The sequence below is a fragment of the Nesterenkonia sandarakina genome (assembly GCF_013410215.1).
In the GTDB taxonomy this organism is placed as follows: domain Bacteria; phylum Actinomycetota; class Actinomycetes; order Actinomycetales; family Micrococcaceae; genus Nesterenkonia; species Nesterenkonia sandarakina.
In genome coordinates, this window is record NZ_JACCFQ010000001.1 from 1,758,477 (window position 1) to 1,814,945 (window position 56,469).

Genomic DNA, 56,469 nt, shown 5'->3' on the forward strand with positions numbered 1-56,469 from the left:
TGCTCGGCCGCGCCACCGCGGAGGAGCGGTCCGGCAAGCAGGTGAGCGAGCTCTCCGGTGGTCCCACCCAGATGCAGCCGCCCGCCGGAATGGCCGACCACGGTCCAGACTTCGGGCATGATCCGACCGATGAGAAGAAGAGGGACTCCTGATGCCCGAACCAGTGCTGAGTTATAAGGACATCCGCGTCAGCTTCGCCACCGAGTTCGGCGATGTCGACGCCGTCAAGGGAGTCTCCTTCGAGGTCATGCCGGGTGAGGTCGTCGCCGTGGTCGGAGAATCCGGCTCCGGCAAGTCCGTCACCTCCTCCACGGCTATGGGGCTGCTGCCGGAGAACGCCACCGTCGAGGGTGAGGTGCTGCTTGAAGGTCGCAGCGTGTTGCAGATGTCCACCGCTGAGCTGCGCCGGCTGCGCGGCTCCGACATCAGCATGGTCTTCCAGGAGCCGATGACCGCGCTGAACCCGGTGCTGCGCGTGTCGGATCAGCTGGTGGAGGCGCTGCAGGTCCACGACGTGGCCTTCGGCGCAGACGCTCTGGAGAAGTCCGTCGAGCTGCTGGAGCGCGTAGGCATCCCCGATGCCCGGACCAAGATCCGGCAGTATCCGCACCAGTTCTCCGGAGGGCAGCGCCAGCGCATCGTGATCGCGATGGCGATCGCCTGCGGGCCGAAGGTGATCATCGCCGATGAGCCCACCACAGCACTGGATGTCACGGTGCAGGCCGAGATCCTGGATCTGCTGCGTGAGCTGAAGCAGGAGCTGAACACCGGCATCCTGCTGATCACGCACAACATGGGCGTGGTCGCGGACATGGCGGACCGCGTGGTGGTGATGCTCAATGGCGAGGTGGTGGAGACCGGACCGGTGACCAAGATCCTCGGCCACCCGGAGCACCCCTACACCCGTCGCCTGCTCGCGGCGATGCCGCTGCTGCGGGAGGCAGGGGACCCCTCGCTGGAGCAGGACCGCGAACGGGAGCGTGTCAGAGTCACCGAGCGTGCCGCGCGTGAGAACAGCCCCGGCGCAACCGCCGGCGTGAGCGCCGGCGCAGCTTCAGGTGCGGCTTCGGTTGCGCCTCCGGCGCTCGAGGCCAAGGACGTCGCGCTGGAGTACAAGTTCCGGCGCAAGGCGACTCGAGTGGTGCACGATCTGAACTTCACCGTGCAGCCCGGGGAGATCATGGGTCTGGTGGGGGAGTCTGGTTCGGGCAAGTCCACCGTGGCCAAGGCGGTGCTGGGCCTGCTCGACATCGCCGAAGGTGAGTTGCGCGTGCGCGGTGAGAACATGCCCACGCTTCCTGCCAAGCAGAAGAAGGCGCTCAAGCGGGAGATCGGCGTGGTGTTCCAGGACCCGGCCGCCTCGCTGGACCCACGATTCCCGATCGGTGACATCATCACCGAGCCGATGGTGGTGCATAAGGAGGGGGACAAGAACTCCCGCACCGCCCGGGCCCGGGAGCTGCTGGATGCCGTCAGACTGCCCTCCAGCGTGCTCAACCGTTACCCGCATGAGCTCTCCGGGGGCCAGCGGCAGCGCATCTCGATCGCCCGCGCGCTGACCCTGAATCCCACGCTGCTGATCGCCGACGAGCCCACCTCGGCCCTGGACGTCTCGGTCCAGGCCGCGGTGCTGGAGCTGTTCTCCGAGCTGCAGCAGCAATACGGCTTCGCCTGCCTCTTCGTCAGCCATGACCTCGCAGTCGTGGACTCCCTGGCGCACAAGGTGCTGGTGATGCAGAAGGGACGCACCGTGGAGCAGGGGACCACCGACGAGGTGCTGCGTCATGCCCGGGAGTCCTACACCCAGCAGCTGCTGGCCGCGGCTCCGGTGCCGAACCCCGAGGTGCAGGCCCGACGCCGGACCGAGCGCCAACGGCTGCTCGCCGCCCTGAGCTGAGCGCGCGAGCTGGGCGGTCGAGAAGTGCGCCCTGGAGCGCGCCTGGGCGGCAGTGAGTAGCAGATGGAACACGGTCAGATGAACAGGACCTGAAACACAGCTGAAAAGTTGCCCTGCTAAACTCGCTCCCACAGGTGACCCACGCAACACACTCGCTGGGGTCGCCGTATGCCCAGAAAGCTCGCATCTTCTCGAGGAGTCATCGAATATGCACGTCAACAAGACATCCCGTCGCTCTCGCGCGACGGGAGCTGTCGCCGTGACCGCGGCCGCCACTCTGGCGCTCGCGGCCTGCGGCGGTGGCGACAACGGCGGCGCCGGCAACGGCGAAGCCGCTGAGGGCGTTGAAGGCGGCGGCACCGTCTCCGCCTACAACTGCGAACCCCAGTTCCTCGTCCCGGCGAACTCCACCGAGGTCTGCGGATCCTGGGTCCTGGGCTCGCTGTTCACCGGCCTGACCCAGACCGACTTCGACACCTACGAGCCCACTGCGGGCGTGGCGGAGTCCTGGGACACCGAGGACAACGTGACCTGGACCTTCACCCTGGGTGAGGACTGGACCTTCCACGACGGCGAAGCGATCACCGCACAGACCTTCGTGGACACCTACAACTGGGCCGTTGATCCCGACAACGCGCAGCAGAGCGCCAACTTCTTCGACAACTTCCTGGGCTACCAGGAGGTCGTCGACGGCGACGCCGAGGAGATGGAAGGCGTCCGCGCGGTGGATGACTACACCCTCGAGATCGAGCTCACCGAGCCCTTCTCGCCGCTGCCCGACATGCTGACCTACACCGCCTTCTACCCGCTGCCCTCGGTCGCCTACGACGACATCGAGGCTTTCGAGCAGGCTCCGGTGGGCAACGGTCGCTACATGATGGACGGGGAGTGGGAGCACGACCAGCAGATCGCGGTTAACCGCTTCGAGGACTGGGCCGGTGAGAACCCAGGTCTTCCCGAGCGCATCGAATGGAAGATCTACTCCGAGGTCGACACCGCCTACCTGGACGTCCAGGCCGGCAACCTCGACATCCTGGATAACGCCCCGGCGAACCGCCGCACCACGGTGGAGGCCGACTTCGGTGACAACGCGCAGGACTTCGACACCTCATCCTTCACCTACCTGGGCTTCCCGCTGTACCAGGAGGAGTTCCAGGACGTCGATGTGCGCCACGCGCTCTCCATGGCCATCGACCGCGAGCTGATCATCGACAACATCTTCGACGGCGCGCAGACCCCGGCGGAGAACATCATTCCCCCGGACCTGATCGAGGGCAATGAGAACACCTGCGAGTTCTGCCAGTACGATCCTGAGGCAGCCGCAGAGCTCTACGAGGAAGCAGGCGGCCCGGATGAGCTGACCGTGTACTTCAACTCCGGTGCCGGTCACGAGGACTGGGTCGAGGCCGTGGCCAACCAGTGGCGCGACAACCTGGGCATCGAGGACATCACCTTCGAGTCCCTGGAGTTCGCCCAGTACCTGGGTCTGCACGATGAGCAGGAGATCACCGGACCGTACCGGCTGGGCTGGACGCTGTCCTACCCGAGCGCGCAGTACGCCATGGAGCCGATCTACTCCACCGGCGCTTCCTCGAACTACGCCGACTACTCCTCCGAGGAGTTCGACGATCTGCTCAGCCAGGCCAATGCCGAGACTGATCCCGATGCCGCGGCGGAGCTCTACACCGACGCCGAGGCGATCCTCCTCGAGGACATGCCGGTCATTCCGCTGTGGTTCACCAACTACCAGGTGGTGCACAGCGACCGGATCGACGGCGAGTCCATCTTCATGGACCAGGCCACCTTCACCCGCCTGGAGCAGGTGGTGGTGACCGAGGAGTAGTCCTCACAGCCCACGGCAGAGGCGCGGCCTGCGCGAAGTCTTCGCAGGTCGCGCCTCTGCCGTGTCGGCAGCACAGGATTCTCAGAAATCCTGTCTGAGTCCCTATCATTGATCGCGGCGTCGCCCCCGGCTCAGGAGAAGACCTCTCCGCCGAGACAGACGCTCGGCGCACCCGCGCCATCACCCGCACCCACAAGGACAGCAATGACCCGCTATATCATTCGGCGTCTGCTCCAGTTCATCCCGGTCATCCTGATCTCCACGTTGATCGTCTATGCACTGGTCTTCGCCATTCCCGGTGACCCGATCCGGGCACTGGCCGGAGACCGCCCGATGAGCGACGCCGTCCGGGAGACCCTGCGCGAGCAGTACAACCTGGATGACCCGTTCCTCGTCCAGTACTTCAAATACATCTGGGGCATCATCACCGCCCTGGACTTCGGCTCCACCTTCAACGGCCGCCCGGTCACTGACATCATCGAACAGCGCCTCCCGGTCACTGCGACCCTGGCCCTGGTCACCTTCGTGATCCAGACCATCATGGGCATCATCGCCGGCATCCTCGCCGCTCTCTACCGCGACCGGTTCTTCGACCGCTTCGTGCAGGTCTCCACCGTGGCCATGGTGGCGCTGCCCACCCTGGTGATCGGCTTCCTGCTGCAGCTGATCTTCGGCTTGAACCTGGGCTGGTTCCCGATCGCCGGCGTCAACAACGGCATCTCCAGCTACATCCTGCCGGCGCTGACCATGGCCGCGGTCTCCACCGGCATCCTGGCCCGGCTGGTGCGCAGCGAACTGCTGGACTCGCTGAAGTCCGACTACGTCCGCACCGCCACCGCGAAGGGCATGAAGCGTACCCGGGTGATCACCCGGCACGGGCTGCGCAACTCGCTGATCCCCGCGGTCACCTTCATCGGTGCGGATCTCGCCAGCATGATGGCCGGCTCCATCATCGTGGAGACGATCTTCAACCTCCCCGGGCTGGGCCAGCAGGTGTTCGCCTCCATCCAGGGGCAGGAGGGCACCGTCGTCGTCGGCATCGTGACCCTCTTCGTGCTCTTCTTCGTGGTGATCAACCTGATCGTTGATCTCCTCTATGGCCTTCTCGACCCAAGGATCCGTTATGAGTGAGATACACCGCCCCGAAGCGCGCGTGGAGCCGATCGACTCCACCCTGGAACCCGCAGGCGAGCCGGCCAAGACCAAGAAGGTCGAAGAGGCGAGCCTGCTCGCCGACGCCTGGCGCTCGCTGCGCAGAAACCCCTGGTTCATCATCTCCGGGGTCCTGCTGGTGCTCTTCCTGTCGATGGCGATCTTCCCGCAGCTGTTCACCAGCACCGACCCGCGGGAGTGCCTGCTGGGACGCAGCCGCCAGGCACCCTCGGCGGAACACTGGTTCGGCACCGACATCCAGGGCTGTGACTACTACAGCCGGGTGATCCACGGCGCCCGGAACTCCATCGCGGTGGGCTTCATCGTGGCCATCGGCACCTTCATCATCGCCGTGGTGCTCGGCCTGGTGGCCGGCTACTTCGGCTCCTGGGTCGACGCCGTGATCTCCCGCTTCACCGACATGGTCTTCGCCGTGCCCTACATCCTGGGCGCACTGGTGTTCCTCAACGTGCTGGAGTCCCGCGGCGTCCGCGAGGTCGCCTTCGTGCTGATCATCTTCATGTGGCCCACCATGACGCGCCTGATGCGCGGTTCGGTGATCTCAGTGGTCAACTCCGAGTTCGTGCTCGCCGCCCGCGCCCTGGGCGCCGGCCCGATCACCATCATGCGTCGGCACATCCTGCCGAACTCGCTGGGACCGGTGATCGGCTACGCCACGGTCTTCACCGGGATCATCATCGGCGCCGAGGCGACGCTGACCTTCCTCGGCGTCGGCCTGCAGCTGCCCGCGATCTCCTGGGGGCTCCAGCTCTCCGACGCGCAGCCGTTCCTGCAGACCGTCCCGCACCTGCTGCTGTTCCCGGTGATCTTCGTCGGGCTCACGGTGTTTGCATTCATGACCATGGGCGACGCCATCCGCGACGCCCTTGATCCCAAATCCAAGAAGTGAAGGGCTGGATCTCATGACTGAATCCCAGACCTCGACCCGGTTCACCCCGGGAACCCGACCCGGCGATGCACCCCTGCTGGAGGTCAAGGACCTCCAGGTGGAGTTCCGCACCAAGGCCGGCGTGGCCAAAGCCATCAACGGGCTGAACTTCACCCTGCACGCGGGGGAGACCCTCGCGATCCTGGGTGAGTCCGGCTCGGGCAAGTCCGTGACCGCCCAGACCATCATGGGCATCCTGGACATGCCCCCGGGCCGGATCGCCGGCGGGGAGATCCGTTACCGCGGCGATGACCTGCTCACCATGGAGGAAGACTCTCGACGGAAGCTGCGCGGGGTCAAGATCGCCATGATCTTCCAGGATGCGCTCTCCTCGCTGAACCCGGTGCTCCCGGTGGGCTGGCAGATCGCGGAGATGTTCCGCGTGCACCGCGGGCTCAAGCGCAAGGAAGCCCGGGCCAAGGCCGTGGAGATGATGCAGCGCGTGGGGATCCCCGGCGCCGAGGAGCGTGCCGGGGACTTCCCGCACCAGTTCTCCGGCGGTATGCGCCAGCGCATCATGATCGCCATGGCCATCGCCCTGGACCCCGATGTGCTGATCGCCGATGAGCCCACCACCGCGCTGGACGTCACCGTCCAGGCCCAGGTGATGCGGCTGCTGAAGGATCTGCAGACCGAGTTCAACATGGGCCTGATCCTGATCACCCACGACCTCGGCGTGGTCGCCGACGTGGCAGACAAGATCGCGGTGATGTACTCCGGCCGCGTGATGGAGGCCGCCGACGTCTACGAGACCTACGGCAGGCCGGGACACCCCTACACTCAAGGGCTGCTGGCCTCGATCCCCAGGATCGACGACGAGGGTGGCCGGCTGCGCGCGATCTCCGGGCTGCCGCCGTCGCTGACCGATATGCCGCCGGGCTGCCCGTTCAACCCACGCTGCGAGTTCGCCACCGACCGCTGCACCACCGAACGTCCTGAGCTGCGCCTGGTCGCCGAGGGCCACCTCTCGGCCTGTCACTACGCCGAGGACGTCTACGCCGGCACCGCCACACGCACCCGCCGCCCGTCACCGACCGGCGCCGGGATGATCGCGATCTCACAGGAGGCACCCGAATGAGTCTCTCAGCACCCGCTGCGGCGGATCCGTTCGCGGAGAAGAAGTCCGTGCTCGAAGTCGACGGCCTGGTCAAGCACTTCCCGATCACCCAGGGCATCGTCTTCCAGCGCAAGGTCGGCGCGGTGAAGGCGGTGGACGGAGTCAGCTTCAACCTGCGCGAGGGGGAGACCCTGGGCATCGTGGGGGAGTCCGGCTGTGGCAAGTCCACCCTGGCGAAGCTGCTGATGCGCCTGGAGGAGCCCGACGCCGGCACCGTGAAGTTCCGCGGCGAGGACTTCCTCTCGGTCAAGGGCGATGAGCTGCGCCGGCTGCGTCGGAAGATCCAGATCATCTTCCAGGACCCCTACACCTCGCTGAACCCGAGGATGTCAGTGGGTGACATCATCGCCGAGCCGTTCAAGCTGCATCCGGAGGAGAAGCCCAAGCAGGGCATCCGGAACCGGGTCAAGGAGCTGCTGGACCTGGTGGGGCTGAACCCGGAGCACATCAACCGCTACCCGCACCAGTTCTCCGGGGGTCAGCGCCAGCGCATCGGGATCGCGCGCGGCCTGGCCCTGAACCCGGATGTGATCATCTGCGACGAACCGGTCTCCGCGCTGGACGTCTCGGTCCAGGCCCAGGTGATGAACCTGCTCGATGACCTGCAGAAGGAGTTCGGGCTCAGCTACATCTTCATCGCCCATGACCTCTCCGTGGTCCGGCACATCTCCGACCGGGTCGGCGTGATGTACCTGGGCAAGCTGGCGGAGCTGGGCACCCAGGACGAGATCTACACCGCTCCGGCGCACCCCTACACCCAGGCGCTGCTCTCCGCCGTGCCGCTGCCGGATCCCACCATGCGCGGGGCCCGGGAGCAGATCGTGCTGCAGGGGGATCCGCCGAACCCGGCCAACCCGCCTTCGGGATGCCGCTTCCGCACCCGCTGCTGGAAGGCCACCGAGATCTGCGCCACCCAGGAGCCGGAGCTGATCTCCCGAGGTCAGATCACCCAGCTCGCAGCCTGCCACCACGCCGAGCAGAACGAGAAGGTCATCCCCGCTCACGGCTAGCCCGGCACACACCGGCGCTCTACATCCCGCGCTGTACACCCGGCGCGCGCCTCTGGGCGGGGAGCACCCCGTCCGGAGGCGCTGCGCATGCCCGGGTGAGCAGGATCATTGCCGGTCTCGCGGCCCAAGGCCGTACACTTGAAAGGTGTGGTCGCGACACGGCGGTTCCGCCGCGCGCTCTGACCCACCCGAATCCACACTGTTGAACCCCGACGCGACCCGGACGAGTCACGCGATGACCTCGCCCGGGAACGACCGTCACACTCTCCTCTATGGAAGGCGTTGCCCCTCTTATGACCACTGCTGCCGCTCGTACACTTGCAGGCACTGACGAGCGCCAGGATCTGCGCAACGTCGCCATCGTCGCCCACGTCGACCACGGCAAGACCACTCTGGTCGATGCCATGCTCACCCAGACCAAGTCGGTCGGCGGCCACGGCGATCTCGAGGACCGGGTCATGGACTCCGGTGAGCTCGAGAAGGAGAAGGGCATCACGATCCTGGCCAAGAACACCACCGTGTTCTACTCCGGTCCGGCCGCCACCGCGCACGCCGGCATGGAGGAGGTCACCATCAATGTGATCGACACCCCCGGCCACGCCGACTTCGGTGGTGAGGTCGAGCGCGGCCTCTCCATGGTCGACGGCGTCGTGCTGCTCGTGGACGCCTCCGAGGGCCCGCTGCCGCAGACCCGCTTCGTGCTGCGCAAGGCACTGAACGCGCAGCTGCCGGTGATCCTGGTGGTGAACAAGACCGACCGCCCCGATGCCCGCATCGACGGCGTGGTCTCCGACACCATGGACCTGCTGCTCGGCCTGGCCTCCGACGTCGCCGAGGAGAACCCCGATCTGGACCTGGACTCCGTGCTGGACGTCCCGGTGGTCTTCGCCTCCGGCAAGGCCGGACGCGCCTCGAAGACTCAGCCCGAGGACGGCGGCCTGCCCGAGGGTGAGGATCTGGAGGCGCTCTTCGACACCATCCTGGAGCACGTCCCGGCCCCGAAGTACGACGCCGAAGAGGTCCTCCAGGCCCACGTCACCAACCTTGACGCCTCGCCCTTCCTAGGCCGCCTGGCGCTGCTGCGCATCTTCAACGGCACGCTGAAGAAGAACCAGCAGGTCGCCTGGGCCCGCAAGGACGGCACCATGAAGACGGTGAAGATCACCGAGCTGCTCGCCACCAAGGGACTGGAGCGGGTCTCCGCAGACTCCGCCGGGCCCGGCGAGATCGTCGCCGTCGCCGGGATCTCCGACATCATGATCGGTGAGACCCTTACCGACCTGGAGACCCCCAAGCCGCTGCCGACCATCACCGTGGATGATCCCGCGATCTCCATGACCATCGGCATCAACACCTCCCCGATGGCCGGCCGGGTCAAGGGCGCGAAGGTCACTGCCCGCCAGGTCAAGGACCGTCTGGACAAGGAACTCATCGGCAACGTCTCGCTCAAGGTGTTCCCCACCGAGCGTCCTGACACCTGGGAGGTCCAGGGCCGAGGCGAGCTCGCCCTGGCGATCCTGGTCGAGCAGATGCGCCGCGAAGGCTTCGAGCTGACCGTGGGCAAGCCCCAGGTGGTGACCCGGGAGATCGACGGGAAGCTGCACGAGCCGATGGAGAACATGACCATCGACGCTCCGGACGAGTTCATGGGTGCGATCACCCAGCTCATGGCCGCTCGCAAGGGCACCATGACCACGATGACCAACAACGGCACCGGCTGGATCCGCATGGAGTTCCTGGTCCCGGCCCGCGGGCTCATCGGCTTCCGCACCAAGTTCCTCACCGACACCCGCGGGGCCGGAATCGCGTCTTCCTACGCGGCCGGCTACGAGCCCTGGAAGGGCCTGATCGAGTACCGCACCTCCGGATCGCTGATCTCCGACCGCACCGGCACCGCGACCCCGTTCGCGATGATCAACCTGCAGGAGCGCGGCACCTTCTTCGTGGACCCGCAGGAAGAGGTCTACGAGGGCATGGTCGTCGGCGAGAACGCCCGCCACGACGACATGGAGGTCAACATCACGAAGGAGAAGAAGCTCACCAACATGCGTGCAGCCTCGGCAGACTCCTTCGAAGGCCTGACCCCTCCGACCAAGCTCACCCTCGAGGAGTCCCTGGAGTTCGCCAACGAGGACGAGTGCGTCGAGGTCACCCCGGACTCGATCCGGATCCGCAAGGTCATCCTGAACTCCTCCGAGCGCATGCGTGACTCACGCAAGAAGAAGAGCGCCTCGCAGTAATGACGGCACCGCACCAGACCGCGGCACCCGCGCGGAGAAGCTCACGGCGACCAGCGCTGCTGGGCGTGTGCTTCTCCGCCGGGCTGGTGCTCGGGATCCTGGGCACCCTGCTGCACGGGAACATCCTGGTGCTGGGCTCCACCGAGACCGGCACCGTGCTGCCCTGGGGCGCCGCCCTGGCCCTGCTGATGTGCCTGATGGCGCAGCTCTGGGCCGGGCTGAAGAGCGGCTCGCTGGCCGAGCCGGTGCTGATGGGAGCGACCACCTTCACCGTGGCCACGATCGCCTACCTCTGGCCAGGACCTGACCAGCTGGTGGTGCCCTACAGCCCGGAGGCCATGGCGCTGCTGCCCGGTCCCACGCTGGCCTCGCTGATCTGGTGGCTGGGCTCGGCGACGGTCACCCTGATCGCCATGGTCCTCGTCAAGTGGATCGTGGTGCGGGACCGCGCCGCATCTCGCTAGACTCTAGTTACGCACCCGTAGAGAGACTGAGGAGTCCATGACGTACATCATCGCCCTTCCTTGCGTGGATCTGAAGGACAAGGCCTGCATCGATGAATGCCCCGTGGACTGCATCTACGAGGGTGAGCGCATGCTCTACATCCACCCGGACGAGTGCGTGGACTGCGGCGCCTGTGAGCCGGTCTGCCCGGTGGAGGCCATCTACTACGAGGACGACACCCCGGAGCAGTGGTCCGAGTACTATCGCGCCAACGTCGAGTTCTTCGACGAGGTCGGTTCCCCCGGCGGAGCCGCCAAGGTCGGACTGATCCCCAAGGACCACGAGATCGTGGCAGCCCTGCCGCCGCAGCAGCAGTGACCCCGCAGCACTGATCACCGACCCCCGCGGAGGCACCGATGCTCACTCTTCCCGAGTACCCCTGGGACGCGATGGCGCCCTATCTGGAGAAGGCCCAGCGGCACCCCGAGGGAGTCGTCAACCTCTCCATCGGCACCCCGGTGGACCCTACTCCTGAGGTCATCCAGGCGGCGCTCACCGCGGCCGCCGATGCCCCGGGCTATCCCACCACCCACGGCACCCGCACGCTGCGCGAATCCATCTCGGCCTGGTTCGCTCGGCGCCGCGGGGTCACCGGGCTGGATCCGGAGCACATCCTGCCCACTGTGGGCTCCAAGGAGCTCGTCGCCTGGCTGCCCACCCTGCTGGGACTCGGCGCTCGCGCCGGGGCCGGGGCCGCCGACGTCGTGCTCCGCCCGCTGGTGGCGTACCCGACCTATGACATCGGCGCGCAGATCGCCGGGGCCACCCCGCTGGCCACCGATGATCCGCTCGGCCTCGACGAAGAGACGCTGCAGCGGGTGAAGCTGATCTGGATCAACTCACCCTCGAACCCCACCGGCGCGGTGGCCGGGGTGGAATGGATGCGTCAGGTGGTCGCGTTGGCGCGCCGGATCGGCGCCGTGGTCGCCTCCGACGAATGCTACGCCGAGCTGCCCTGGGAGGTCGCCGGGGATGACGTCCCCTCGGTCCTGGACCCGCGGGTCTGCGGCGTGCACCCGGAGACCGGGGAGCCCGATCATCGGGGTCTGCTGGCGGTGTACTCGGCCTCGAAGCAGTCCAACATCGCCGGATACCGTGCCGCCTTCGCCGCCGGCTGCCCGGAGCTGATCCACGGGCTGATCAACACCCGCAAGCACGCCGGGATGATCGTGCCTGCCCCGATCCAGGCCGCGCTGACCGCGGCACTGGACGACGACGCCCACGTCGCCGCCCAGCGGGAGGTCTACCGCCGGCGTCGTGCACTGCTGGTGCCGGCCCTTGAAGCCGCCGGGCTGCAGATCGAGAAGTCCCACGCCGGGCTCTACCTGTGGTGCCGCGCCGCCGGCCCGCAGGGGACGGCGCCGGCTGCCCGCAGCGCAGAGGACACCTGGGCGCTGGTGGAGCAGATGGCGCAGCGCGGGATCCTCGTCGGGCCCGGGGTCTTCTACGGGGAGCAGGGCAACGGTTACATCCGGGTGGCGCTGACCGCCACCGATGAGCGGATCGCCGCCGCCGCGCAGCGGCTCACCGCCTGAGCTGGGGGACTGACTCGAACCGGGTGAACCAGGACACAACTGGCAACCGACGGTGACCAGACGGTAGGTTTGTCATGATGTCCCCCGAGTGTGTCTGATAAGGAGACCCATGACTGAGCAGACCTCTGCCCGCCTGAATTATCAGGGGGGAGATCTGGAACTACCCGTGCAGTCCGCGGTGGAGGGCAATGTCGGTCTCGATATCGCGCCCCTGCTGAAGACCACCGGAGCCGTCACCTATGACCCCGGCTTCATGAACACCGCCAACGCGAAGTCTGCGATCACCTACATCGACGGCGATGCTGGCATCCTGCGCTACCGCGGCTACCCGATCGAGCAGCTCGCCGAGCACTCCAGCTTCCTCGAGGTCTCCTACCTGCTGATCTACGGCGAGCTGCCCACCCAGCAGCAGCTCACCGACTTCGACAACGTCACCCGTCGGCACACCCTGCTCCACGAGGAGCTGCGCGACTTCTTCGGCGGCTTCCCCCGCGACGCGCACCCGATGCCGGTGCTCTCCTCCGCGGTCTCCGCGCTCTCCACCTACTACCCGGACTCGCTGGATCCCTTCAACAAGGACCACGTGGAGCGCTCCACGTACCGGATGCTCGCGAAGGTGCCCACCATCGCGGCCTACGCGTATAAGAAGTCCATCGGTCAGCCGATGCTCTACCCGGACAACAACCTCACCCTGGTGGAGAACCTGATCCGCGGCTGCTTCGGCGTGCCTGCCGAGCAGTTCGAGCTGGACCCGGACATGGTCAAGGCCCTGGACACGCTGCTGATCCTGCATGCGGACCACGAGCAGAACTGCTCCACCTCCACCGTGCGCCTGGTGGGGTCCTCGCAGGCGAACCTCTTCGCCTCGGTCTCCGCCGGGATCAACGCGCTCTACGGCCCCGCCCACGGCGGCGCCAACGAGGCCGTGCTGGGGATGCTGCGCCAGATCCAGTCCGGTGACGTCAGCCCGGAGGCCTTCATGGAGAAGGTCAAGAACAAGGAGGCCGGCGTCCGCCTGATGGGCTTCGGGCACCGGGTCTACAAGAACTACGACCCGCGCGCCCGGGTGGTCAAGGGCCTCGCCGATGACCTGCTGGCCAAGCTCGGCGGCGACGACGAGCTCTTCGACATCGCCCAGCGCCTGGAGCAGAAGGCGCTGGAGGACGACTACTTCATCGAGCGCAAGCTCTACCCGAACGTGGACTTCTACACCGGGCTGATCTACAAGGCCATGGGCTTCCCGGAGAAGATGTTCACGGTGCTCTTCGCGCTGGGCCGGCTCCCCGGCTGGATCGCCCAGTGGCGCGAGATGATCGAGGATCCCTCCACCAAGATCGGTCGGCCCCGCCAGCTCTACATCGGCGAGCCGGAGCGGAACTACCCCGGAGCCTGACCCTCCGCGCACTCTCTTTCGTTGAGCGGCGGATTCTGCGAGCAGTTGATGGCCTTTACGGCCCAAACTGTTCGCAGAATCCGCCGCTCAACGTTTTTGGCGAGGCGATGTTTTTGGCGGGGCGGTCAGCGCCGGGAGAAGCCGATCACCACGGCGTCCTCGCTGACCGACTCCACCCGTTCCCAGCGGCCGGAGTCGCGGTGCCACTGGTAGGCCCCGGCGTGGACCGACTGCACCCCGTAGGTCTCCGCGGCGGCCACGGCCCACTGCGCGAGCAGCCATTCCGGCTCGCTGCGTTCGGTCGCGGCGTCCTCGGAGTCCTCCTCAGAGCTGGCCTCGGTGACCCCGGCGTCGTCCTCGACGTCGCTGACCGAGACCCGCACGATGGCCGACTCGCCGGAGCCTTCCACGGCCACCGCCTCGGCTCCGAGCATGCCGGAGAGAGAGCCCTCCAGCTCCCCGCGCAGGCCTTCGGCGTCGGGGCCCGGGACATCGATCTGGCTGAGCTGGCAGGTCATCACCATCGGCTGCACCCCGGTGAGCGGACGCGCGAAGGCCCGCGCCAGCTCCTCGTGCTGCGGGTAGAACGTCGGATTCTGCGGCCGCCCCAGCGCTTCGGCGGATTCCTCCATCCCCAGCTCAGGTGACCATGCCAGCTCGCCCTCGCCCTCGCCCTCGCCGTCGCGACTCTCCACCAGGCGTGCGTAGAAGTCCTCGGCGGTTCTCGGGGTGGAGCTGGTGGCGCTCACGGCATCCCACTGTGGTCCGCCGTCGGCGAAGAGCACCGGCGCCGGGGAGGGCTGCTCAGAGTCGCCTTCCTCAGCCTCAGCGTCCTCCTCCGCTGGCTGGGCCGTGGGGCCCGCACGGTTCTCCAGATCGGTCTCCTGGAGCGAGATCGCGATCGCGTCGGTGGCCGCCTGCACCGGCAGCTCCCGCTCTGCGGCGGCGGCGGCCAGATGCGCCGCAGAGTAGGTCTGCGCCGGGGTGAGCCGATGCTCCACCTCGCCCACCGTGACCGAGCAGCGTTCATCGAGGAGGTACTCGTTCTCCTCGATGAACTGCCAGGCCCCGTAGCCGGTGGCGCCGACGGCGGCGGCGACCACGGTGATCGCCGCAACGGCCTTGACTCGGCGACGGCGTCGGTAGACGGTACGGGTGACGGTGATGGGGCGATCAGCGCGCGGGCTCATCGAGGACCTCTCGGTTCAGGGGCTGCGTGGGCGCGACGGCGTGCCCGTTCCACGGTGCCTGGACGGGCTGATCAGTTGCGGTGCAGGGCGGCGTTGAGCTCGACCTTCTGGCCCTTGCGCGGGACGGCCTGAACGGCGCCGGTGAGCGAGTCGCGGCGGAAGAGCAGGTTCGGCACGCCGGAGAGCGCGGAAGCCTTCACGGTGTCCATCACGGTGCGGTCATCGGCGAGCACCGAGACCTTGGTGCCGGCGGTGACGTAGAGCCCGGCCTCGATCACGCAGTCGTCCCCGACCGAGATCCCCACACCGGAGTTCGCGCCGAGCAGCACACGCTCGCCCAGGGTGATCTTCTCCTTGCCGCCTCCGGAGAGGGTGCCCATGATGGATGCGCCGCCGCCGATGTCGGTGCCGTCGCCGACCACGACCCCGGCGGAGATGCGTCCCTCCACCATGGAGGTGCCCAGGGTGCCGGCGTTGAAGTTCACGAAGCCTTCGTGCATCACGGTGGTGCCCTCGGCCAGGTGTGCGCCCAGGCGCACCCGGTCCGCGTCGCCGATGCGCACACCCGAGGGGGTGACGTAGTCCACCAGGCGCGGGAACTTGTCGATCGAGTGCACGCTGACGTGCCCGCGGGCGCGCAGCTTCAGCCGGGTGGTCTCGAACCCGGCCACCGCGCAGGGGCCGAAGTTGGTCCAGACCACGTTGCTCAGGTGCCCGAAGATTCCGTCGAGGTTGATGCTGCGCGGGGTGACCAGACGGTGGGAGAGCAGGTGCAGACGCAGCCACACATCGGAGGTGGAACTCGCCTCGGAGTCCAGATCCGACTCCACGGAGACCACCTCGGTGGTGACGCCGCGCTCGGGATCCGTGCCGGTGGCGGCCTGCAGCGAGGCGATCAGCTCGGCGTCGTCGTTCTCAGACAGGGGGGTCATCACCGGGCGCGGGAACCAGGTGTCCAGGACGGTGCCGTCGGTGGTCACCGTGGCGAGGCCATGGCCGGATGCAGTTCGATTCTCAGTGCTCATGGCACCATCCTACTTTTTCCTGTGCCGGAGCCCAGGGCTTCGGGAATGCGGGTCCCCGTTGCGGTGGGGTTCGCCTAGGCTGAACGGATGGATATCCGCGCTCTGCTCTCCGGCGACGTCGCCGCGCTCACCGAGGCGATCATCGCCTGCGAATCTGTCTCCGGCAATGAGAAGGCCCTGGCCGACGCCGTGGAGTCGGCGCTGCAGGACCTCGGCGGCCTGAGTCTGCACCGCGACGGGGACACGATCATCGCGCGCACCGAGACCGGTGCCGGGCAGCGGATCATCCTGGCCGGGCACCTGGACACCGTGCCGCTGCCGAGCACCCCGGGTTCCCGCGGCACGGTCCCGCCGAGCTGGGAGCAGATCGACGGCGAGCAGGTGCTCTATGGCCGCGGCGCCACCGACATGAAGGGCGGCGTGGCGGTGCAGCTGAAGCTGGCCGACGACGTCGCCGCTCACCTGGCCGCGGGCGGGTCCCTGGACCGCGACATCACCTGGGTCTTCTACGACCACGAGGAGGTCGAGGCCAGCAAGTCCGGACTCGGTCGGGTGATGCGCAGCGTGCCGGAGCTGCTGGACGGGGACTTCGCAGTCCTGCTGGAACCCACCCACGGGGTGGTCGAGGGTGGGTGCAACGGCACCTGCCGCTTCGAGGTCACGATCCCGGGGGTCGCCGCGCATTCCGGACGCGCCTGGATGGGGGAGAACGCGATCCACGGGGCCGCCGGGCTGCTGCAGGTGCTCAGCGACTACACGCCGCAGACCATCACGGTGGAGGGCCTGGACTACCGCGAGGGGCTCAACGCGGTCCGCATCCGCGGCGGGGTGGCCGGAAACGTCATCCCGGATTCCACCGTGGTGGAGATCAACTACCGCTTCGCCCCGGACAAGACGGAGGAGCAGGCCCACGCCCACGTCCGCGAGGTCCTCGCCGAAGCCGGGATCAGCGCAGGCCAGCAGAAGGTCACGGACAGCTCCTCGGCCGCGCGCCCCGGTCTGGACCATCCGGCGGCCCAGGCGTTCATCGCCGCCGTGGGTGGGGAGCCGATGCCGAAATACGGCTGGACCGATGTGGCACGCTTCTCCGCTCAGGGAGTCCCCGCCGTGAACTTCGGTCCCGGGGATCCGCTGCTGGCCCATTCCGATGATGAACACGTCACCGCGCAGGCGCTGCGGGACTGCCACACGGCGCTGCACCGCTGGCTGCTGGGAGGCTGAACCGCGGAGTCAGAGGTGCACGGCTGAGCGCCGGTCGCGTGCCGGGTGAGCGCCGGGGCGGATCCTCTAGGCTGATCTCATGACCGAGAAGCAGACCTCCAGCACCCGTCCAGTCGCCCTGATCACCGGAGCCTCCCGCGGCATCGGCAAGGCCATCGCCGAAGAGCTCGGCCGCGACCACCACATCCTGGTCGGCGGGACCAACCCCGAGACCGTGGACGCCGTGGTGCAGGCCCTGCCCAGCGCGGAGCCGTTCCTGGTGGATCTGACCGATCTCGAGGCCATCGCCCCGGCGCTGGAGAAGGCCGCGCTCACCCGACTGGACGTGATGGTCCACTCAGCCGGGCTGGCCTGGATGAACCCGGTGGCGGAGAGCTCCCCGGCCCAGTTCCAAGAGATGTTCACAGTCAACGTCTTCGCCGTCGCCGAGCTGACCCGCGCCGGGCTGCCGCTGCTGCGCGAATCCTCCGGGCAGATGCTCAGCATCAACTCCGGCGCCGGATTCACCGCCGGACCCGGGAGCTCGATGTACTCCGGGACCAAGTTCGCGCTGCGCGCGCTCACCGACGCGCTGCGTGAGGAGGAGCGCGGCCGGATCAAGGTCACCTCGATCCACCCCGGCCGGGTGGACACAGATATGCAGGTTGCACTTCAGCAGTCCATGGGCAACCAGAATTACGACGGCGGCATCTACATCTCCCCACAGGCCATCGCCGAGGCGGCGCGCACCGTGGTGGACATGGAGGACGCCTCGATGGTGGAGAGCATCTCCATCCGCCCGGTCCAGAAGTGACCGACATGCACGTCACCGAGCTGCCCGAAGAGCTCATCGACGCCGCCGCGGATCTCTGGCACCAGGCTGGGCTCACCCGCCCCTGGAACGACCCGCACGAGGACTGCCAGCGAGCCCTCACCGGGGAAGAGTCCACGGTGCTCGCCGCGCTCGACGCCGCAGGTCGGCTCTCCGGCACGGTGATGGTGGGCCAGGACGGACACCGCGGCTGGATCTACTACCTCGCCGTGGACTCCCGGCAGCAGGGCCAGGGTCTCGGCAAGGTGCTGCTCGCCGGGGCCGAGGACTGGCTGCGTCAGCGCGGAGTGCCCAAGCTGATGCTCATGGTTCGGCAGGAGAACGCTGAAGTCCAGGACTTCTACCGGAAATTGGGCTACACCGACCAGGACACGGTGGTGCTGGGCCGCTGGCTGGACACCGAGCTTCAGGCCGGGCTCGAGGCGGGGAGCGAGACCGAGGTCGGTGTGGGGGAGCCCCAGGCAAGGGGTTGAGTTCCGGGGGCTGAGTCTCCTGGACTGAGTCCACAAGGCTGAGTCTCCTGGGCTGCGTTCAGTGTCCCGCGGGAGGCGTCCAGGCACGCAGCTGCGAGATCAGATCCTGCGGGTCCGCGCTGATCACCAGTGCCTCGCGGCGCCAGGCGGACATGAAACCCTCGTCGACCATGTGATCCACCATCGCCAGCAGCGGATCCCAGAAGCCCTTGACGTTGTAGAGTCCCACCGGCTTGTTGTGCAGCCCCAGGTATTGCCAGGTCCAGACCTCGAAGAACTCCTCGAGTGTGCCCATGCCCCCAGGCAGCGCGATGAAGCCGTCGCCGAGCTCCGCCATCCGGGATTTTCGGGTGTGCATATCCTCAACGATCTCCAGCGAGGTCAGGCCGTGATGGCCCACCTCGCGGCCGATGAGCACCTCAGGGATGATCCCGTGCACCTCACCGCCAGCCTCTAGGGCGGCGTCGGCGATCTGCCCCATCAGCCCGACCTTGCCCCCGCCGTAGACCACGCTGATCTCCGCGCCCGCCAGCGCGGTGCCCAGGCGGCGGACCTCCTCGGTGTAGTCCAGGTCGGCCCCGGAGGCGGAGCCGGTGAATACCGTGAGAGCATGGAACCGTGGGGCAGGGGCGGATGCTGGGGTGTCCAGTGAAATAGAGGTCACAGCTCTATAGTTCCACAGCGATTTCACAGCCACCGGGATCCCCTGCTAGACTTTTTCAGTCGCAATCCTCCATAGCTCAACGGCAGAGCACTCGACTGTTAATCGAGCGGTTGTTGGTTCGAATCCAACTGGGGGAGCAGATCCGCCCTCGCCCTCACGGGCGGGGGCGTTTTTCATGCCATAGTGTTTTCCCTGCGAGGCCGTCCTGCGGCCCTGACCTGCTGAATCTGATTCGGAGACTAGATGCGCGCCCCTGAGACGAAGACCCATGACATTGCCCGGCTGATCATCTCCTGCCCGGACCAGCCGGGGATCGTCGCGGCCGTCTCGGAGCTGATCGCGGAGGTCGGCGGCAACATCATCAGCCTGGACCAGTACTCCACCGGGGTGGAGGAGGGGCGCTTCTTCCAGCGCACCGTGTTCCACCTGCCCGGCCTGGCTGCGGCCAAGCCCGCGGTGGAGGAGGCGATCCGGACCAAGCTGGCGGACGGCTTCTCCATGGAGTATTCGCTGACCGCGGCGGATCAGCCCAAGCGGGTGGCGATCTTCGCGTCCAAGACCGACCACTGCCTGCTGGATCTGCTGTGGCGGCACCGCCGGGGTGAGATCCCGATGGACATCGTCATGGTGATCTCCAACCACGCCGACCTGGCCGAGGATGTCCGGCCCTTCGGGATTCCTTATTTTCACGTGCCTGTGGTCAACGGTGACAAGGCGGCAGCCGAGGCCCGGCACCTGGAGCTGCTGCAGGGCAATGTCGACATGATCGTGCTCGCCCGGTACATGCAGATCATCTCCGAGGATTTCCTCGAGCAGGTGGGCGCTCCGGTGATCAACATCCACCACAGCTTCCTGCCCGCCTTCATCGGGGCCGGGCCCTACCAGAAGGCAGCTGACCGGGGGGTCAAGCTGATCGGCGCCACGGCCCACTACGTGACCAAGGACCTCGACGAGGGCCCGATCATCGAACAGGACGTCATCCGGGTCTCACACAGCGACGACGTCGCCCAGCTCACCCGCTTCGGCGCCGACGTGGAGCGCGCCGTGCTCTCGCGCGCGGTGAAGTGGCACTGCGAAGACCGCGTGATCCGCAACGGCGGCACCACCATCGTCTTCTAGAGCCTCCTTCCTCTCTATCCCCCCTCCCTCCGCTGAGGGGCGGATTCTGCGACTAGTTTGGGCTTTTCCGCCCATGAATCAGCCGTAGAATCCGCCCCTCAACGAAAAGGGGAGTGGGGGTGGGGGAGGGTCAGGATTCGATCTTCTTCTCGCGCTCGGTCGAGGAGATCGTGATCTTGCGCGGCTGTTCGGTGGCGTAGACCCCTGTCACGCGGACCGTGAGGACACCGGATTCGTAGCTCGCGGAGATCGCGTCGCTGGAGACCTCTCCCGGAAGGGTCACGGTGCGGGAGAAGGACCCGTAGCGCACCTCGCGCAGCCCCTCGGCCTCGGTCTCGCTGCGGCGTTCACCGGAGACGGTCAGTGTGCGGCCGGTCAGCTCCACCGCGACATCCTTCTCCGGGTCGACGCCGGGGAGATCCGCGCGCAGCACCAGGTCCTCGCCGTCGCGATGCGCGTCGACCGCCGGGACGAATCCGCCCTGCCGCTGCGCGGCGTCCATCGAGGGGGCCCGGACGGAACGGAACACGTCGTCGATCAGGGCGAAGGGGTCCAGGCGGGTCAGAGAGTTGTTGATCACAGCAATCAGCTCCTTGTACTCATTGCTCTATGGGGACAGGTTTGGCGCCTTGCGGCATGGGTTCCAACGGAACCTGTCTCCAGTATATTCCGAAGTTGAGCATGATGCACTCAACTTTTCCGACGTGACTCAGCGTAGCGACTCCGTGATTCCAGCAGGTCATCCTGATGCAATACAACGGCCCTGAGCTGAGGGTGGCCTTCGCTCAGGCGCTGGGTTCGATTAGAGTGCCGGAGTGTCCAAGTCGAAGAAAACGCGCGTCCAGCACGTCCTCACGGTCCAGGACGTGACGCAGCTCAGCCCGCATATGATCCGCCTCGTCCTGGGCGGCCCCGGGTTCGCCGCGATCGAGTTCAAGTCTGTGGGGGAGTCTCCCGCCACGGACCAGTACATCAAGCTGCTCTTCCTGCCCCAGAACCTCGATGCCGACGCCGCTGCCGCGCAGGGCGTGGACCTGCGCCGGCCCTATGACATGGAGGCTCTGCGCGAGCAGCTGAGCACCGAGCAGATGCCGGTGACCCGGACCTACACCATCCGCCACGTGGATCATGCCCGGGAGCAGATCTGGGTGGACTTCGTGGTCCATGGGGACGTTGGTCGGGCGGGGGTCTGGGCGAAGCAGGCGCGCCTCGGTGATGAGATCAGCTTCTTCGGCCCAGGCAGCGGCTACGCCCCGCGCGCGGAGGCCCAGTGGCATCTTCTGGCCGGGGACGAGGCGGCGCTGCCCGCGATCGCCTCCGCGCTGGAGTCGATGCCCGAGGACGCGCGCGGCGTCGCCGTCGTCGAGGTCCGCGACGCCACGGAGCGTCAGCCTCTTGATGTCCCCGCCGGGATGGACCTGATCTGGCTGCATCGTGAGGCGGAGTTCAGCCCTGAGACCACGATGCTCGCGGAGTATCTGGAGCAGCTGAGCGTTCCGGAGGGCGATGTCCAGGTCTTCGTCCATGGCGAGCGCGCCCAGATGAAGCGGATCCGCCGGATGCTGGTGGACCAGAAGGGCCTGGATCGCAAGGCGATGTCACTCTCGGCCTATTGGGCGCACGGTCGGATCGAGGATCAGTTCCAGGCAGAGAAGCGCACCCCGGTGGGCCAGCTCGAGGGTTGAGTCCTCAGTCGCGGATCTCGCTCAGCCCGCCACCCCTGAGCTGGTGCCGATGACCAGCGCCGCCATCAGCAGCAGCGCCAGCAGCACCACGGTGATCGCAGAGAACATCCCGGCGCGCTCGCGGTGCCCGGCCAGACGCCGGTCCTGGGTGTCCCGCATCGACCCGGCGAGCAGCATGATCATGTCCAGCAAGGGCCAGGCGAAGGCCACGGTCACGCAGAGCAGCCCCAGACTGGTCTGACCCAGGACCATCAGCACGACGGCGGCGACGCTCACCACGGCCATCAGCACCGCCGAGACCCTCCGGTCCAGATACCACCGATGAGCCCCTGCGGGACCCAGGAGAAGTGTCAGGAGCCAAGCGATCGCAAAACGTTTCCTCGAGGTCGGCTGGGACTCGTAAGCGCGCCGGTCAGCCTCGGTATAGGTGTTGGCGTAGAGCTCTTCGAAATCGTACTGATCGGCCATGTTCTCAATCGTATAGGTGGTAGTTTGTAGTGAACTGAACACCCACCCTTGAGCACCATCACTTATATGGAGGCGCAGTCTTGTCTCAGCCAGGAACCGGCCGTACGAAGGGCACGCCGCCCCGTACGTCGCTGCTCGATGTGATCAAGGTCGTGCTGCGACTTGGCCCCAAGCAGATCAACGATGAGATCCAGCTGGCCATCGCCCAGATGAAGACCAAGGGCGTGGCCGCAGGCATCGCCGTGGCGCTCATGGTGGTCGGCGTCGTCTTCCTGACCTTCCTGGTGGTGGCGCTCATCGTGGCCGCCGTGGCGGCGCTCTCTCTGATCTTCGAGCTCTGGGCCGCAGCGCTGATCGTGGCAGGCATCTTCTTGGTGATCGCGCTGATCTTCGCGCTGATAGGACTGCTCAAGCTGAAGAAGACGATGCCGCTGCTGCCCGAGGACGCGATCCGCGGGTTCCGCCTCGACCTCGGAGTCGCCCGCGAGGGTACGCGCTTCGATCCGCAGAGCCTGGACAAGGCCGATGCCGAGAAGCGCCGAAAGAAGGAAGAGGCCAAGCGTCAGGCGGCCGAGCAGGCCAAGAAGGACGCCAAGACCCCCGGTTCGGGCTCCCCGACGCCGCCCACCTACAGCGAGCTGCTGCGCCGCACCGGTCTGCGCCGCGATCATCTGGCGTCCCTGCAGGACCAGATCACCTCCGGCTCCCGGAACATCGCGGAGAACGTCAAGGACAAGGCCGAGAACGTCAAGGACCGGGCCGACCGACTCAGCTCCAAGGCTCGCGGCGGTTCCAAGCCGAAGCCGGAGAAGCGCGGCTCCGCGGACCCGGTCCCGCCCACGGGCAAGACCCGGGGTGCGGCCGGTGAGCCGGTGCGCGTCACCTCCGAGGAGCCTGAGATCGTCGGCGTCCCGGCTGCGGACCAGGAGTCGAGCGCCCACGCGGCCGGCGAGTTCGTGGCCGCCCGGTGGAAGCCGCTCGCGGTGGTCGCCGGTTCCGCCGCTGCAGGTGCGGTCTTCCTGCGTGAGCTTGTGAAGAAGTAAACTTCCCCGGTGAGACTGATCGGCGCCGGGACCCAGGACGGCTTCGAGTACACCGTTCGCGAGACCTTCTGGACCGTGCCCAACATCATCACGGTGCTGCGGTTCCCGCTGATCCCGATCTTCGTCTGGCTGGTGGCCCAGGGTGAGTATCTCGCCGCCTTCTGGGTGCTCGCGGTGCTCTCCAGCACGGACTGGATCGACGGGTACATCGCCCGGCGCTTCGATCAGATGTCCACGGTGGGTCAGTGGCTGGACCCGGTGGCGGATCGGCTTGCTCTGATCATCGTCAGCGCGACCCTGGTCGGCTTCGACGTGATACCGCTCTGGGTGCTGCTCGCGGTGGTCATCCCAGACCTGGTCCTCTCCGTCAACACCTATCTGCTCTTCAAAGGCCCGCCGCCGCTGAAGGTGACCGTGCTGGGCAAGATCCGGACCGCCTGCCTGCTGGTCGGGCTGCCCCTGGCGCTGCTGGGATCCACCGGAATGCTGCGCGAGAGCCTGGTCCCCGCCCTCGCGCTGGCGCTGCTGGCCCTGGGTTCAGCCCTGCATATCATTGCTTCTGTCGATTACTTCATCAAGGCCCGTCAGACGGCGGCGCGACTGCGCCGCGAACAGGCCCATCCGGGCGTAGAGGAGGATGTGACCCCCTGATGGTGAACGCCGTGCCCGTCGATGCTCCCGGTGAGGAGCCCGCTGAGACATCCTCCGAGGCGACCTCTGAGAAGACCCAGACGACACCGGGGACCAACCCCGGGAATCATGGTGAGCCGAAGCTGCGCATCCTGATCGCGGCAGACACCTATCCTCCGGACGTCAATGGTGCCGCCGTCTTCAGTCATCGGCTCGCGAAGAGCATGGCGGCCCGCGGTCACGAGGTGCACATCGCCGCGGCGCGGACCAGCCGCGGGCCTGACATGGTGGAACACACCGATGAGGCGACCGTACACCGGTTCCGTTCCTTCAAGGCCCCGACGCATGAGTACATCCGGCTCTGCCTGCCCTGGCTGGTGGAACCGGCCATGCGACGGCTGATGGATGAGCTGCAGCCCGACGTCGTCCACGTGCAGTGCCATTACATGATCGGCAAGGCAGCGATCGACGCGGCCGCGGAGCGTGGCGTGCGCACCATCGCCACCAACCACTTCATGCCTGAGAACCTGGATCCGTTCCTGCCGTTCCCCGACTGGTTCCGCCGGATCGTGGCGAAGAACTCGTGGCGGGACATGGGCAAGCTGATGGGCAAGGCAGCCGTGGTGACCACACCGACCCCGTTGGCGGCGCGCACCATGATGCAGCGGGCAGGCTTTGAGAAGGTGCTTCCGCTCTCCAACGGGATCGACGTCGATTACTACCGGCTGGGCCCCGATGAGGTGCTGACCCCACCTGCGCGCCCCACGGTGCTCTTCGTGGGCCGGCTGGCGGTGGAGAAGAACGTGGACGTGCTCATCGAGGCGATCGCGAAGACCGACCCTGCGCTCGGGATCGGGCTGGACATCGTCGGTGATGGCGAGCAGCGCGCCGGGCTTGCCGCGCAGATCCAGCAGCTGGGCCTCGGGGACCGGGTGCGGATGCGCGGGCACGTCGATGAGGACGCGCTGCGCCGGGCGTATCTGGAGGCAGACGTCTTCTGCCAGCCGGGCACCGCCGAGCTGCAGTCGCTGGTCTCACTGGAGGCCATGTCCGCCGGGACGCCGGTGGTGCTCGCCGACGCGCTGGCTCTGCCGCATCTGGTCGAGGAGGGGGTCAACGGCTATCTGTTCGAGCCCGGGAACTCCGCACATCTGGCCGCCCGGCTGGAGCAGCTGTTCACCCTGAGCCCAGAGCAACGCACCCGAATGGGCGAACGCAGCCAGGAACGTGCCGGCCGGCACAGCCTGAAGACCACGATGGATGCCTTCGAGAAGCTCTACCGCGGAGCCGACTGGATCGAGGGACGAACCCCCTAGCGGAGCGGGGTCAGGTCCTCACCCACTGTCCTCACCTGCTGTCCTCACCTGCGGCGCTGGGCCGCCACGGTCGACGTCGGGCGCTATTCTCCGGGGGTCAGCCGCAGCAGGGCGGCACCGTCCCCGTCCTCGATGATCCAGATGCTGCCGTCCGGGGCCTGTTCCACGTCTCGGATCCGGGCCCCCATCTCCCAGATCTCCTGCTGCCCGGCCTGCTCGCCCTCGAGCTCCACCCGGACCAGCGCCTCGCCGGAGAGCGCGCCGAGGAACGCGCTGTCGGCCCAGTCGTCGAACATCTCTCCCTGATAGATCATCAGACTGCCGGGAGAGATGGACGGGGTCCACCAGGCGGCCGGGGGTGCGAAACCGTCACCCTCTGTGTGATCGGGGATCTCGGCGCCCCCATACTGGGAGCCGTTGGACGCCTCGGGCCAGCCGTAGTTCTCACCCGCCTCGAGCAGGTTCAGCTCGTCGCCTCCCTCGGGGCCCATCTCGGAGACCCAGAGCTGCCCCTCGGAGTCGAAGTCGATGCCCAGCGGGTTCCGGTGGCCGTAGGTCCAGATCTCCTCGGTGACGTCCCCGTCCTCGGCGAAGGGGTTCTCCGGGGCAGGTTCGCCCTCGGGGGTCAGTCGCATCACCTTGCCCAGACCGCTGGAGAGGTCCTGCGCCGGATCCAGCTGCTGACGGTCCCCGGAGGTCACGAAGAGATGCTCGCCGTCGGGGCTGAACGCGAGGCGGTGTGAGAAGTGGCCTGAGCCGGAGGTCTTGGGGTCCTGCTCCCAGATCACCGTGAGGTCCTCCAGCGCCGCGCTGTCCCCGGAGTCCACCAGCTGCGCGTGACCGATGACCGCCCCGGTCCCTGCCTCCGAAGAGTTCACCCAGCTCAGGTAGACCCGCTGGCTCTCCTCGAAGTCTGGGGCGACGACGACGTCGCCCAGCCCGCCCTGACCCTCGACGACGATGTCCTCTGGCAGCCCGGTCACGCTGAGGTCCGCGGAGGCGTCTGCGCCCTCGGCGGAGCTGCGCAGGAAGAGCTCACCGTAGCGGCTGGTGATCAACATCTGCTCGGTGCCGGGCAGGAACTCCAACGCCCAGGGGGCGTCGTAGCTGCCCTGCTCGGTGGCGCTGAACGGCATGGAATCCGCGTCGGAGCTTTCGGGGGAGCTCGACGGATCTTCTTCAGCGGCGTCGGGTCCTTCCGTGTCCTCGGGGGCGCCGCCGGTGTCTGCGGTGTCGCCCGCCTCGGAGCTGGTCTCGGCCGTGCTGGTCCCAGCAGCTGGGTCCTCGCCTTCGCTGTTCTGCTCCGCCGAGGAGTCTGCGCAGCTGACCAGCAGCAGCGAGGTGAGGATTCCGGCCGATATCACTGGTAGACGTCCCATGACCTGACACTAGTTCATGAGCTGCGGCCCCGGCTCGGGTCTGTTGTTCTGTTGCGTCGGGGCGACAGCGAGGGCGAGGGTAGTGCGCCGAAGTCCGGGATCGGCAGCTGCGTGCCACCGGCAAGGGCTGAGGCGTGTGCCACGATCCCGGGGGCGGTGAACATCGCGGCGCGCCACGCGTTGACCGGCGGGGACTCTCCTGTGACCAGAGACCGGATGAAGTCATCGGCGAGGAAATGGTGCGCCCCTTCGTGGCCGTTGGGTGCGTAGTCATACTCGCGGGGGAGCCTGGAGCGGTCATGGACCGCAGCCGTTCCCGAGCTGAAGCCGGCGCGCAGGGCCGGGTCGAGGTCTGCGACCTCGGGCTGAGGGTGCCGCACCGGGATGAAGTCCGCGGAGATGTCGTGAGATTCCTGTTTGTCATTCCAGACCGTCTGATGCGCGAGCTGCTCGAAGCTGGCCTCGGTGCCGAAGAATCGGAAGCGCGATTCTCTGATCGGGGAGGGGTAGCCGACCCGGCGCATCTCGTTGGTGCGCATGGCCCCGCCGTCGGAGAGCTTGAACAGCGCCGAGGCGTTGGAGAAGCTGTTGTTGAACTGGCTGAGCTCGCGGTCGAACACGCCGTCGTCGCGATCATCTTCTACGCCGATGCAGCTCACGCTCACTGCGCGGGCTGGCAGCGCACCGAGGACTCCGCCGATGGCGTGCGTGGGATAGAGCATCGGGGGATAGCTCGCGGTGGCCTTCCAGTCGGGTCCACCGCTGTACCGGTAGGCGGCATAGAAGCCCAGGTCCATGTCATGGACATAGTCACCCTCGGTGTAGAAGACGCGTCCGAGATCGCCCTTGCGGATGCGGTCGCGCATGTAGACCGTGGCCGGATTGTAGTAGCTGGTCTCACCCATCATGTAGGTCAGCCCGGTGCGTCGGACCTCTGCGATGATCTCTTCGATCTCGGTGAGCTCCACCGCCATCGGCACCGCGGAGTAGACATGCTTGCCAGCCCGCAGCGCCTGGAGCACCAGTGGGCCATGCGTCCAGCGCTGGGTGAAGATCGCGACCGCGTCAATGTCCGAGTCCAGCAGCTCCTGGTAGCTGCCGATGGTCTGCGCAAGCTCGTACTCGGCGGCCAGGGCGGCGGCTCGCTCCGGGATCACATCCGTGATGCTCAGCCGGCTCACGTGGGGGTGCAGATGCCACAGGGTCGCGAAGCTCGTGGAGAACTGCCCGGCGCCGACGATGCCGATGCTGACCCGGCCAGCTCCCGGGTCCAGGGGTGAGTCAGGTTCCTCGGGGAGCCGGAGGTCCGGGGCTGCCGGGGTTTCGGGGACTGCCGGGACCGAGGTCGCCGGGCGTGAGGGAGCCGGGCGTACGAGAGGTGAGGGCCGTTGCTGCCCCGCTTCGAGGAGGTGATTCTCAGGCTGGCTCGACATGTGAACACGATCACATGCGGTGCGCGGCGGGTCAACACGCCTGTCTGTAGGGCGTCTGGGACTTGAACCCAGGACAAAAGGATTATGAGTCCTCTGCTCTAACCAACTGAGCTAACGCCCCTCGAGGCCTCGTCCGCCGCGCGAGGCCGCCAGACGAGGACACTCGGACATACTACCGAGGGTCTCCGGTCAGAGCTGAACCCAGACCGAGGCGCGCGCCCGGGGGTGCTCCTCGGCCTGGACCTCCAGAGCGGTCAGACCATGATCGGCCGGCAGCCCGGCGGCCAGCGTCTCGGCGATGTGTTCGATGATCACCTCGGTGGTGGTGAACTTCCCGGCCAGGGCGTCGACCTCGTCGAGGTTCTGATAGCGCAGCGGCTCCAGGGTGGCGGCGAGCAGCTCGGAGGCGGCGCCGATGTCCAACACCACGCCGTACTCGTTCAGGCCGTCTCGGAAGAAGCTGGCCTGGATGCTCAGCGTGGCGCCGTGCAGGTTCTGCGCGGGCCCGAAGAACGGGTCCTGCAGGCTGTGGGCGATCATGATGTGGTCATCGACGGTCAGACGGAAGCGGCTCATGGCTCTCCTCGGTGGGTGGTGGATGGGGTCGGCGCCGTGTAGAAGCTCACCCGAAGGCGTGGTGCTCCGCCAGCGGATGATCGATCACGTGCAGAATCTGCTCCCGGGTCCAGGGCGCGCCGGCGGCGACGTCGCGCATCACCGCGGGCAGCTCCGATAACGGGGAGTGCCCGCTGATCAGCATCTCGAAACGGGAGTCGAGCAGATCCAGCGCCGTAGCGAGGCGCTCACCACGGGTGCGGCGCATCCGGCGCGGCCCGGGCACCTGGCCGACCTGGGTCGCCACGATCCGCAGCCGGCGGGCGTGGAAATCGGCCCCCAGCGGGATCTGCTGCTCCGCGGTGCCGTACCAGGACTGCTCGACGATCACGGCGTCGTCGCCGGCCAGTCGCAGCGCACTGGCGAGACCGGCGGAGCTGGCGGTGCTGTGCAGGACCACGTCGTTATCGGGCGACGCCTCCTCCGGGGCGACGGCCTCCAGGCCCAGAGATTCGATGAAGCCGCGCCGCTCGGCGTCGATCTCCACCACCTGCAGGCGCTGCAGTGCCATCTTCGAGGCCAATAGCGCGGTGGTCAGCCCGATCAGGCCCCCGCCGACGACGGCGACCCGGTCACCCACCAGGACCGGGCCCTCCCAGAGCCCGTTGAGTCCCACCTCACCGATCCCTGCGAGCAGCGCCCGCTGCGGGGTGCACCCTTCGGGCACCACATGGGCGGCGGCCTCCGGGACCACGACATGCTCACGGTGACCGGCCAGGGTGAAGACCGTCTCTCCGATCAGGGACTCGTTGCCCTGCCGGACCACCCCGACATTGAGGTAGCCGTGGGAGACCGGGAACGGCAGCTCGCCGAGCTGGAAGGGCGCCTGCATGGTCTCGGTGATGTTCGCGGGCACCTCACCGCGGTGCACCAGGGATTCGGTGCCGCGAGAGATCCCGCTGTACAGCGTCTCGATCAGCAGCTCACCCGGTCCCGGCTCAGGCAGACCGACCTCGCGCAGCGCCCCGGTGTGGGCGGCTTCGGTCCAATACTGTTGAGACGTCTGCGACGGGTGCGAGGTCCGATCAGGCCCCTGGAGATCTGCACTGACACCGGTGACACTGGACTCGCTCATGACACTCATCATGCCAGAGGTCTCCGCGCGGACGCTGCGGTGCCGGCTGTGCCAGAATCGGGACGTGCTGAAGCTCTTCTTCGACTGCCGGTACACCCGGACCCAGGTCCACGACGGCATCTCCAGGTTCACCGCCTCCCTGGTGGAGGCGGCCGCCGAGCGGGCCGATGTCACGATGCTGATCAGCGATCCGGAGCAGCTGAACCTGCTGCCGGAGCTGCCGCATCTGCAGATCTCCGCGCCGACCTCGGCCCGCGAGCCCTGGGTCAGCCGGCAGATCAACCCGCACCGTCCCGATGTGGTGTTCTCCCCGATGCAGACCATGGGCGGCCGGGGCCGGAACTACCCGTTGATCCTCACGGTGCACGACCTCATCTACTACGCCCATCGCACGCCGCCCCCGGATCTTCCCGCCCTGGTGCGGCTGGGGTGGCGGGCCTATCACCTGTCCTACCTGCCGCAGCGGCTGGTGCTCAACCAGGCCGACGCCGTGGCGACGGTCTCCGAGACCACGCGCGGGCTGATCCGGGGCCATGCGCTGACCCGCCGCCCGGTGGAGCTGATCTCCAATGCCCCGCCCACCGTGGAGCAGCCTCGAGACGCCTCCGCCGATCCGACCCGTGAACTCATCTATATGGGCTCCTTCATGGGCTATAAGAACGTCGAATCCGTGATCGCGGGCCTGAACCGGCTCCCCGGATATACCCTGCACCTGTGCAGCCCGATCCAGCCCGCTCAAGAAGCTGCGCTCCGGGCGCTCGCAGATGACCCCGACCAGCTGGTCTTTCACCACGGGATCTCCGACGCCGAGTACCGAGTCCTGCTTCGACGGGCCAGCGCCCTGGTCTCACTGTCCCAGGCCGAGGGCTATGGACTGCCGGTGGTGGAAGCCATGGCCCACGGAACGCCCTGCGTGCTCTCCGAGCTTCCGATCTTCACTGAGATCGGGGGAGCCGCGGTAGCCGATTCCGGTGTCCAGGTGGTTCCTGGTCGGGATCCGGACGCCTTCGCCAAGGCGGTGCGCAGACTTGAGCAGCCCGCGGTGTTCAGCCGCGCGTCCGGCGCCGCGCGTGCCCGCAGCCTCCAGTTCTCCTGGGCCGAGTCGGCGGCATCCCTGGTCACGCTGGGGGAGCGCCTGGCCGGGCACGGCCGCGCGGGCGGAGGCTGATCCCAACGCGGCTGATCCCGCACCGCTGATCAAGCACGGCTCATCACGCACCGCTGAACCTCACGCGATGCGACCAAGGGTGTGGCTGTGCCCTTTGCGTCAGCCGGAGACCACAGGGTTCTCGGAGGTTCCCTCCCGGGCCCTGCGTGCCGAGGCGACGTCGTCCACGACGATCACGATATGGCGCACGCTGGAGATCAGGGACCCGTAGAGCGGCCAGGTGTCTCTCGGCAGGCCTTGGTTCTGCGACATCTCTGCCGAGAGCGAGCTCAGGTTCTCGTGCAGCGAGGCGACCTCGGCGTCCGGGTCGGCGATGGAGCGCCCGGCGTCGCCGACGATCTGTGCCCAGCGTTCACGGAACTGGTGGTCCCACTCGCCCTCGGTGTAGCTGGCCTCACGCAGGGTCCGTGCCAGATGGCGCAGGTGTGAGACACCCTCGTCAGCGCGTTCCAGGATCTCCTCATAGCTCGCCTCAGCGGCGTTCCAGCTGCTGGTCTGCAGGGTCTCCCGGCCCTGCCGGGCGCGTGGATTGACGCGGCGGGATTCACGGGCGAAGCGCACCACGGTCCAGGCGGAGTTCAGCTCCGCCGTCATCGATTCGGTCTCCTGGAACCACGCCTCGGCCTTGTCGGTGTCCCAGGAGTCGGAGAACTCCTCGGAGATGCTGATCAGGACCCCGCCCATCCGCTCATTGATGCTGTCCACATAACGCCCGGCCTGTTTGTCCCGAAGCGGCGGCAGGATCAGCAGGTTGACCACAAGCCCCGCGGCCACCCCGACGGCAACCTCGATGATGCGATCATCCAGGAGCGGCTGCTGATCGTCGAAGCCGCTGCCCAGCACGAAGATCGCGGTGGTGGCGATCGCGATGCCCTCATCTCGGATCCAGGAGACCCGGGCCGCGGTGATCCCCACGAGCAGTGCCAGCGCGAAGGTCCACAGGCTGACCCCGAGGAAGTGTCCGATCAGGAAGGACAGGCCCACCCCGAGGGTCGAGGCGATGGTGGTCTGGACTCCGCGGGTGAGCGAGCGGTGCACCGTGGCGTGCACGGTGAGGATCGCCGTCCAGGGGGCGAGGAACGCCAGTTCAGACTCCAACACCTCGGTCGAGACCCACCACGCGCCCGTGCCGGCGATCACGGTCTTGAGGATCTGCAGCACGTCGGTGATGAACTCGGGACGTTGAAGCAGGCTTCGGATGTCACGGCTGCGTCTCTCCGGGGCCGATCCGTGGCCCGGGTGCTGCTCGGTGTCTCGCTGCGGATGTTCCGGCGTCGTCTCCTGGTGGCGGCGGGCCACGAGTCCTCCTCGGGTAGTTCTCGGCAGCGGGCGAGAATATTCTGCCATTGTCGCGGCCGCTCAGGAACTGCGGCGTCACCGGTCGTCCAGTGGCAGCAATACCGAGGGTTCCAGATCACCGGTGAGCAGCAGTGGGTTGATGTACTCCCCGTAGAGCCGCACACCCCAATGCAGGCAGGGTGTGGCGCAATGGCTCGGACTGACCGCCAGCGTTGCCACCGGATCCCCGGTGCTGACCCGATCGCCGACCTGAAGGCTGCTCTCCACAGGTTCGAAGGAGCTGAGGTAGCCGTCGCCGTGGCGGATGGAGAGCACGGGCCGGTCCACGACGACGCCGACGAAGCTGACCTCACCCTCGGCAGGTGCGCGGATGCTCACCGAGGTCTCCAGCGGACCCAAATCTGCTCCTCGGTGACCTGCACCCCAGGGGGAGGGCGGTCTGGTGAAAGGCCGCAGCTCACCTGCGGACACCGGAGGGACCCAAAGCGCCCGTGTCGCTGATGGCGCGTCGAGCTCCGTAGGGTCGATTCCCAGCAGCAGCGATCCGGCTGAGGCGGGAGTCAACACCCCCAGAACAAGCAGCAGCGTGAGACCCAGCGTTGCTGCCCTGAGCCGTCCGAATCTGCACCCGCTCGCGTCCATGCATCCAGCCTCGACCACCGGCGAACCCCGATCCCCGCGAACGCGCTGAAGTGTGCAGCGTGAGGGCCCCCGGCGGATCCCTGCGACGGTTGGGGAAAACGCCGTCGAGCGGCTAAGCTGAACCCCAGCAGTTGACACTGGCGCGTCTCGGCGTGCCTGGATCAGCTGACTACGCGCAGGAGCTGCCCGAGTGATCGGGGCGTTTCTCATCGGTCCACATCGCTGTCCCTGACCTTGGAACAGCCATGCGGCGAGAACGCGAGGCCTCTCCCTCTTCTGCCAGGAGCCCGAGAGAACCGGGCCATTGTCCAACCGAGAATCCCAGCCGGAGCTGCATCAGGCATGTCCTGCATGTTCTAAGCCCGGCATCGAAAGGAAATACCATGCCTGTCGTCACCATGCGCCAGCTGCTCGACTCCGGTGTCCACTTCGGTCACCAGACTCGCCGCTGGAACCCGAAGATGAAGCGCTTCATCTTCACCGAGCGCAACGGCATCTACATCGTTGACCTCCAGCAGTCCCTGACCTACATCGACACTGCCTACGAGTTCGTCAAGCAGACCGTCGCCCACGGCGGCTCCGTCCTCTTCGTCGGCACCAAGAAGCAGGGCCAGGAAGCCATCGCCGAGCAGGCCACCCGCGTCGGCCAGCCCTACGTCAACCATCGTTGGCTCGGCGGCATGCTGACCAACTTCCAGACGGTCTCCAAGCGCGTGCAGCGCATGAAGGAGCTCGAGGAGATCGACTTCGACGACGTCGCAGGCTCCGGTCACACCAAGAAGGAACTGCTGCTGATGCGCCGCGAGCTCACCAAGCTGCAGTCGAACCTCGGTGGTATCCGCAACCTGACCAAGACCCCCTCTGCGGTCTGGATCGTCGACACCAACAAGGAGCACCTGGCGGTCGATGAGGCCAAGAAGCTGGGCATCCCCGTGATCGCCATCCTCGACACCAACTGCGACCCCGATGACGTCCAGTACCCGATCCCGGGCAACGACGACGCCATCCGGTCCGTGGACCTGCTGACCCGCGTGATCGCCGACGCCGTGGCCGATGGCCTCATGGCTCGCGAGAACAAGCGCGGCGGCGGCTCCGGCGCGGCTGCCGAGCCGATGGCCGAGTGGGAGCGCGAGCTGCTCGAGCAGCACGCCACCGAGAAGTCCGCCGAGGCTGAGAAGTCGGAGCAGGCTGCAGAGCCCGCCAAGGCTGAGCAGTCCACCGAGGCTCCCGCCGCTGAGTCCACCGAGTCCACCGACGCTTCGGCTGAAGAAGCCAAGTAAAGAGAGGAACTGCTTTTCTATGGCGAACTACACCGCTGCAGACATCAAGGCCCTGCGTGAGCGCACCGGCGCCGGCATGATGGACGTGAAGAAGGCTCTGGATGAGACCGACGGCGATACCGAGAAGGCCCTCGAGGCCATCCGGATCCGCGGACTCAAGGGTGCTGCCAAGCGCGAAGGCCGCTCCGCCGTGGAGGGCCTGGTCACCGCCAAGGTCGTCAACCGCACCAAGGGCTTCCTGATCGAGATCAACGCCGAGACCGACTTCGTGGCCAAGTCCGCGAAGTTCGTCGCGCTGGCCGACAAGGTCCTCGAGACCGCCGTCGCCCACGACGTGGACACCGTGGAGGCGCTCCTGGAGGCCGACGTCGAGGGCAAGAAGCTCGTCGACTTCGTCACCGAAGAGGGCGCGATCCTCGGCGAGAAGGTCGTCGTGCGTCGTCTTGCCACGGTCGAGGGCTCCTTCGTGGACGCCTACCTGCACAAGACCTCCAAGGACCTTCCGGCTCAGGTCGGCGTGCTCTTCGCCGTCGACGCCGACTCGGACCAGGCCAAGGAAGCTGCCCACGACATCGCGGTGCACGCCGCCGCGCTGTCCCCGCAGTTCCTGACCCGCGACGAGGTCCCCGCGGAGACCGTGGCCGATGAGCGCCGCATCGCCGAGGAGACCGCACGGGCCGAGAACAAGCCCGAGCAGGCGATGACCAAGATCATCGAGGGACGCACCAACGCGTACTTCAAGGACAACGTGCTGGTCGACCAGCCGTTCGCCAAGGACCCGAAGAAGACCGTCACCCAGGTCCTCGAGTCCGCCGGCACGTCCGCGAAGGGTCTGGCTCGCTTCCGCGTCGGAGCCTGATGCTTGATGCCGCTGAGACTCGCGGCAGCTGAACTGCAGAGCCGCTGACCATTAGACTGGTCGCAGCTCAACAGTTCAGACGTCAAGGGGGTGGCCACTTCACACGAGGTGGTCACCCCCTTTTCTGTGCCCACCGCGGCCTGCTTCGGTCGCAGCGGCCGCCCGTGAGCGGCTCAACGCGACCACCTCACCCCGCCCCACGAACCCCTGGAGGACACCCATGACCACAGAGACCCCGACCCACCGCCGCCGTGTGCTCCTGAAGCTCTCCGGAGAGGTCTTCGGCGGAGGTGCAGTGGGAGTGGATCCGGCCACGGTGCGCGGGATCGCTGAGCAGATCGCCGCCGTCAAGGGTCAGGTGGAAGTCTCCGTCGTCGTCGGCGGCGGCAACTTCTTCCGCGGCGCCGAGCTCTCCCGCGCCGGCATGGACCGGGCCCGCGCCGACTACATCGGCATGCTGGGCACCGTGATGAACGCCCTGGCGCTGCAGGACTTCCTGGAGCAGGCCGGGCAGCCCACCCGCGTGCAGACCGCCATCACCATGGGTCAGGTCGCTGAGTCCTACATCCCGCTGCGCGCCGTGCGCCACATGGAGAAGGACCGGGTCGTCGTCTTCGGCGCCGGCGCAGGCATGCCCTACTTCTCCACCGACACCGTCTGTGCCCAGCGCGCGCTGGAGACCCGTTCAGACATGGTGCTGATGGCCAAGTCCGGTGTGGACGGGATCTACACGGCGGACCCGAAGACCACCCCCGACGCGCAGAAGCTGGATCACCTCACCTACACCGACGCGCTGCGCAAGAACATCCGCGTGATGGACCAGACCGCGATGACCATGTGCAATGACAACGACCTGAACATGCGGGTCTTCGGCATGGAGGGCGAGGGCAACGTCACCCGCGCCCTGCTCGGCGAGGAGATCGGCACGCTGGTCACCCCCTGACCTGGTGGCCCGGACTAGACTGGACCTCTATTGAGTCCGCAACGTCTTCCCACAACGTCATCCCATAAGGAGACCCCCGTGATTGATGAGACCCTGGCAGATGCCAAGGAGCAGTTCGAGCGAGCCATCGAGGCCACCTCGGTCGACTTCAGCACCGTGCGCACCGGCCGCGCCAACCCGGCGCTGTACTCCCGGGTGCTGGTGGACTACTACGGCGCCGCCACCCCGCTGCAGCAGCTGGCAGCCTTCTCCACCCCGGACGCCAAGACCATCCTGATCACCCCCTATGACATCTCAGCGATGCGCGACATCGAGCGGGCGCTGTCTGACTCTGAGATCGGGGCCAACCCCTCCAACGACGGCAAGCAGATCCGGATCACGATCCCGGACCTCACCGAGGAGCGCCGCAAGGAGTACGTCAAGCTGATCAAGTCCAAGGGCGAGGACCACAAGGTCTCGGTGCGCAACACCCGGCGCAAGTCCAAGGAGATCATCGAGAAGGCCATCAAGGACGGCGAGGTCGGCAAGGACGATGGCGAGCGCGGCACCAAGGAGCTCGAAAGCCTCACCAAGTCCTATGTGGAGAAGATCGATGAGATGAGCAAGCGCAAGGAAGCTGAGCTGCTCGAGGTCTGATGTCAGGCAAAGCTGGGAGGGACCTGCCCGCAGCCATCATCACCGGTGTCGTCCTGCTGGTCCCGGCACTCCTGGGGATCTTCTTCTTCGAGCTGCTGCTGATCTTCGTCTGGACCATCCTGCTCTCCATGGGGGTCTGGGAGGTGGCCCGCGCCCTCGAGACCAGGGTGGCACCCAACGGACACCATCTGCGGCTGCCGAAGATTCCGCTGTTCCTCGGCGCCGTGGCGATGCCCACCGCCGCCTACTTCGGCGGGGTGGAGGCGCTGACGCTGGCGCTGATGGCCACCGGGCTGGCGATCATCGTCGCCGCGGCGCTCTGGAAGGTGCGCGACCCCGGTCGTTCCATCCTGGCCTCGGTGTTCGTGGCCAGCTGGGTGCCGTTCATGATGTCCTTCGCGGTGCTGCTGCTCAACCTTGACCAGGGTGACTGGCGGCTCGTCGTCGTCGTGCTGCTGGTGGTCTCCAACGACACCTTCGGCTACATCTTCGGGGTCTTCTTCGGGAAGCACCCGATGGCGCCGAAGATCAGCCCGAAGAAGTCCTGGGAGGGCTTCGCGGGCTCGCTGCTCGGGGCCTCCGGCGTCGGGGTGCTGGCCTCCTGGCTGATCTTCGATGAGCCGCTCTACGTCGGGGCGGTGCTCGCGGTGGCCGTGGTGGTCGCCTCCACCGCCGGGGACTTCTCCGAGTCGATGGTCAAACGCGAACTCGGCATCAAGGACATGTCGCGGCTGCTTCCAGGTCACGGCGGAGTGATGGATCGCCTGGACTCGCTGGTCTTCGCAATGCCCACCGCGTTCTTCGTGGTCGTGGCGTTCAGCGGGGATACCGGTGGTGTTCCACTAGGCTTATGAGCATGGCGCAGAACGAGACGGCACTTTTCACGCTCCTCAACGAGGGCGAGCAGGGTTATCACCGCGACGAGGTGGATGAATTCATGGCACGCGCCCGCGTGGCCTATGACTCCGGCGAGGGCATGGCGCTGGCCGAGATCCGTGACGTGAGCTTCTCGATGACCGGCGGCGGCTATGACCCCGCAGAGGTCGACGGCGCGCTGGACCGGCTCGAGGACGCGTTCGCCGGCGCCGAGCGGGACAAGTACATCGATGCCCATGGCGAGGACGCCTGGTATGAGATGCTCGCCGAACGCGCCGAGCCGCTGCGCGGACGGCTCTCCCGCCCGGACGGCAAACGCTTCCGAGAACCGGCGCACTCCTCCTCCAACGGCTACCGCAAGGAACAGGTCGACGAACTCTGCCGCCAGCTCGAGCAGTACCTCGACGGGGAGAACCCGATGAGCGTGGACGAGGTCCGCACCATGACCTTCTCCGGGGCCCACGGCCACAACGGCTACGACGAGGCCCAGGTGGACGCATTCCTGGACAAGATGACCGAGATCATGGCCTCCGTCGGCTGACCCAGCCTTCCCCTTCCCCTTCTCGTTGAGGGGCGGAATCTGCGGGTATCTCATCGGGTTTTTGGCCCTAGATGCTCGCAGATTCCGCCCCTCAACGTGTGTGGGCACGGTTTCGCCGCTTCATCCCCAGCCTCGGGTCCCGCCGGGACTCTCCACAGCCAAGCCCTGGGCCCCCCGGCGAGGCGGCGAACCGGTGTGCACTGACTCCCGTGGAGTCACCGAGCAGATCCCAGGACGGCCGTCGGCGACCCGCCATGTTCGTGCCCTCAGAGGGACGACGACGGGCGCGGCTCCATGCCGAGGGCATGACGCGGCGCGATCTCGAGCATTCCCGGGCGAACGATCTCCTGCGCCGACTGGCGCACGGCGTGTATTCCGGCACGGGGCTGCCGCAGGAGCCGGAGTCTGATCCGATCAGCGCACTGCTGCAGGGGCTCACCGAGGCCACCCCACGGGTGGTCAGCTTCGAGACGGCAGCCCGGTTCTGGGGACTGGTTCCCGGGGAGGTCGCCCCGCCGTTCCACCTGAGCAGTCCGGCAGGCGGGCCGCCGGTGCAGCGGCCCGAACTGGTGGTGGGGCACCGGATCACGGTCCCGGATCGGTTCGTCGTCGACCTTCACGGAATCCGGGTCACCAGCCCGGCCTGGACCTGGTTGGACCTCTCGCTGCGCGCAGCCGCGGGCGCAGCGGCGGGCCGCGCCGTCGAACGTGCGGTGCTCCTGGGAGATCAGGCGGTGCGTCCTCCACGCCGCGAATTCGGCGAGACCGGTGGGCCGCTGGCGAGCATCGACGAGCTGCGTGAGGCTGTGCGGGTGCGTGGTCGCACCAAGGGCATTCGGCACGTCCGTGAGGCTGTGGCCCTGGTCCGGGTCGGCGTCGACTCCCCGCAGGAGTCCCGGTTGCGGTACTTCATGCACCTCGCCGCCCTGCCCGAGCCGCTGGTGAACCCGGTGATTCGGGGTCCCAGTGGATGTCCCTCATTCGAGCCCGACCTGGCCATCCCGGAGTTCCGCCTCGCGATCCAGCGCATCCAGCGCGCGCTGGTGCAGCGGGGTTGGCGCCCGGACAGCCTCACCACACACCGCTGAGGGGCGGATTCTGCGAGTATCTGGCGCCGATCTCGGCCTCAACTACTCGTAGAATCCGCCCCTCAACGAAAGGGGGAGGAGGGAGGATCAGGTCAGTGTTCCACGGCCTTCTCTGCTCCCACGCCGGTCAGGGACCGGATCTCCATCTCGGCCTGCTTGGCCGGGTCCTCCGCCACCTTCGAGGTCATCGAGCCGATCCAGCCCAGCAGGAAGGCCAGCGGGATCGAGACCAGCCCGGGGTTGGTCAGCGGGTACAGCGCCAGATCCACCTCGGGGAAGAAGGAGGTGTCCCGGCCCCAGACCACGGGGGAGAACGCGATGAGCAGCAGCGCCGATCCCAGCCCGCCATACATCGACCACAGCGCGCCACGGGTGGTGAAGCGCTTCCAGAACAGCGAGTACAGGATGGTCGGCAGGTTCGCCGAGGCGGCCACCGCGAAGGCCAGCGCCACCAGGAACGCCACGTTCTGACCCTGTGCCCCGATCCCGCCGAGGATCGCGAGGATCCCGACCACGATCACGGTCATCTTCGCGGCCTTGACCTCACCGGCGGAGTCGATCTTGCCCTTCTTGATGACCTGGGCGTAGACGTCGTGGGCGAAGGAGGCCGAGGCCGTGATGGTCAGCCCGGCGACCACCGCGAGGATGGTGGCGAAGGCGACGGCGGCGATGAAGCCCAGCAGGAGGGTTCCGCCGAGTTCGTAGGCCAGCAGCGGTGCCGCTGAGTTCTGACCGCCCGGGGCCGCCAGGATCGTCTCGGTGTCCAGCAGGGCTGCTGCGCCGTAGCCCAGCACCAGGGTGAACAGGTAGAACGCGCCGATCAGGGCGATGGCGACCACCACAGACTTGCGTGCGTCCTTGGCGGTGGGCACCGTGTAGAAGCGGATCAGCACGTGCGGCAGGGCGGCGGTGCCCAGCACCAGGGCGATGCCCAGGGACATGAAGTCCAGCTTGGTGAACAGGTCGGCGCCGTACTGCAGGCCCGGTTCGAGCAGAGCAGCCTCGCCGGTGTTCTCCACCGCGCCGCCGAGCAGCTCGGAGAAGTTGAAGCCGTAGAGGGCCAGGACCCAGATGGTCATCACCGCGGAGCCCGCGATCAGCAGGGTGGCCTTGATGATCTGCACCCAGGTGGTGCCCTTCATGCCGCCGATGAAGACGTAGAAGATCATCAGCGCGCCGACCACGGCGATGATCAGTGACTGGCCGACCCCGCTGTCGATGCCCAGCAGCAGCGAGACCAGCGCGCCGGCGCCGGCCATCTGGGCCAGCAGGTAGAAGAGGCAGACCGCCAGGGTGGAGATCGCCGCAGCGATCCGGACCGGCTGCTGGCGCAGACGGAAGCTGAGCACGTCGGCCATCGTGAACTTGCCGGTGTTGCGCATCAGCTCGGCGACCAGCAGCAGGGCGATCAGCCAGGCCACGAGGAAGCCTATGGAGTAGAGGAAGCCGTCGTATCCGTAGATCGCGATGGCGCCCACGATGCCGAGGAAGGAGGCCGCGGAGAGGTAGTCCCCGGCGATCGCCGTGCCGTTCTGGGTGCCTGAGAAGGAGCGTCCGCCGGCGTAGTAGTCGGCGGCGGTGCTGGTGTTCTTCGATGCGCGGATCACGAAGAACAGCGTGACGCCGACGAAGACCAGGAAGATCGCGATGTTCGCCAGGGGACTGCCCACGTCGGAGCCGGCCTCGGCGGCCGCGGTGGCCAGCGGCAGCCCGGCCGCCTCGGAGCTGGTTGCGTTGATCAGGGAGTTCATCAGTGCTTGTCCTCCTCAGGAAGGCCCGCGCCCCGGGCTTCGAGCTCGGTGCGCAGCGCCGAGGATTTGGGGTCCATCTTCGAGTTGCTGAACCAGACGTAGAGACCGGTGATCACGAACGTGGTGAGGAACTGCGCGAGTCCGAGCACCAGGCCGAGGTTGATGTTCCCCCAGACCGGGATCGCCATCACGTCGGGGAAGAACGCGGCGACCAGCACGAATGCGATGTACCAGATCAGGAAAAACGCGGTCATCGGGAAGACGAAGCTCCGATGCGTCCTGCGAAGCTCCTGGAAGTCTTCGCGCGCCTGCACCTCCTGGTAGTCAACAGGCCCCGCATTGGGGGCATCGACCTGTGTCATGACGACTCCTTCGGATTGCGTCGGCACGCCGCAGCGGGCCTCGGTCATGGTGGTGTACCTCCAGAGTGCAGTGTGATCCGGGTCACTGTCGCGCTCGTGGCCGGTCTGTGCGATGAGCGGCACCGGATAAGCGATGAGTGGTCGTCCTCGGGTGAGGTGGACCGGCCGTGAGCTGTGCAACAGATCCGCGCGCGGGCTCATAGGATGAGGGCGATGAACTTCCTGGCAGAGCTCGGCCCCCTGGTGCTTGCCCTGGCCCTGTTGGCTGGGGTGGTGCTGGCTGCCGTCCTGCTCTACCGCACCCACGACGACGACGCCGGCCCCGCCTCCGCGCGCCAGGCGGTGATCTCTCCAGAGATCCGGGAACAGCTCAGCGAGGCCGAAGAGTCGCTGCGCCGTCAGCTGGTGGAGGCGGAGCTGCGGTCGCTGCGCGCGCAGATCTCCCCGCATTTCATCTACAACAGCCTCAACGCCATCGCCGCGAGCATCCCCACCGACCCGGTCCGGGCCCGCGAGCTGGTGCTCGACTTCGCCGATTTCACCCGGTACAGCCTGCGTGCCGAGGGGGAGTACACGACACTGCGCGAGGAGCTCACCGCCGTGGAGAGCTATGTGCTCCTGGAGAAGGCCCGCTTCGGGGAGCGGATCCAGGTGAAGCTGCAGATCGCTCCGGAGGTGCTCGGAGTCCAGATCCCCTTCCTCGCCGTGCAGCCCCTGGTGGAGAACGCGGTGCGGCACGGAGTCGACTCTGACACCGGCTCCGGGACGGTCTGGCTGCGCGCCGCGGACACCGCCACCCATGCGGAGATCAGCGTGGAGGATGACGGTCCTGGTGCGGACCCGGAGGCGATCCGCCAGGTGCTCCACGGCGCGGCCGGCAATGCGCACATCGGGGTGCGCAATGTGGATCTTCGACTGCGTCAGGCCTACGGCGCCGCTGCCGGGCTCGTGGTGGAGACCGCCCCCGGAGCCGGGATGAGGGTCTCTATGCGGGTCCCGAAGTTCCAGCCCGACCCGGTGCACTCCGACCCGGTGCGGACCGAGTCGCCGAACGTCCAGCGTCAGCCGGTGACACAGTCCCCGCCGGCCCGGCAGCCAGGCAAGGATCTGGGAGCGTCATGACAGATGCCGCTATGCGTCCCCCGGGTCTGAGCATCCTGGTGGTGGACGACGAGCCGCTCGCGGTCTCGCAGATGACGTGGCTGCTTGCCGCCGAGCCGCAGGCCGGGGAGGTCTTCACCGCCACCGATGCGCGCAGCGCCGAACAGGAGCTTCAGCGACGACGCATCGATGTGGTGCTGCTGGACATCCATATGCCCGGGATGAGCGGACTCGGCCTGGCCCGGAGGCTGCGGGATCAGCCATCAGCTGCAGTGCAGGCCGGGCCTGGGCCGCAGGTGATCTTCGTGACCGCAGACGCCCATCCCGCGGTGGAGGCCTTCGAGCTGGAGGCCCGGGACTACCTGCTCAAACCGGTGCGCGCGCAGCGCCTGGCCGAGGCGCTGCGGCGTGCGACGGCGGCGCGCGAGGCCGCCGAGCAGGAGCGGCAGGAATCCCCCCGGGTCTCGGTGCTCCAGGGTGACTCCACGGTGCTGATCGCGCTGCAGGACATCCGCTGGGTGCAGGCGCACGGGGACTATGCGCGGCTGCACACCCATGCCGGGGCCTATCTGCTGCGGACGCCGCTGGCCGAGCTGGCCGAAGCGTGGCAGGAGCACGGGTTCCTGCGCACCCACCGATCCTCCCTGGTCAACGTGGCGCACGTGCAGAAGGTGACCCGCAGACAGGGGCACATGATCATCGAAGTCCCCGGCGCTGAGCTGGAGGTCAGTCGACGCCTGATGCCGCAGGTGCGCGAACGCCTGGAAGCCGGTCGCTGATGCCCCAGCCAACCGAGCCACCCCAGACACCCCAGACACCCGCGCCACCCCAGCCACCCCAGCCCCGCACCCCCGGCTCCGCCGTCGGGCGGGTTCCAGTCCACGGTCCGCAGTCGGTGCCCACGGTCCGGGAAGCCCTGCTGACCCGGGAGCAGGCCGCCGATCACGCGCGCAGCGCAGGACAGGACTCGGATCAGCGCTCCCACGCGGTGCGCTGCCTGATCCGGGCGCAGCTTCGGCTCGCGCTGACCCTCGGCGTCGGATTCTTCTGCACCGTCGTGCTGATCGCGCTGCTGCTGGTGAGCACCGGCGTCGGGGAGCTCACGGTCTGGGGCGTCCCGCTGGCCTGGGCAGTCCCTGGAGTCGGATTCTTCCCGGTCCTGCTGGGCCTGGCCTACTGGTATCGCCGGCGCGCCGAGGCCAACGAACGACTGTGGGCCGAGACGCTCGGACTCCAGGTGAAACAGGCTGGCCGGTGACCGGGGAGCAGATCACCGTGCTGGGCGCCGTCGCCCTGGTGTGCGCGGTGACCCTTCTGCTGGGCGGGCCGGGATTCTCCCGCAGCACCGGAGACTTCTTCGTGGCCTCACGCCGGGTCCCGCCCTGGATGAACGCCTCGGCGATCGCCGGGGAGTTCCTCTCCGCAGCCAGCTTCCTCGGGGTGGGAGGCCTGATCCTGGCGCACGGGACCTACGGACTGTGGTTCCCGGTGGGCTACACCGCAGGGTTCCTCGTCGTGCTGCTCTTCATGGCCGCGCCGCTGCGCAGATCCGGGGCCTACACGATCCCGGACTTCGTGGTGCTGCGCTTCCGCTCCGCGCTGATGCGCCGCATGACGGTGATCGTGGTGGTCGCCGCGGGCTGGCTCTACATCGTGCCGCAGCTGCACGGGGCCTCCATCGCGCTCTCCGCCACCGGCGGGGCACCCGGCTGGGTGGGGCCGCTGCTGGTCGCCCTGGTGGTGCTCTTCGTGGTGCTCACCGGCGGGATGCGCTCGGTGACCCTCGCCCAGGCGGTGCAGTACTGGGTCAAGCTCACTGCTCTGCTGGTGCCCACGATCTTCATCCTGCTCCAGGTCGGGATCTGGGACCGGCTGGAGCTGCCAGAGTTCCATGGCGCCTGGTCGGCGGGGCTGGCGGCAGCCGGGGCGCCCAGCGATGCCTGGGGTGAGCTCTCACGCAGCCTCTCGGTGCTGGTGGCACTGATGATGGGAACCCTTGGGCTGCCCCACGTGCTGGTCCGCTTCTACACCAACCCCGACGGCGGCGCCGCCCGCCGCACCACCACCTTCCTGCTGGGCCTGCTCGCACTGTTCTACCTGCTGCCGGTGGTGCTCGGCGTGATCGCCCGGATGGTCTGGGGCACGGCGACGGCGGCCGGTGAGCTCGCCGGGACCGGGGGACTCAGCCACGACACCGCCATCCTGAGGCTGCCCTCGGCGGTCTTCGACGGTCTCGCCAGCGATATGCTCACCGCGCTGATCGCCGGGGGAGCCTTCGCCGCGTTCCTCTCCACGACCTCGGGTCTGGTGGTCTCGGTCTCCGGGGTGCTCTCCCAGGAGTTCTTCTCCGGCACGGTGCGCGGGTTCCGGCTCGGTGCGCTGCTGGCGATCGCCGTGCCGCTGGTGGTGGGCTCTGCGACCTCCGAGCTTGCCCTGGCCGGCGCGGTGGCGATGGTCTTCACGTTCACCGCCTCGGCGCTGGCTCCGGTGATGCTGCTCGGGGTGTGGTGGCGCGGGCTCACCGCCCAGGGCGCGTTCTGGGGCATGCTGGTCGGTGCGCTCAGCGCGCTCCTCGCCCAGGTGCTGGGACTTGCGCTGGGGGAGGGTCCGGTCCAGGACGGGCCGCTGCAGCTGCTGGTCTCACCGGCGCTGTGGTGCGTCCCGCTGGCCTTCCTGGTGACCGTGCTGGTCAGCCGGTTCGGACCCGGGCAGCCGCCGGGCCACACCGAGGCGGTCATGCAGCGGCTGCACACCCCGGAGGTCACCGCCCAGCGCAGCTGAGGCGCAGCGCCAGACGAGGCCCGGTCCGGGCCCCGACAGGACGAGACCCGGCCCGGGCCCCCACAGGACGAGGCCCCGCCCGGGCCCCGGGCAAGACGAGACTCAGCGCAGCCGGGGCTCGCCGGGGTAGCGCAGACCGATCTGCGACCGGATCTCGTCCAGAGTGCCCATGATCCGCACCGAGTCGTCTACGCTGAGCCGCTCTCCGGTGAGCGCGCCGCGGGTCACATAGTCCTCGGCGGCGAGCGCCTGATGCTGCATGCCCACGCCCTGCCGGGGGGACTCGTAGCGCTCCACGAGTGTGCCGTCGGCGGCGCGGTGGCTGAAGTCGGCAGAGGTGTACCAGACACCATCGATGTCGATCCGGCCCTCGGAGCCCACGATATGGGCGGTGTTGGGACCCTTCGCGCGCGAGGAGGTCGTCGTCGTCGAGAGTGCCCCGGAGAGGTGAGTCATCACGGTGGCGACCTCGGTGTCCGCGCCGGTGGCGCCGAAGTGTGCGGCCGCCTGGATGCTGATCGGCTCACCGAGGATGTCCCAGGCGAAGGAGACCGGGTAGACGCCCAGGTCCAGGAGGGCGCCCCCGCCGAGCTCCAGGGCGTTGATCCGGTGCTCCGGGTCCGTGGGCAGCGACTGGGTGTGGTCCGCGAACACGGTGCGGACCTCCCCGATGCCCCCGGCATCGATGATCTCGTGGATCCGGCGCATATGCGGCAGGTATCGGGTCCACATTGCCTCCATGACCAGCAGCCCCCGGCGCGCGGCGATCTCGCGCAGCTCCACGGCCTCGGCCCGGTTGAGCGTGAACGGCTTCTCCACGAGCACGTGTTTGCCCGCCTCCAGGGCCATCCCGGCGGTCTCGCGGTGCATCGGGTGCGGAGTGGCCACGTAGACGATGTCCACCTCGGGGTCCGCCACCAGCGCCTGATAGCTCTCGTGGGCGCGGGGGATCCCGTAGGTGGTGGCGAAGCGCTGCGCGGACTCCAGCGAGCGCGAGCCCACGGCGCGCACGTTGAGCCCGGCGAGCAGGGCGTCTGCGGTGAACTGCCCGGCGATGAATCCGGTGGCCAGGATGCCCCAGCGCAGCCCGCTGGGTCGGGTGGTGCCCGTGCTCTGGGGGAATTCCTCGGTTGCCGGCGGTGTTGTCTGGCTCACAGTCATGGGGCCGAGAATACACCGAGCAGGAGTTTTCCTGGGGCAACTAATTCGGACATCGGTCCGCCAGTCGGTGAAACCCTAGGGTGGGACCCCAGGGTCGAGCACCGGGTATAGACAATAGTCTCTATATCGCACCAGGGTCCGCCGGACCGTTCACCGGCGGACCCACCCTCTTCGCAGGTCCCCCTGCCTGAGCCTGAGGATGTCTCCCCATGTCTGTTCCCCCCAGCTCGGCCCGGTCGACCTCCAGCTCTCGCTCCTCCCGCCGCGAAGCCGCCGCCGCCTCGGCCGCCGCTTCGAGCTCCGCCGAGGCCGCGAAGAGCCCCCGACGACGACGCCAGCTCGGGGCCGAACGTCGCACCGAGCCGCTGCCGGTGGTCCACCCCCGGCCCAGCCTGCGCCGGATCGTGCTGAGCCGGCTGGCGATCCTGACCACCGGCCTGGCCTGGATCGGCTACGTGGTCAGCACGGTGCTCTGGCAGTTCCTGGAGTACGGCTCGCAGAACTTCCGCTTCACCATGGAGACCGTGGGCTACCTGCTGGTGGTCACGATGTTGACCTTCTCCGCCCTGATGTACCTGGTGGCTCGGCACGGTGCGCTGCTGCGCTTCCGCGCACACCGCAGAACCTCGCGGGCCGAGCTGGACGCGCACTTCAGCGGGCACAGCGCCGTCTCCCAGCGGTCCGAGAACGATGCCCCGATGGTCGTCCTGGTGCCCTCCTACGCCGAGGAGCCGGGCGTGGTGCGCCAGACCCTGTGGTCGGCGGCGCTGCAGGAGTACCCCGAGATCCACGTGGTGCTGCTCATCGACGACGCCCCGGACTCGCAGAGCCCCGCGCTGGAGCAGACCAGAAGCCTCTCTGCGGAGATCGAAGCCGCTCTGAAGAAGCCTGGGACCCGGATGTCCGACGCCCAGGTCGTCTATGAGATGGGTCTGGCCCAGGGTCAGCACGTGAATTCGCTGCAGGTGCTGACCCTGGCCGGGCATTACTCCTGGGGCGGAAGCTGGCTGCGTCAGATGGCCAGCCAGGAATCCCGGGCGGATCACGTGGACGACTTCTTCTGCGACCAGGTCTTGGGCAGCCTCGCCACCGAGCTGGAGGCCACCGCAGACGCGCTGGTCATGGCGGCGAAGTCCCAGGAGCTCCCCGCCCCGGAGCGGATGCTGCAGCTGCACCGCCGGCTGGCCTGGATCTTCACCGCGAAGCTCTCCAGCTTCGAGCGCAAGTCCTACACGAACCTCTCCCACGAGGCGAACAAGGCGATGAACCTCAACGCCTACCTCGGGCTGCTCGGTGGCGAGTACAGGGCGGAGCTGAGCTTCGCCGGCACCGCGCTGCGACCCGTCCAGCCCGGAGAGACCCCCGACCTCAGCGTGCCGGACGCCGAGTTCGTGCTCACCCTGGACGCGGATTCGCTGCTGCTCCCGGAGTACTGCCTGCGACTGGTGCACCTGCTCGAGCAGCCCGGGAACGAACGCATCGCCGTCACGCAGACCCCGTACTCCTCCTTCCGCGGAGCCGGCAGCCGGATCGAGCGCCTGGCCGGGGCGACCACCGATATCCAGCACCTGCTGCACCAGGGGATGAGCCACGCCGGAGCCACCTTCTGGGTGGGCGCGAACGCAGTGATCCGGACCGCCGCTCTGCAGGACATCGCGGAGACCAGCTGGGAGAACGGGGTGCTGGTCAAGCGCTTCGTTCAGGACCGCACCGTCATCGAGGACACCGAGTCCAGCATCGACCTCGGCACCCACGGCTGGACGCTGATGAACTACCCCGAGCGGCTCTCCTACAGCGCCACCCCGCCCGACTTCGGCTCGCTGGTGGTCCAGCGGCGCCGATGGGCCAACGGGGGCCTGCTGATCCTGCCGAAGCTGGCGCGGGAGCTGCGCGCTCGGCGTCGTCGCGGGGAGCAGATCCGGCTGACCGAGGTGCTGCTGCGGCTGAACTACATGGCCTCGATCGCGTGGGCCTCACTGGGCCTGATCTTCCTGCTGGCCTACCCCTACGACTCGCGACTGCTCAGCCCGCTGATCCTGCTCGCGGCCGTGCCCTACTTCCTGACCATGGGGGCGGACCTGCGGGAGTGCGGGTACAAGTTCTCCGACATCTTCCGGATCTACGGGTTCAACCTGATCCTGCTCCCGGTCAACCTGGCCGGGGTGATCAAGTCGCTGCAGCAGGCGCTGACCGGGGAGAAGATCCCCTTCGCCCGGACCCCTAAGGTCAAGGACCGGACCGCTGCTCCCTGGCTCTACGCGCTGGCGCCGGTGCTGATAGTGGCGTTCTCGCTGCTCACCCTGTGGCGCGACATCGGCCAGCAGAACTGGGGCAACGCCGCCTTCGCCGCCTTCAACGCCTTCTGGGGCGCCTGGGCGTTCATCGCCTACATCGGAGCCGTCAACGCGCTGGTGGATGTGGCCCTGGCGATCCGCGGCTGGTTCTACGTGGAGCAGCCCAAGGCCTCCAAGCGCACCCGGGGAGGCCGTCGCAAGGCCGGCTCCAACGAACCCCAGGAGGAGACCTTGGACTGGCGCGCCGTGCTGGATGAGGGCACCCTCGGGGCCAGCTCGGGTTCCCGGCAAGGCGCAGCCTCCGGACACCGGGCACCGGCCTCCCGGGGACGGGCAAGCCTTGGGCCGACGCTGCGCGGCACCACTCAGCAGGCGACCGCGCAGAAGGCGACCGCTCCGAGGGGGACCGCCCCGAAGGGAGCCGCCAAGTCGGGAGCCGCCGGGAGGACGGCGGCAGGCAAGGAGGCAGCCAGCATCGCGCTGGCACCGCGCGGCTTCCCCGTCGCGGCCTCCCCGGCGGTGCTGCACCCCTTGACCAGTCACAAACTCACCTTCCAGCCGCTGTCCGTGGCGACGCCGCCGGCAGATGACCCACGCAGCGCCCAGGAGGCCAAGGCATGAGCTCCACCGCACGACTCTCCCCCTGGCGAGTCAGCTTCGCCGTCATCATCGTCCTGGCCACCGTGGTGGCCGGAGTGCTAGGAGCACGCATGTACGAGGCACGCGCCACCCAGGGACCCGCGCCCGAATGGTTCGCCGGCTACGTCGATGTCACCGCCACCCCGAGCTACGCCTTCGAAGAGGGCTCGGCCGACTCCGAAGGCCACGTCTCCGACGTCGTGCTCTCCTTCATCGTGGCCGATGAGGAAGGCACCTGCACGCCCAGCTGGGGCACCTACTACGGCCTGGACGAAGCCGGTGCAGAGCTCGACCTGGACCGCCGGATCCAGCGGCTGCGCGAACAGGGCGCCGGGGTCGTGGTCTCCTTCGGCGGGGCCCTGAACCAGGAGCTGGCGACGGTGTGCGAGTCCCCCGAGGAGCTCGCCGGAGCCTACCGGGAAGTGATCGAGCGCTATGACCTGGACACCATCGACCTGGACATCGAGGGACCCGCGCTGCAGGACCCGGCAAGCGTCAAGCTCCGCGCCCAGGCCGTGGCGCTGCTCCAGGAGGAGCTCAGCGCCGAGGGCAAGCCGCTCGCGGTCTGGCTCACGCTGCCGGTGATCCCCAGCGGACTCACCAGTGAGGGTCGAGAGGTGGTGATCGCGATGCTCGAGTCCGGGACGGACCTGGCCGGGGTGAACCTGATGACGATGAACTACGGGCAGGCGCGGGACGCGCGCTCGATGTTCGATGCCTCCGCGGCGGCCATGCGCTCCACCCACCGCCAGCTGGGCATCATCTACGAACAGGCGGGCCTGCCGCTGAGCAGCGGCGCACTCTGGGGCAAGCTCGGCGCGACCCCGATGATCGGGCAGAACGATGTGGTCGATGAGGTCTTCACGCTCGAGGACGCGCGGCGGTTCAACGAGTTCGCCGTGGAGAACGGCATCGGGCGGGTCTCCATGTGGTCGCTGAACCGCGACGTGACCTGCGGGTCGAACTACCCGGACACCTCGCGGGTCTCGGATGCCTGCAGCGGAGTCGATCAGGGAGATGTGCGCTTCTCGGAGCTGCTCAGCCAGGGCTACTCCGGACACGCCGCCGAGGCGGCCTCGGCGACGACCGAGCCGGATCCGGCCGCGGCGGCACCGGCCGAGGATGATCCCGAGACCAGCCCCTACCCGATCTGGAACGAAGAGGCCTCCTACCTCGAAGGCAGCAAGATCGTCTGGCACCGCAACGTCTATGAGGCGAAGTGGTGGACCCGCGGCGAGCTTCCGGACAACCCCGTCCTGGAGGCCTGGGACACCCCGTGGGAGCTGATCGGTCCGGTGATGCCGGGAGAGACCCCGATGCCGGTGTTCACCGTGGAGAAGGGAACCTACCCGGAGTGGAAGGGCTCGTCGGCCTACGAGAAGGGTGACCGGGTGCTCTCCGAAGGAACCCCCTATGAGGCGAAATGGTGGACCGAAGGGGACAGCCCGGACGCCGCACAGGTCGACCCGGACAGCTCCCCCTGGGTGCCGCTGAGCGCCGAGGACGTCGAGCAGGACCTTGAGTAGGCCCCAGAGCTGACCAGGTGGGCGGCCCACCGGAGAGCTGAACCTCAAAGGTTCATGCACCGCCTGGCAGGAAGCTGCCGCTCAAGCCCGGACGCCGGGGGAGAATCCCGGTGTCTGGGCCGGCGGGCTGGTGCGCTGGGAGGCCACCGCCGCGGCGGTCCAGAGCTCACGCCGGGACTCCATCCCCAGCTTCGGCAGCAGGTTCGAGACGTGGTACTCCACGGTCTTCTTCGAGACGAACAGGCCCTCGGAGATCTCCTGGTTGGTCCGGCCCTGCGAGATCAGGTGAGCGATGTCGCGCTCCCGCGGGGTCAGCGAGGCATAGCGGCCGGCCACCGCCAGAAGCCGGCCCTTCACCGCGGTCAGTTCGGGGGAGGCGCCGAGCTGGGCGAAGATGTCCCGCGCAGCTTCCAGCTGCTCGTCGGCCTCGATATGCTCGCCGCGTTCCCGGTGGGTCACACCGAGCAGGTGGTGCATCCGGGCCCGGGTGTGCGGGAAGTCGGTGGAGAGCCAGATCGCGGCTCGGTAATCTGCCACCGCGCGCACCAGGTCACCCCGCCGAGCGGCCAGCTTCGCCCGCACCGCCACCGGGTGGCCGAAGGGCAGCGGCAGCCCGGGGCGCAGCGCCACCTTCTGCGAGAAGGTCTCCAGAAGCCGCTCCGCCTCCGCCAGCTTCGCCGCCGAGAGGTTCTTCTCGGAGTCCAGGAGGGCATCGAGCTCGAGTGCCCGCCACCCGATGAGCCCCACAGCATCGGACCAGCTGTTCAGCCGGCTGCGCCGGAAGTCCGCGATCACCTGCAGCGCGCGCTCATGATCCCCGGACATCCGGGCAGTCCACGCCATCGCGATCATCACGTTGTACAGCGGCAGCGCGCTCGCGGTGGTCACGTGGTGGGCCAGCCAATCCGTGTGCTCCGCGGCGGCGGTCTCATCGGCGTGGGCGACGGCGACCATGGCCAGCACGGCATGCGAGCTGGCCAGGCCGCGCCAGTCCTGACTGGTGCGTGCCATCGTGATCACCCGCTCCGCGCGCAGGATCGCGTCGGTCCAGCGTCCCAGCTGGAAATCGATCATGGCCTGCTCCGCCATCCCGCGCTGCGCCGCGGCCGGGACCACACGGTGGTGCCGGCCAGCCTCGGCCCGCTCCAGGTCATCCAGCGCGGCCGTCACGTGCCCGGCGTAGTAGTGCGCCCGGCCCCGGAAGTACAGCGCGTCGGTGTGTTCTGCGGTGCCGGCGGCCTCGATCAGGAAGGCGTCCAGCCGGGTGATCGTCTCCTCGATCGCTCCGGTGTTCCACAGGGCGTAGACCTCATGCATCACCAGCAGTCGGCTGAGCACCCGGTCGATGGGGGAGACCGGTTCGACGTCGAGCCCTCGCAGCTCGGCGACCGCGGCCTGCGCTGCCTGCTCCTCGGCGGAGGCGATCTCCACGGTGCACAGCAGGATCAGCATCCGCCAGCGGGTGAGGTCTTCGAGGTCTTCCGGCGCGCCGGGACTGCGCAGCACACCCAGGAGCAGGCGGCGGGCCTGGGCGAGCTCGCCGGTGAAGAACGCCAGCCCGGCTTGGAAGAAAGAGATCAGGATCGGGTCCTCGAGCAGCTCGATCTCGGCGAAGAGCTCCACGACGCCTCCGGGGTTCTCGGCGATGCCCACGGTGAGGCTGGCCGAGACCATCCGGCGTCGTCGTTCTTCGCCCTGGCTGACGCTCATGGCAAGAGCCAGGTATTCGGCGCTGGCCGGGTAGTCACCGGCGTCCAGCGCCTGCAGCCCCTGCGCCTCCAGGGCATCACCGAGCGTGGGGTCCATCTGGGCAGCGGCGGCGCAGAGGTGCCGGGCGCGCGGCAGCCCGGTGGTGCGCTCCGCCAGGAGCTTGTGCAGCTGCCGCCGGTGCGCCGGTTCGATCAGCGCCACCGCCGCCTCTCGCCAGGCCTGGTCCGCCAGGTGCACCTCCTGGCCGTTTCCGGAGAGGATCGGGCTCAGCGCCTCGACCAGGTCACCGGGCTCCGGCGGGGTGAGCAGGTCCAGGCGGGCCGCGCGCAGCGCGAGGATCGCCGCCTCGGCCGCGATCTCGGCTCGGGAGCCCCCGGAGTCCAGCGCGAGGACCTCCAGGAAGGTGCGCAGGCATGGTTCCAGACCGGTGATCTCCGGTTCCAGATAGGACTGCGGGATCGTGGAGGCCTCGACGGCGGCCACATCCAGGCCCGCGCTCATCAGGCGCAGCGCGATCCCGGGGTTTCCCGCGGCGCGTCGATGCGTGGCGGAGAGCAGCGGCTCGCTCGGGTGATGTCCGTGCTGCCCCAGCAGCTTCGCCAGCTCAGGCTGCGGGATCCCGCGCAGCGTGATCCGGGTGCCGGTGTGCGCGGCGAACTTGGCGAGCCGGCGCACCAGGGGATCGGTGGTCGGGGAGGCTGTGGCCAGCAGCAGCACCGGTGGAACGGCGCCCGGCGCCCGGGAGCCCTGCTCCACCAGCCGATCCAAGGCCTGCTTGGTCTTCGCCGATGCCCGGTGCAGGTCATCGGCGACCACACAGTACGGCCCGGAGCCGTGCTGCTCCAGGGCTTCGGGCAGATCCAGGGTCGCGGAGAGATCCGTGACCGAGACAATCCTGAGTCCCGCAGTCTCCGCGCGGCCTCGGGCCTCAGCGGCCAGGGCTGACTTGCCTGAGCCGATCGTGCCTTCGAGCAGGCAGACGGCGCTGCGGCCGGAGAGGGTGCTGTAGATCGCGCGCAGCACCTTGGCGCGCTCCGGTTCGCGGCCGAGCACGACCGCCGCGGTTTTGGCTTTCACGCGCGTGACCCCCTGGTGGGTTCAAGACGCCACCGTCAGCGGCGTAGGACACATGATATGCGCAGGTCAGGTCGGCGCCAACGAATGTGTCGAGATAATCGGGGGGGGGGTGCCCGGGGTGGGGCGCCGCGCGGCGGGGGTCAGTCCAGCTGCAGGATCTTCTCCTGCACCACCTTGGCGCGCACGTTGGAGAAGCTGGACTCCTCGCCGGTCTCGGTGAAGCCCAGGGATTCCAGGATCTTCAGCGTGCCGAGGTTGTCGATCACGACCCGAGCGGTGACCGGGCGCTGCGGGAACTCGGTGAGGAACTTCTGCACGGCCTCGGTGGTGATGCCCTGGCCCCAGAAGCGCTTCTCGATCCAGAAGGTGATCTCCCGGCTGGCCTCGTCCTCGAAGGCGGCGATCGAGCCCACGGGCTGGCCGTCGCTCTCGATGGTGCGCACGATGGTGTCATCGGAGTTCAGCAGCTGACCCCAGTGATGGTCGAAGACGCTGCGGTCCTTGGGGTTGGTCGAGGCGAATGCTGCCATATGGGCGGCGTCGGCATCCTGCTGGAACACGAAGAACTGCTCCAGGTCCTCGGTCTCCACTGCGCGCAGTGTGATCATCGGTGAGGCTCCTTCATCGGCTTGTGGCCGCATGGGTCTGCAACTGCTGTGCTCCCAGCGTACTGTGCACACCCATCACGGGCGAGCTCGGTGCGCCATAATGGGGACTATGGCTTCTCCCAAGCGCCGCGTGGCGATTCTCGGTTCCACCGGTTCCATCGGGACCCAGGCGCTGCAGGTCATCGCCGCCCACCCAGACCGTTTCGAGGTCGTGGCGCTGGCCGGCGGATCCAACGCCGGACTGCTGGCCGAGCAGGTCGCCGCCACCGGCGCCGGGCTTGTCGGGATCGCTGACGCCGGCGCGGCGGCTGGGCTGCGGGCCGCGCTGAGCGCCGCCAGCGAGCGTGGGACGCTCACCGCCGGTGAGCCCGAGATCCTCACCGGGGAGCAGGCGGCGCTGCAGATCGCCGCCGAGTCCGGGGCCGACGTCGTGCTCAACGCCATGACCGGCTCCATCGGGCTGCGCCCCACCCTTGCCGCGCTGCGCTCCGGGGCCACCCTGGCGCTGGCGAACAAGGAATCTCTGGTGGTCGGCGGGGCGCTGGTGGCCCAGGCCGTGCAGCGACCAGGTCAGATCATCCCGGTGGACTCCGAGCACTCGGCGCTGGCCCAGGCGCTGAGCTCGGGACGCCACGAGCGCGGGCTCTGCGCGGTCCCTGCCGAGGGCCAGGACCGGCTCAGCGGGGCCTCGGAGGTCTCCAGCCTGGTGGTCACCGCCTCCGGCGGGCCCTTCCGCGGCTGGGACCCGGCCGCGCTGGCCGAGGTCACCCCCGCCCAGGCGCTGAAACACCCCAACTACTCGATGGGACGAGTGGTCACCACCAACTCCGCCACCATGGTCAACAAGGCGCTGGAGGTGATCGAGGCGCATCTGCTCTTCGAGATCGAGCTGGCCGACATCCAGACCGTGGTGCACCCGCAGCAGTGGATCCACTCCATGGTCCAGTTCCGCGACGGCTCCACCATCGCTCAGGCCGGGCACCCGCGGATGCTGATCCCGATCGCGCTGGGACTCTCCTGGCCCGAGCGTCTGGAACAGGTCGATGCCCCCATCGACTGGACCCAGGCGATGCAGTGGGACTTCGAGCCCCTGGATGAGCAGGCCTTCCCCGCGGTCGCCCTGGCGAAACAGGCCTGCGCCGCGTCCCCGACGCATATGGCGGTCTACAACGCGGCGAATGAACAGGCGGTGCAGGCGTTCCACGCCGGAGGCCTGAGCTTCCCCGGCATCCTCGCCACGGTGCAGGCGGTGTTGGAGCGCCACCAGGCCGTGGGCAGCTCCGCGACGCCCACCCTTGATGAGGTGCTCGACGCCGAGCGCTGGGCCCGCGCCGCCGCCGAGGAGCACATCGGCGCGGCCAAGGTCCAGGTGCGCGCATGATCGCGGTGCTGATGATCGCGGGCATCGCGCTCGTCGCCCTGGGGATCGCGCTGTCCATCGCGCTGCATGAGATCGGGCACTTGCTGCCCGCCAAGCTCTTCAAGGTCCGGGTCACCCAGTACATGGTCGGCTTCGGCCCCACACTGTGGTCCCGGCGCCGGGGGGAGACCGAATACGGGGTCAAGGCGATCCCGCTGGGCGGCTACGTCGCGATGATCGGGATGTACCCGCCCCCGGATGAGATCGGGACCATGAACCACCCCGCCGAGGGTGACCATGACTCCGCGGAGAGTTCTGCCAGGACGTCTGCCGGGAGATCTGCCGGGACGTCTGCGGCCGAGGGGGCCGCACAACAGGATGCCGCCCCAGGGGATCCCTACCTGCGCGAGGTCGGCGCCCAGTACGGGGCTCCCGCGGCGTCGTCGTCGGCTGGACACTCCACGCCCGACTCCGCCGAGCCTGCAGCCGCCGGGACCACGACCAAGACGGTGCGCTCGCAGTCCACCGGGATCTTCCAGCAGCTCTCCGCCGACGCCCGCGAGGTCGCGGCCGAGGACCTGCGTCCCGGGGACGAGGACCGGATGTTCTACCGGCTGGCCACCTGGAAGCGGATCATCATCATGCTCGGCGGGCCCGCCATGAACGGGCTGATCGCCCTGGCGCTGACCGCCGGGATCATCTCCTTCCACGGCACCAGCGAGCCGAACACCACGGTGCGTGAGGTCTTCGAATGTGTGGTCTCCGCCGAGGCCGCCGACGCGGGCCAGAGCGAATGCAGCCAGGACGACCCCGCCGGTCCTGCCTTCGAGGCCGGGCTGCGTCCTGGGGATCAGATCCTGGCCTTCAACGGCCAGCCGGTGGGGACCTGGGATGAGCTCACCGCCCTGATCCGGGAATCCGCCGATCAGTCCAGCCAGGTCACCTACCTGCGCGATGGGGAGCAGACCACCACCACGCTG

The 56,469-nt window shown here is 67.9% G+C and carries 52 protein-coding genes and 2 tRNA genes (2 of these 54 running past the window's edge); 37 read left to right on the plus strand and 17 right to left on the minus strand.

Features of this window, described 5'->3' with window-relative positions; translation table 11 throughout:
* The 12 genes from HNR11_RS08090 to HNR11_RS08145 form a co-directional block, all read left to right on the plus strand.
* Nucleotides 1–152, plus strand: the end of a protein-coding gene (locus tag HNR11_RS08090) for an ABC transporter permease (RefSeq protein ID WP_179441871.1). The gene continues 1,018 nt to the left of window position 1, outside the view; only the last 152 of its 1,170 coding nucleotides appear in the window; the start codon falls outside the window, past its left edge; its stop codon occupies nt 150–152.
* Nucleotides 152–1,897 (plus strand): ABC transporter ATP-binding protein, encoded by a 1,746-nt coding sequence (locus HNR11_RS08095; protein WP_179441872.1) that lies wholly within the window; start codon nt 152–154, stop codon nt 1,895–1,897. The genes HNR11_RS08090 and HNR11_RS08095 overlap by 1 nt, the downstream gene beginning before the upstream one ends.
* A gap of 208 nt (nt 1,898–2,105) precedes the next feature.
* Nucleotides 2,106–3,740 carry a peptide ABC transporter substrate-binding protein gene (locus tag HNR11_RS08100; protein WP_179441873.1) on the plus strand — a complete coding sequence of 545 codons (1,635 nt, stop codon included), beginning with the start codon at nt 2,106–2,108 and terminating at the stop codon, nt 3,738–3,740.
* 204 nt (nt 3,741–3,944) lie between these two features.
* Nucleotides 3,945–4,871 carry an ABC transporter permease gene (locus tag HNR11_RS08105; protein ID WP_179441874.1) on the plus strand — a complete coding sequence of 309 codons (927 nt, stop codon included), beginning with the start codon at nt 3,945–3,947 and terminating at the stop codon, nt 4,869–4,871.
* Nucleotides 4,864–5,802 (plus strand): ABC transporter permease, encoded by a 939-nt coding sequence (locus tag HNR11_RS08110; protein WP_058888482.1) that lies wholly within the window; start codon nt 4,864–4,866, stop codon nt 5,800–5,802. Before HNR11_RS08105 ends, HNR11_RS08110 begins: the two co-directional genes overlap by 8 nt.
* 13 nt (nt 5,803–5,815) lie before the next feature.
* Nucleotides 5,816–6,919 carry an ABC transporter ATP-binding protein gene (locus tag HNR11_RS08115; RefSeq protein WP_058888483.1) on the plus strand — a complete coding sequence of 368 codons (1,104 nt, stop codon included), beginning with the start codon at nt 5,816–5,818 and terminating at the stop codon, nt 6,917–6,919.
* On the plus strand, nt 6,916–7,968 hold the full coding sequence (locus HNR11_RS08120; RefSeq protein WP_179441875.1) for an ABC transporter ATP-binding protein: 1,053 nt from the start codon (nt 6,916–6,918) through the stop codon (nt 7,966–7,968). Before HNR11_RS08115 ends, HNR11_RS08120 begins: the two co-directional genes overlap by 4 nt.
* Before the next feature lie 293 nt (nt 7,969–8,261).
* Nucleotides 8,262–10,208 (plus strand): translational GTPase TypA, encoded by a 1,947-nt coding sequence (gene typA, locus HNR11_RS08125; RefSeq protein WP_179441876.1) that lies wholly within the window; start codon nt 8,262–8,264, stop codon nt 10,206–10,208.
* Entirely contained in the window at nt 10,208–10,672 is a 465-nt protein-coding gene (locus HNR11_RS08130; protein ID WP_179441877.1) for a hypothetical protein, read from the plus strand. The genes typA and HNR11_RS08130 overlap by 1 nt, the downstream gene beginning before the upstream one ends.
* 37 nt (nt 10,673–10,709) lie before the next feature.
* Nucleotides 10,710–11,030: a ferredoxin gene (gene fdxA / locus HNR11_RS08135; RefSeq protein WP_058888487.1), complete on the plus strand. Its 321-nt coding sequence runs from the start codon at nt 10,710–10,712 to the stop codon at nt 11,028–11,030.
* A gap of 38 nt (nt 11,031–11,068) precedes the next feature.
* The gene (dapC, locus tag HNR11_RS08140; RefSeq protein ID WP_179441878.1) at nt 11,069–12,247 is read left to right on the plus strand and encodes a succinyldiaminopimelate transaminase; all 1,179 of its coding nucleotides are present in this window, start codon (nt 11,069–11,071) and stop codon (nt 12,245–12,247) included.
* A 109-nt stretch (nt 12,248–12,356) separates the two neighbouring features.
* Nucleotides 12,357–13,640 (plus strand): citrate synthase, encoded by a 1,284-nt coding sequence (locus tag HNR11_RS08145; RefSeq protein ID WP_058888489.1) that lies wholly within the window; start codon nt 12,357–12,359, stop codon nt 13,638–13,640.
* A gap of 125 nt (nt 13,641–13,765) precedes the next feature.
* On the opposite strand, the gene HNR11_RS08150 is transcribed toward HNR11_RS08145, so the two are convergent.
* Nucleotides 13,766–14,830 carry a hypothetical protein gene (locus HNR11_RS08150; protein ID WP_179441879.1) on the minus strand — a complete coding sequence of 355 codons (1,065 nt, stop codon included), beginning with the start codon at nt 14,828–14,830 and terminating at the stop codon, nt 13,766–13,768.
* A gap of 71 nt (nt 14,831–14,901) precedes the next feature.
* Nucleotides 14,902–15,855 carry a 2,3,4,5-tetrahydropyridine-2,6-dicarboxylate N-succinyltransferase gene (gene dapD / locus HNR11_RS08155; RefSeq protein ID WP_179441880.1) on the minus strand — a complete coding sequence of 318 codons (954 nt, stop codon included), beginning with the start codon at nt 15,853–15,855 and terminating at the stop codon, nt 14,902–14,904.
* An 87-nt stretch (nt 15,856–15,942) separates the two neighbouring features.
* Here dapD and dapE point away from each other — a divergent pair, with 87 nt between their 5' ends.
* The 3 genes from dapE (at nt 15,943) to HNR11_RS08170 (ending at nt 18,360) form a co-directional block, all read left to right on the plus strand.
* Nucleotides 15,943–17,076, plus strand: coding sequence for a succinyl-diaminopimelate desuccinylase (gene dapE, locus HNR11_RS08160; protein ID WP_179441881.1), 1,134 nt, complete (start codon nt 15,943–15,945; stop codon nt 17,074–17,076).
* A 79-nt stretch (nt 17,077–17,155) separates the two neighbouring features.
* Complete coding sequence (locus HNR11_RS08165) at nt 17,156–17,869, plus strand: SDR family oxidoreductase (RefSeq protein ID WP_179441882.1); 714 nt, start codon at nt 17,156–17,158, stop codon at nt 17,867–17,869.
* Nucleotides 17,870–17,874: 5 nt separating this feature from the next.
* Nucleotides 17,875–18,360 (plus strand): GNAT family acetyltransferase, encoded by a 486-nt coding sequence (locus HNR11_RS08170; protein ID WP_179441883.1) that lies wholly within the window; start codon nt 17,875–17,877, stop codon nt 18,358–18,360.
* Nucleotides 18,361–18,418: 58 nt separating this feature from the next.
* Here HNR11_RS08170 and HNR11_RS08175 read toward each other — a convergent pair whose 3' ends face one another.
* Nucleotides 18,419–19,024 (minus strand): LOG family protein, encoded by a 606-nt coding sequence (locus HNR11_RS08175; protein ID WP_310735399.1) that lies wholly within the window; start codon nt 19,022–19,024, stop codon nt 18,419–18,421.
* Between the two features lie 65 nt (nt 19,025–19,089).
* On the opposite strand from HNR11_RS08175, the gene HNR11_RS08180 reads away from it, so the two are divergent.
* Nucleotides 19,090–19,161: transfer RNA gene (locus HNR11_RS08180), tRNA-Asn, on the plus strand.
* A 106-nt stretch (nt 19,162–19,267) separates the two neighbouring features.
* Nucleotides 19,268–20,143, plus strand: a complete 876-nt coding sequence (purU, locus tag HNR11_RS08185) for a formyltetrahydrofolate deformylase (protein WP_179441884.1) — start codon at nt 19,268–19,270, stop codon at nt 20,141–20,143.
* A gap of 130 nt (nt 20,144–20,273) precedes the next feature.
* On the opposite strand, the gene HNR11_RS08190 is transcribed toward purU, so the two are convergent.
* Nucleotides 20,274–20,723, minus strand: a complete 450-nt coding sequence (locus tag HNR11_RS08190; RefSeq protein WP_179441885.1) for an Hsp20 family protein — start codon at nt 20,721–20,723, stop codon at nt 20,274–20,276.
* A 235-nt stretch (nt 20,724–20,958) separates the two neighbouring features.
* On the opposite strand from HNR11_RS08190, the gene HNR11_RS08195 reads away from it, so the two are divergent.
* On the plus strand, nt 20,959–21,828 hold the full coding sequence (locus HNR11_RS08195) for a siderophore-interacting protein (protein ID WP_343050621.1): 870 nt from the start codon (nt 20,959–20,961) through the stop codon (nt 21,826–21,828).
* A gap of 21 nt (nt 21,829–21,849) precedes the next feature.
* Here the strand turns inward: HNR11_RS08195 and HNR11_RS08200 are convergent, their stop codons facing one another.
* A complete protein-coding gene (locus HNR11_RS08200) occupies nt 21,850–22,296 on the minus strand; it encodes an NINE protein (RefSeq protein WP_179441886.1) in 447 nt (148 codons plus the stop codon).
* Between the two features lie 80 nt (nt 22,297–22,376).
* Between HNR11_RS08200 and HNR11_RS08205 the strand changes: the two genes are divergently transcribed.
* The 3 genes from HNR11_RS08205 to HNR11_RS08215 are packed head-to-tail and all read left to right on the plus strand — an operon-like array spanning nt 22,377 to nt 25,285.
* Entirely contained in the window at nt 22,377–23,339 is a 963-nt protein-coding gene (locus HNR11_RS08205) for a phage holin family protein (protein WP_179441887.1), read from the plus strand.
* A gap of 9 nt (nt 23,340–23,348) precedes the next feature.
* Nucleotides 23,349–23,990, plus strand: a complete 642-nt coding sequence (locus HNR11_RS08210; RefSeq protein ID WP_179441888.1) for a CDP-alcohol phosphatidyltransferase family protein — start codon at nt 23,349–23,351, stop codon at nt 23,988–23,990.
* A complete protein-coding gene (locus tag HNR11_RS08215) occupies nt 23,990–25,285 on the plus strand; it encodes a glycosyltransferase (protein ID WP_179441889.1) in 1,296 nt (431 codons plus the stop codon). The genes HNR11_RS08210 and HNR11_RS08215 overlap by 1 nt, the downstream gene beginning before the upstream one ends.
* A gap of 83 nt (nt 25,286–25,368) precedes the next feature.
* Here HNR11_RS08215 and HNR11_RS08220 read toward each other — a convergent pair whose 3' ends face one another.
* From HNR11_RS08220 to HNR11_RS08240, 5 genes are all read right to left on the minus strand, one after another.
* Entirely contained in the window at nt 25,369–26,664 is a 1,296-nt protein-coding gene (locus tag HNR11_RS08220) for a PQQ-dependent sugar dehydrogenase (RefSeq protein WP_246310360.1), read from the minus strand.
* Nucleotides 26,665–26,678: 14 nt separating this feature from the next.
* Nucleotides 26,679–28,097, minus strand: coding sequence for a Gfo/Idh/MocA family protein (locus tag HNR11_RS08225; protein WP_179441890.1), 1,419 nt, complete (start codon nt 28,095–28,097; stop codon nt 26,679–26,681).
* 47 nt (nt 28,098–28,144) lie between these two features.
* Nucleotides 28,145–28,218, minus strand: a tRNA-Ile gene (locus tag HNR11_RS08230).
* Nucleotides 28,219–28,286: 68 nt separating this feature from the next.
* On the minus strand, nt 28,287–28,673 hold the full coding sequence (locus tag HNR11_RS08235) for a 6-pyruvoyl trahydropterin synthase family protein (RefSeq protein WP_058888499.1): 387 nt from the start codon (nt 28,671–28,673) through the stop codon (nt 28,287–28,289).
* Between the two features lie 46 nt (nt 28,674–28,719).
* Complete coding sequence (locus HNR11_RS08240) at nt 28,720–29,787, minus strand: zinc-dependent alcohol dehydrogenase (RefSeq protein WP_179441891.1); 1,068 nt, start codon at nt 29,785–29,787, stop codon at nt 28,720–28,722.
* 67 nt (nt 29,788–29,854) lie between these two features.
* Between HNR11_RS08240 and HNR11_RS08245 the strand changes: the two genes are divergently transcribed.
* Nucleotides 29,855–30,955, plus strand: coding sequence for a glycosyltransferase family 4 protein (locus HNR11_RS08245; protein WP_179442931.1), 1,101 nt, complete (start codon nt 29,855–29,857; stop codon nt 30,953–30,955).
* Between the two features lie 99 nt (nt 30,956–31,054).
* Here HNR11_RS08245 and HNR11_RS08250 read toward each other — a convergent pair whose 3' ends face one another.
* Nucleotides 31,055–32,254 carry an FUSC family protein gene (locus tag HNR11_RS08250; RefSeq protein ID WP_343050623.1) on the minus strand — a complete coding sequence of 400 codons (1,200 nt, stop codon included), beginning with the start codon at nt 32,252–32,254 and terminating at the stop codon, nt 31,055–31,057.
* 75 nt (nt 32,255–32,329) lie between these two features.
* On the minus strand, nt 32,330–33,106 hold the full coding sequence (locus HNR11_RS14190) for a M23 family metallopeptidase (protein WP_343050624.1): 777 nt from the start codon (nt 33,104–33,106) through the stop codon (nt 32,330–32,332).
* 173 nt (nt 33,107–33,279) lie between these two features.
* Between HNR11_RS14190 and rpsB the strand changes: the two genes are divergently transcribed.
* The 7 genes from rpsB to HNR11_RS08290 all read left to right on the plus strand — a co-directional run bounded on the left by rpsB (nt 33,280) and on the right by HNR11_RS08290 (nt 39,119).
* Nucleotides 33,280–34,176: a 30S ribosomal protein S2 gene (gene rpsB / locus HNR11_RS08260; RefSeq protein ID WP_058888501.1), complete on the plus strand. Its 897-nt coding sequence runs from the start codon at nt 33,280–33,282 to the stop codon at nt 34,174–34,176.
* Nucleotides 34,177–34,195: 19 nt separating this feature from the next.
* Complete coding sequence (gene tsf / locus HNR11_RS08265) at nt 34,196–35,035, plus strand: translation elongation factor Ts (protein ID WP_179441894.1); 840 nt, start codon at nt 34,196–34,198, stop codon at nt 35,033–35,035.
* Between the two features lie 220 nt (nt 35,036–35,255).
* Entirely contained in the window at nt 35,256–35,978 is a 723-nt protein-coding gene (gene pyrH / locus HNR11_RS08270) for a UMP kinase (RefSeq protein ID WP_179441895.1), read from the plus strand.
* Between the two features lie 78 nt (nt 35,979–36,056).
* Entirely contained in the window at nt 36,057–36,614 is a 558-nt protein-coding gene (gene frr, locus HNR11_RS08275) for a ribosome recycling factor (RefSeq protein ID WP_058888504.1), read from the plus strand.
* Nucleotides 36,614–37,468, plus strand: a complete 855-nt coding sequence (locus HNR11_RS08280; RefSeq protein WP_179441896.1) for a phosphatidate cytidylyltransferase — start codon at nt 36,614–36,616, stop codon at nt 37,466–37,468. Before frr ends, HNR11_RS08280 begins: the two co-directional genes overlap by 1 nt.
* A gap of 2 nt (nt 37,469–37,470) precedes the next feature.
* Complete coding sequence (locus tag HNR11_RS08285; protein ID WP_058888506.1) at nt 37,471–38,031, plus strand: DivIVA domain-containing protein; 561 nt, start codon at nt 37,471–37,473, stop codon at nt 38,029–38,031.
* 209 nt (nt 38,032–38,240) lie between these two features.
* Nucleotides 38,241–39,119: a hypothetical protein gene (locus HNR11_RS08290; RefSeq protein ID WP_179441897.1), complete on the plus strand. Its 879-nt coding sequence runs from the start codon at nt 38,241–38,243 to the stop codon at nt 39,117–39,119.
* Nucleotides 39,120–39,211: 92 nt separating this feature from the next.
* Here HNR11_RS08290 and HNR11_RS08295 read toward each other — a convergent pair whose 3' ends face one another.
* A complete protein-coding gene (locus tag HNR11_RS08295) occupies nt 39,212–40,870 on the minus strand; it encodes a solute symporter family protein (RefSeq protein WP_179441898.1) in 1,659 nt (552 codons plus the stop codon).
* Nucleotides 40,870–41,232: a DUF485 domain-containing protein gene (locus tag HNR11_RS08300; RefSeq protein WP_058888861.1), complete on the minus strand. Its 363-nt coding sequence runs from the start codon at nt 41,230–41,232 to the stop codon at nt 40,870–40,872. The genes HNR11_RS08295 and HNR11_RS08300 overlap by 1 nt, the downstream gene beginning before the upstream one ends.
* 213 nt (nt 41,233–41,445) lie before the next feature.
* On the opposite strand from HNR11_RS08300, the gene HNR11_RS08305 reads away from it, so the two are divergent.
* The 4 genes from HNR11_RS08305 to HNR11_RS08320 are packed head-to-tail and all read left to right on the plus strand — an operon-like array spanning nt 41,446 to nt 45,114.
* Nucleotides 41,446–42,354 (plus strand): sensor histidine kinase, encoded by a 909-nt coding sequence (locus tag HNR11_RS08305; protein WP_425488259.1) that lies wholly within the window; start codon nt 41,446–41,448, stop codon nt 42,352–42,354.
* Nucleotides 42,351–43,112: a LytR/AlgR family response regulator transcription factor gene (locus HNR11_RS14195; protein WP_179441900.1), complete on the plus strand. Its 762-nt coding sequence runs from the start codon at nt 42,351–42,353 to the stop codon at nt 43,110–43,112. Before HNR11_RS08305 ends, HNR11_RS14195 begins: the two co-directional genes overlap by 4 nt.
* The gene (locus tag HNR11_RS08315) at nt 43,112–43,591 is read left to right on the plus strand and encodes a DUF485 domain-containing protein (RefSeq protein ID WP_179441901.1); all 480 of its coding nucleotides are present in this window, start codon (nt 43,112–43,114) and stop codon (nt 43,589–43,591) included. Before HNR11_RS14195 ends, HNR11_RS08315 begins: the two co-directional genes overlap by 1 nt.
* Nucleotides 43,588–45,114 (plus strand): sodium:solute symporter family transporter, encoded by a 1,527-nt coding sequence (locus HNR11_RS08320; RefSeq protein WP_179441902.1) that lies wholly within the window; start codon nt 43,588–43,590, stop codon nt 45,112–45,114. Before HNR11_RS08315 ends, HNR11_RS08320 begins: the two co-directional genes overlap by 4 nt.
* A 102-nt stretch (nt 45,115–45,216) precedes the next feature.
* On the opposite strand, the gene HNR11_RS08325 is transcribed toward HNR11_RS08320, so the two are convergent.
* On the minus strand, nt 45,217–46,275 hold the full coding sequence (locus HNR11_RS08325; protein WP_179441903.1) for a Gfo/Idh/MocA family protein: 1,059 nt from the start codon (nt 46,273–46,275) through the stop codon (nt 45,217–45,219).
* A 209-nt stretch (nt 46,276–46,484) separates the two neighbouring features.
* Here HNR11_RS08325 and HNR11_RS08330 point away from each other — a divergent pair, with 209 nt between their 5' ends.
* The gene (locus tag HNR11_RS08330; protein ID WP_218849672.1) at nt 46,485–49,190 is read left to right on the plus strand and encodes a glycosyltransferase family 2 protein; all 2,706 of its coding nucleotides are present in this window, start codon (nt 46,485–46,487) and stop codon (nt 49,188–49,190) included.
* Entirely contained in the window at nt 49,187–50,734 is a 1,548-nt protein-coding gene (locus tag HNR11_RS08335; protein WP_179441904.1) for a chitinase, read from the plus strand. The genes HNR11_RS08330 and HNR11_RS08335 overlap by 4 nt, the downstream gene beginning before the upstream one ends.
* 81 nt (nt 50,735–50,815) lie before the next feature.
* Here HNR11_RS08335 and HNR11_RS14265 read toward each other — a convergent pair whose 3' ends face one another.
* Nucleotides 50,816–53,521 carry a LuxR C-terminal-related transcriptional regulator gene (locus HNR11_RS14265; RefSeq protein WP_179441905.1) on the minus strand — a complete coding sequence of 902 codons (2,706 nt, stop codon included), beginning with the start codon at nt 53,519–53,521 and terminating at the stop codon, nt 50,816–50,818.
* Between the two features lie 140 nt (nt 53,522–53,661).
* Entirely contained in the window at nt 53,662–54,129 is a 468-nt protein-coding gene (locus HNR11_RS08345) for a GNAT family N-acetyltransferase (RefSeq protein WP_058888516.1), read from the minus strand.
* 109 nt (nt 54,130–54,238) lie between these two features.
* Here HNR11_RS08345 and dxr point away from each other — a divergent pair, with 109 nt between their 5' ends.
* Together dxr and HNR11_RS08355 are read left to right on the plus strand one after the other, a co-directional pair.
* Nucleotides 54,239–55,510 (plus strand): 1-deoxy-D-xylulose-5-phosphate reductoisomerase, encoded by a 1,272-nt coding sequence (dxr, locus tag HNR11_RS08350; RefSeq protein WP_179441906.1) that lies wholly within the window; start codon nt 54,239–54,241, stop codon nt 55,508–55,510.
* Nucleotides 55,507–56,469, plus strand: the 5' portion of a protein-coding gene (locus tag HNR11_RS08355; RefSeq protein WP_179441907.1) for a M50 family metallopeptidase. The gene runs 612 nt beyond the window's last position; 963 of the gene's 1,575 nt are visible here — the first part of the coding sequence; its start codon is at nt 55,507–55,509; its stop codon lies off the right edge, out of view. Before dxr ends, HNR11_RS08355 begins: the two co-directional genes overlap by 4 nt.

What these genes read in the sequence shown, in the direction of transcription:
- dapD (WP_179441880.1), bottom strand. Translation starts at nt 15,855, where the DNA reads ATGAGCACTGAGAATCGAACTGCATCCGGCCATGGCCTCGCCACGGTG.
- HNR11_RS14190 (WP_343050624.1), bottom strand. Translation starts at nt 33,106, where the DNA reads ATGAGAAACGCCCCGATCACTCGGGCAGCTCCTGCGCGTAGTCAGCTG.
- HNR11_RS14195 (WP_179441900.1), top strand. Translation starts at nt 42,351, where the DNA reads ATGACAGATGCCGCTATGCGTCCCCCGGGTCTGAGCATCCTGGTGGTG.
- tsf (WP_179441894.1), top strand. Translation starts at nt 34,196, where the DNA reads ATGGCGAACTACACCGCTGCAGACATCAAGGCCCTGCGTGAGCGCACC.
- HNR11_RS08115 (WP_058888483.1), top strand. Translation starts at nt 5,816, where the DNA reads ATGACTGAATCCCAGACCTCGACCCGGTTCACCCCGGGAACCCGACCC.
- HNR11_RS08170 (WP_179441883.1), top strand. Translation starts at nt 17,875, where the DNA reads ATGCACGTCACCGAGCTGCCCGAAGAGCTCATCGACGCCGCCGCGGAT.
- rpsB (WP_058888501.1), top strand. Translation starts at nt 33,280, where the DNA reads ATGCCTGTCGTCACCATGCGCCAGCTGCTCGACTCCGGTGTCCACTTC.
- HNR11_RS08225 (WP_179441890.1), bottom strand. Translation starts at nt 28,097, where the DNA reads ATGTCGAGCCAGCCTGAGAATCACCTCCTCGAAGCGGGGCAGCAACGG.
- HNR11_RS08150 (WP_179441879.1), bottom strand. Translation starts at nt 14,830, where the DNA reads ATGAGCCCGCGCGCTGATCGCCCCATCACCGTCACCCGTACCGTCTAC.
- HNR11_RS08240 (WP_179441891.1), bottom strand. Translation starts at nt 29,787, where the DNA reads ATGAGCGAGTCCAGTGTCACCGGTGTCAGTGCAGATCTCCAGGGGCCT.
- HNR11_RS08295 (WP_179441898.1), bottom strand. Translation starts at nt 40,870, where the DNA reads ATGAACTCCCTGATCAACGCAACCAGCTCCGAGGCGGCCGGGCTGCCG.
- HNR11_RS08325 (WP_179441903.1), bottom strand. Translation starts at nt 46,275, where the DNA reads ATGACTGTGAGCCAGACAACACCGCCGGCAACCGAGGAATTCCCCCAG.
- HNR11_RS08120 (WP_179441875.1), top strand. Translation starts at nt 6,916, where the DNA reads ATGAGTCTCTCAGCACCCGCTGCGGCGGATCCGTTCGCGGAGAAGAAG.
- HNR11_RS08285 (WP_058888506.1), top strand. Translation starts at nt 37,471, where the DNA reads ATGGCGCAGAACGAGACGGCACTTTTCACGCTCCTCAACGAGGGCGAG.
- HNR11_RS08110 (WP_058888482.1), top strand. Translation starts at nt 4,864, where the DNA reads ATGAGTGAGATACACCGCCCCGAAGCGCGCGTGGAGCCGATCGACTCC.
- HNR11_RS08300 (WP_058888861.1), bottom strand. Translation starts at nt 41,232, where the DNA reads ATGACACAGGTCGATGCCCCCAATGCGGGGCCTGTTGACTACCAGGAG.
- typA (WP_179441876.1), top strand. Translation starts at nt 8,262, where the DNA reads ATGACCACTGCTGCCGCTCGTACACTTGCAGGCACTGACGAGCGCCAG.
- HNR11_RS08220 (WP_246310360.1), bottom strand. Translation starts at nt 26,664, where the DNA reads ATGGGACGTCTACCAGTGATATCGGCCGGAATCCTCACCTCGCTGCTG.
- HNR11_RS08315 (WP_179441901.1), top strand. Translation starts at nt 43,112, where the DNA reads ATGCCCCAGCCAACCGAGCCACCCCAGACACCCCAGACACCCGCGCCA.
- HNR11_RS08345 (WP_058888516.1), bottom strand. Translation starts at nt 54,129, where the DNA reads ATGATCACACTGCGCGCAGTGGAGACCGAGGACCTGGAGCAGTTCTTC.
- HNR11_RS08335 (WP_179441904.1), top strand. Translation starts at nt 49,187, where the DNA reads ATGAGCTCCACCGCACGACTCTCCCCCTGGCGAGTCAGCTTCGCCGTC.
- HNR11_RS08100 (WP_179441873.1), top strand. Translation starts at nt 2,106, where the DNA reads ATGCACGTCAACAAGACATCCCGTCGCTCTCGCGCGACGGGAGCTGTC.
- HNR11_RS08330 (WP_218849672.1), top strand. Translation starts at nt 46,485, where the DNA reads ATGTCTGTTCCCCCCAGCTCGGCCCGGTCGACCTCCAGCTCTCGCTCC.
- dxr (WP_179441906.1), top strand. Translation starts at nt 54,239, where the DNA reads ATGGCTTCTCCCAAGCGCCGCGTGGCGATTCTCGGTTCCACCGGTTCC.
- fdxA (WP_058888487.1), top strand. Translation starts at nt 10,710, where the DNA reads ATGACGTACATCATCGCCCTTCCTTGCGTGGATCTGAAGGACAAGGCC.
- pyrH (WP_179441895.1), top strand. Translation starts at nt 35,256, where the DNA reads ATGACCACAGAGACCCCGACCCACCGCCGCCGTGTGCTCCTGAAGCTC.
- dapE (WP_179441881.1), top strand. Translation starts at nt 15,943, where the DNA reads ATGGATATCCGCGCTCTGCTCTCCGGCGACGTCGCCGCGCTCACCGAG.
- HNR11_RS08130 (WP_179441877.1), top strand. Translation starts at nt 10,208, where the DNA reads ATGACGGCACCGCACCAGACCGCGGCACCCGCGCGGAGAAGCTCACGG.
- purU (WP_179441884.1), top strand. Translation starts at nt 19,268, where the DNA reads ATGCGCGCCCCTGAGACGAAGACCCATGACATTGCCCGGCTGATCATC.
- HNR11_RS08095 (WP_179441872.1), top strand. Translation starts at nt 152, where the DNA reads ATGCCCGAACCAGTGCTGAGTTATAAGGACATCCGCGTCAGCTTCGCC.
- HNR11_RS08145 (WP_058888489.1), top strand. Translation starts at nt 12,357, where the DNA reads ATGACTGAGCAGACCTCTGCCCGCCTGAATTATCAGGGGGGAGATCTG.
- HNR11_RS08280 (WP_179441896.1), top strand. Translation starts at nt 36,614, where the DNA reads ATGTCAGGCAAAGCTGGGAGGGACCTGCCCGCAGCCATCATCACCGGT.
- HNR11_RS08215 (WP_179441889.1), top strand. Translation starts at nt 23,990, where the DNA reads ATGGTGAACGCCGTGCCCGTCGATGCTCCCGGTGAGGAGCCCGCTGAG.
- dapC (WP_179441878.1), top strand. Translation starts at nt 11,069, where the DNA reads ATGCTCACTCTTCCCGAGTACCCCTGGGACGCGATGGCGCCCTATCTG.
- HNR11_RS08200 (WP_179441886.1), bottom strand. Translation starts at nt 22,296, where the DNA reads ATGGCCGATCAGTACGATTTCGAAGAGCTCTACGCCAACACCTATACC.
- HNR11_RS08105 (WP_179441874.1), top strand. Translation starts at nt 3,945, where the DNA reads ATGACCCGCTATATCATTCGGCGTCTGCTCCAGTTCATCCCGGTCATC.
- HNR11_RS08235 (WP_058888499.1), bottom strand. Translation starts at nt 28,673, where the DNA reads ATGAGCCGCTTCCGTCTGACCGTCGATGACCACATCATGATCGCCCAC.
- HNR11_RS08165 (WP_179441882.1), top strand. Translation starts at nt 17,156, where the DNA reads ATGACCGAGAAGCAGACCTCCAGCACCCGTCCAGTCGCCCTGATCACC.
- HNR11_RS08305 (WP_425488259.1), top strand. Translation starts at nt 41,446, where the DNA reads ATGAACTTCCTGGCAGAGCTCGGCCCCCTGGTGCTTGCCCTGGCCCTG.